This window comes from Nocardia sp. CS682 (genome assembly GCF_004634405.1).
Taxonomy (GTDB): Bacteria; Actinomycetota; Actinomycetes; order Mycobacteriales; family Mycobacteriaceae; genus Nocardia; species Nocardia ninae.
In genome coordinates this window covers 5,093,499-5,151,169 of record NZ_CP029710.1, presented here as the reverse complement: position 1 = coordinate 5,151,169, position 57,671 = coordinate 5,093,499, and the positions used below count along the sequence as shown (strand labels likewise).

Below are 57,671 nucleotides of genomic sequence, written 5' to 3'. Positions count from 1 at the left end.
CCAGGTCGGTGCGGTCCTGCGCGAGCACCGCATCGCACAACTCGGTCCACGCCGCGTCGATGAACGGCACCGGTTCGGCCGCCAGGTCCCGGTAGCGATAGCCGCCGTCGGGGTTCTCGGCGCGCCAGGCTTCGGCGAACGCCGTGCTCAGCTCCCGGCTGATCGAACGGGTGCGGGCGCTCGCATCCAGGTGCAGCAGATTGCTCATGGTCAGACCTCACTCTGTGGTTCATGTCGTCGATGCGGGCATCGACCTTTGCCGACGCCTCGAACTACTCGGCATCAAATGGACAACATGTCCACTTGATGCCGGAACCGACCATAGCCACAAGCGGACATGCTGTCCACTTATCTGAGAAATCCGGTACAGTCAGCGGCATGACCAGCCACAAGGATCTGCTCACCGGGCAAGCGGCACCTCGCGCCGCCGTCCCCGAGCGCGCGGACGCGGCACGCAACCGGGCCAAGGTGCTGGCCGCGGCCGCCGAGCTGTTCGCCACCCGCGACCCGCGCACCGTCACCATGGACGACATCGCCAAGGCGGCGGGCGTCGGCCGGGGCACCCTGTACCGCCGCTACCCGGACACGAGTTCGATCGCCGTCGCCCTGCTCGACGAACACGAGCGGGCACTGCAAGAGCAGTTGCTCGGCGGCCCGCCACCGCTCGGCCCCGGCGCGCCGCCCGCCGAACGACTGGCCGCCTTCTACGCCGCGATGGTCGAATTGCTGGACGCGCACGCGGATTTGGTGCTCGGAGCGGAAACCGGCGGCGTGCGGTTCGCGACGGGCGCTTACGGGTTCTGGTACGCCCATGTGCGAGCACTGTTGGTGGCAGGCAAGATTCGCGAACCCGACGCCCTCGTCGATCCACTCCTCGCACCCTTGGCGGCGGAGGTGTACCAGCAGCAACGCAGCCGAGGCCTGGCCTCCGCGCAAATCGCCGACGCACTGGGTCGACTCGCCCGCTCGGTGCTGGGCTGACAGCCGAAAGCCGACGGTGGTTGCCCACCAACGGCTTTCGATCCAGGGTCGGTCACGCGAGATCGCGGCTGCGCATCAGCCACAAGGTCCCCGCCACGAAGACCACGATGTAGCACCCGAGCACGACCAGCGCTTCGGTCCGCGACAAGATGTCGAGCACACCGGGCGTCCCGGCACCCACCGTCCGCATCGCGCCGGCCAGGGAACCGGCGGCGGTGCCGGGCAGGTGATCGGTGATCACCGCGATCGGCGCGAAGATGGCCGCGACACCGCGCAGCAGGTTCTCCACCACCAGCACCCAGACCAGTCCGAGCCCGACGGCCAGCGCGGGCCCGCGCGCGACCACACCGATCAGTGCGCCCGCCAACGTCCACATGCCCAGAATCGCGGTGCCCGTGAGAATTCCGAGCGCCGATTGGTTGAGCGACGGCAGCGCGAGCGACTGCGACTGGGTCGCGCCGATCAGCGCCGCCACCCCGATGTCCACCACGAACGCGGTGAGCACCAGCCCGACCACCACGAACACCAGGCTCACCACCACACCGCCGACCGCGCTGATCCGCGACGGCCCCTGGGTGAACACGGTTTTCCAAGTGCCCCAGCCGAATCCGCTGCCGGTGGTCAGCGCGCCGAGCACCAGCATCAGCGCACCGCCGAACATCGCCATGCCCTGGGTGAACACCGCGGGCACCGCGGCGGGCAGCATCTGTTGCAGCAGCGCCTCTTTCGGCAGGCCGTTCGACATGCGGGTCGACTCGCCCGAGGTGTAGGCGAGATAGTTGAACAGGTAGGAAAACGTCAGGTTCAGCAGTATCCAGGTGCCAAGAACGATCCAGAACGCGGGCCACTTCCGCAGCCGCAGCGCCTCGGCCCTGGTGCTCGCCAACAGGTCTTGCACAGTCATTTCGCCACTTCCAGCTGGGTCATCTCGAAAAACACTTCTTCCAGGGACTTTTCGTCGATCCGCAGTTCGAGCAGGTCCGCGCCGGCTTCGACGACCGCCCGCGCGACGGCGGGCGCGGTGCCCGTCCCCGCCTCGATCCGGATGCCGCTCGCGGTCAGCATCGCGGCGCGTTCACCGACCACCGCCCGCACCGCGGGGAACGCCACTTCCAGCGGGTCGGCCCGCAGCAGCAGCGAGGAGCCGCCGCGCAGTTCGGCCACGGTCGACTCGACGAGCAGCTTGCCCTGCGCGATCACGCCCACCCGGTCGCAGATCTCCTGCACCTCGCTGAGCATGTGACTCGACAGCAGCACCGTGTGCCCGTCGCCGGCGAGAGTGGTGATCAGCTCCCGCATTTCGGCCATGCCCTGCGGGTCCAGACCGTTCGTCGGCTCGTCCAGGATCAGCAGGTCGGGCATGCCGAGCAGCGCCGCACCGACCCCGAGCCGCTGCTTCATGCCGAGTGAGTAGGTCCGGAACTTGTCGTCGGCACGATCGGCGAGGCCGACCCGGACCAGCGCGTCCGTCACCGCCGGGTTGCCGATGCCCCGGTATTTCGCGAGTACCCGCAGGTTGTCCCGCCCGGATAGGTACGGGTAGAAGCCGGGCCCCTCGATGAGCACGCCGATCCGGCGGACCACCGCGGGGTCACCCGGCGCATGCCCGGCCACCGTCGCGGCACCCTCGCTCGGGCGGATCAGCCCGACCAGCATGCGCAGCGTGGTCGTCTTGCCCGCACCGTTCGGACCGAGGAACCCGTAGATCTCCCCGGCCGCGACGCTCATGCTCACGCCATCCACCGCGGTATGTGCGCCATAGCGTTTGGTCAACCCTCGGGTGACCACGATCGAATCTGTCATGCACCGAGAATCCGCCGCAGGCCGTCCCGCCACATCCGCCGCGCGGCGACGTTCGGTGTACGTAAAGCGCACTACGCTCCAGCGTTACCTGAGTAATACGTAGCGAGGCGGACGCCGAACCGCGGGTAAGCCGAATAGGCTGCTGTAAGTGAGGGCAGGGATGATGAATCGAAGCTCGCTTGGCTGGGATTGGGGCGTGGCACTGGTCGTGGCCGCGCTCCAAATCGTGGGCGGCACGTTCGCGAACATGAGAATGGGCGCGAACTCCCTCGACTTCGTCGGGTACCTGCTGCTACTCGCCGGTCCGGTCGCGCTGATCTGGCGGCGGGCCCGGCCGCTGCCGGTGCTGCTCGTCGCCTTCGGCGCCTGCCTGCTCTATTCGACGCTCGGCTACGGGTACGGGCCGATCTTCTTGTCGTTGATCATCGCCTTCCTGACGGCGGCAAGCACCGGATCACGGTGGTGGACTTACCCGCTCGTGCCGATCGGCTACGCCGTGCTGATCTGGCCATTGCCCGCACTGCTCGGGCGCGCAGCGAACCTCTGGCAGATCTTCGCGCTGATGGCCTGGCTCGTCGTGCTGCTGTGCGTCGTGGAGGGCATCCGGCAGCGCAAGACCGTGCTGGTCGCGCGCAGGCAGCGGGCCGAGGCCGCGCGCCGGGACGAGGAGGCGCAGCGGGAGCGGCGGGCCAGCGAGGAGCGCCTCGCCATCGCGCGCGAGCTGCACGACGTACTGGCGCACAGCCTCTCGCTGATCAACGTGCAGTCCTCGGTCGCGCTCGAGCTGTTCGACAAGAAGCCCGAGCAGGCCGCCTCCGCCCTGGACGCGATCAAGACGGCCAGCCGTGACGCGCTCACCGAGGTGCACACACTGCTGCACTCGATCCGCACCGGCGGCACGGTCGCGGACGAATCAGCCGACGCCGAGGACGAATTCGCCGAGGTCGAACGCGACGCACCGAGCCGACGCCGTCCGCGCGGCTGGGCCGGGCGCAATACTCCTGGGGCCGAGCGTGTTTCGGCGGCGGACGAGCAATCGGGCAGGGCCGGTGGCGAATCCGCCGAACCCGAGCCGCGCCCGGCGGCGCCACGCGCGCCCGCGCCGAGCATCGCCGAGCTGGACACCCTGCTGCAGCGCGCCCGCGCGGCCGGATTGACGGTGAGCACCAAGATAATCGGCGAACCACAGCAGCTGCCCAGCGTGATCGACGTGGCGGCCGCGCGCATCATCCAGGAGTCGCTGACCAACGTGGTGCGGCACGCGCCGGGTGCGCAAGCAACGGTGACGGTGCGCTACGCCGCGCAATCGGTCGACCTCACCGTCGACAACTCCCGCCCGACCGCCCCCGCGACGAGGTCGGGAACCAGCGGCGGCAACGGCATCATCGGCATGCGCGAGCGGACCCACGCCCTCGGCGGCGCGCTCACCGCCGGGCCACGCCCGAGCGGCGGATTCCGGGTCGCGGCGCGACTGCCGTTGCGGCCGATGGCGCCGAGCGCACACCGCCCCCTGCCCAGCCGCGCCGATAACGCAACGTCGCCCAGCCGCGCCGACGACGCGGCCCGGCCCGACAATGTGCGGCCGATCCGGCCGGACGACAAGGCGCAGCAGCACAGCGCACCCGGGCCTGCACTGTAGGAGACACAATGGCTATTCGGGTCCTGGTGGCCGATGATCAGGCGCTGGTGCGCGGCGGTTTCGTCGCGCTGCTGGCGGCGCAGGACGGCATCGAGGTGGTCGGCGAGGCGGACAACGGCGAACAGGCCGTGCGGATGACCCGCAGTCTCACCCCGGACGTGGTGCTGATGGACATCAGGATGCCCATCCTGGACGGCCTCGCCGCCACCAGGATGATCGCCGAGGACGCCAAGCTGGCCGAGGTGAAGGTGGTCGTGCTGACCACCTTCGAGCTCGATGAGTACGTCTTCGAGGCGATGCGTTCCGGCGCAACGGGTTTCCTGGTCAAGCACACCGAGCCGGCCGATCTGGTGCGCGCCGTGCGGGTGGTCGCGGCCGGTGACGCGCTGCTCTCCCCCGGTGTCACCCGTCGCCTGATCGCCGAATTCTCCGCCCACGCCAAAACCCCGCCACCGGCGACGCTTTCCGAGCTCACCGACCGCGAGCGCGAGGTGCTGGTCCTGGTCGCCGAGGGGCTCACCAACGCGGAGATCGGCGAGCGGCTCTTCATGAGCCCGGCCACCGCCCGCACGCACGTCAGCCGCATCCTGATGAAGCTCGGCGCCCGCGACCGCACCCAATTGGTCGTGCTGGCTTATGAATCCGGCGTGGTGCGGCCGGGGTGGCAGTGACAGGCCCTAGGCGCTACCGGGATTCGACTGTTCGCGCTCGGCGGCGGTGAATCCGCCGCGTGGCGCGCCGGGCGGTGCGGTCTGCAGCCGGGCCGAGCTGGCCGACGCGGCGCGGAAAACTCCCGAGACTCCCTGCGGTGCGGCGGCATAGGTGATCGAGTTGCCCGGATCGAAACCCATTCCGGTGCCGATCGCGACGGCGTCCATATTCGCGCCGAGGAACAGGAAATTCCAGTTGTAGACGTCCTGCTGCTGGGTGATCAGCGATTTCACCGCGGTATGGGTCCACTCCTTGCTCGAATTCTCGTGACCGTCGGTGAGCACCACGACGATCACCGTGCCCGGGCGTTCGTGTTCGGGCCGTTTCGCCAGTTCCGCGCCGACGTCGGTGACCAGTCTGCCGACCGCGTCGTACAGCGCGGTCATCCCGCGCGGCTGTAGGTCGAGCGGCGGTACCTGCGCGACCGGGCGGTTCGCGTAGACGCATTCGTACTCGGTGTCGAACTGCGCCAGCGTCACCTCGATCGTCTTGGGCAGCTTGCGCTGTTCCTCGATGAAGGCGCTGAAGCCGCCCTCGGTATCGGATTTGATGGACTGCATCGACCCCGAGCGGTCGAGTAGTACGGCGATCAGTGTCAGGTCTGGATTTGTCATGCGCACCCCCGGATCGGTTCCACGAACCCCCTCCAAAGTACGCCCGTATACGCACCGAGGCGTACGACGAGTGCCGACGCGCGCCCGATGTCCGGCGGCAGGTACCCGGCGCAGGCTTTTGCCATGAATATTTCGTCACTGCCCCAAGTCTCGAGCTGCCTTGCGGACCTTTACCGCGATTGGGACCCCTGGCCGTTGTTCTGGATTGTCCCGCTGCTGTTCTGGATCGTCGTCCTCACCGTGGCGCTGCTCGCTCGGCGCCTGTTCAGCGGGCTCGGCGGCGGGGTCGGCATGCTGCGCACCGCTTTCGCCCGCGGCGAGATCACCGAGGACGAGTACCGCAGCAGGCTTGCCGTAGTGCGTGAACCCGACCGGCCCGCCAAGAGCTGACCATGCCCGCAGACAGCGAAAAGGCCCGCCCCCCAGAGGGAGCGGGCCTTTCGCGTAGTGCTTTTACTCGCCCGCGGCTTCCGCGGTGCCTTCAGCGGCACCGGTCAGCACGACCTCGGGCTTGTCCTCGTCCTTGTCCGCCTTGGTCAGCTTCGTCTTGCCGACAAAGGTGAACTTGGCGTCCTCGCCGGAGCCTTCGCCGTCCCAGCCTTCGACGTCGACGTAGACGGTTTGGCCGGGGCCGATCTCGCCGAAGAGGATCTTCTCCGAGAGCTGGTCTTCGATCTCGCGTTGGATGGTCCGGCGCAGGGGCCGGGCACCGAGCACGGGGTCGAAGCCACGCTTGGCCAGCAAGGCTTTGCCTTGCTCGGACAGCTCCATCGACATGTCCTTGTTCTTCAACTGGACCCCGACCCGGCCGATCATCAAATCCACCATCTGCACGATCTGATCGGTGGTCAGCTGGTGGAAGACGATGACATCGTCGATCCGGTTGAGGAACTCGGGCCGGAAATGCTTCTTCAGCTCGTCGTTGACCTTGAGCTTCATCCGCTCGTAGTTCGAACCCTGGATGTTGGACTGGGTGAACCCGAGCCCGACCGCCTTGGAGATATCCGAGGTACCCAGGTTCGAGGTGAAGATCAGCACCGTGTTCTTGAAATCCACGGTCCGGCCCTGGCCGTCGGTGAGACGACCGTCCTCGAGGACCTGCAACAGGGTGTTGTAGATCTCCTGATGCGCCTTCTCGATCTCGTCGAAGAGCACCACCGAGAACGGCTTACGCCGCACCTTCTCGGTCAGCTGCCCGCCCTCCTCATACCCGACATAGCCGGGCGGAGCACCGAACAACCGCGACGCGGTGAACCGGTCATGGAACTCGCCCATGTCGATCTGGATCAGCGCGTCATCATCACCGAACAAGAAGTTCGCCAGCGACTTGGCCAGCTCGGTCTTACCCACACCCGAAGGCCCGGCGAAGATGAACGACCCCGACGGACGCTTGGGATCCTTCAACCCCGCACGCGTGCGGCGGATCGCCTTGGACACGGCCTTGACCGCGTCCTCCTGGCCGATGATCCGCTTGTGCAGCTCATCCTCCATCCGCAACAACCGGGTGGTCTCCTCCTCGGTCAGCTTGAACACCGGGATACCGGTCCAGTTGGCCAGCACCTCCGCGATCTGCTCATCATCGACCTCGGCCACCACGTCCAGATCACCGGAACGCCACTGCTTCTCCCGCTCGGCACGCTTGGCGACGAGCTGCTTTTCCTTGTCCCGCAACCGCGCGGCCTTCTCGAAGTCCTGCGCATCGATCGCGCTCTCCTTCTCCCGGCGCGCATCAGCGATCTTGTCATCGAACTCACGCAGATCCGGCGGAGCGGTCATCCGGCGGATCCGCATCCGCGCACCCGCCTCGTCGATCAAATCGATCGCCTTGTCCGGCAAGAACCGATCATTGATATACCGGTCAGCCAACGTCGCCGCCGCCACCAACGCGCCATCGGTGATCGAGACCCGATGATGAGCCTCGTAACGATCCCGCAGACCCTTCAAAATGTTGATGGTGTGCTCGACCGTCGGCTCACCGACCTGCACCGGCTGGAACCGGCGCTCCAACGCCGCGTCCTTCTCGATGTACTTACGGTACTCATCCAAAGTCGTCGCGCCGATGGTCTGCAACTCACCACGAGCCAGCTTCGGCTTCAAAATCGAGGCCGCGTCGATCGCACCCTCGGCGGCACCCGCACCCACCAGAGTGTGCAGCTCATCGATGAACAAAATGATGTCACCGCGAGTATTGATCTCCTTGAGGACCTTCTTCAGACGCTCCTCGAAATCACCACGGTAACGACTACCCGCGACCAGCGAACCCAGATCCAGGGTGTAGAGCTGCTTGTCCTTGAGCGTCTCGGGGACCTCACCATTGACAATCGCCTGCGCGAGGCCCTCGACCACGGCGGTCTTACCCACACCGGGCTCACCGATCAGCACCGGGTTGTTCTTGGTGCGCCGGCTCAGCACCTGCATCACCCGCTCGATCTCCTTCGAGCGCCCGATCACCGGATCCAGCTTGCCCTCCAGCGCGGCCTGGGTCAGATTCCGGCCGAACTGATCGAGCACCAGCGAGGTCGACGGAGTACCCGCCTCACCACGCGAACCCGACTCCACCGGCTCCTTGCCCTGATACCCCGACAACAACTGGATGACCTGCTGCCGCACCCGGTTCAAATCAGCACCCAGCTTGACCAGCACCTGCGCGGCCACACCCTCACCCTCACGGATGAGACCCAGCAGGATGTGCTCGGTACCGATGTAGTTATGGCCCAGCTGCAACGCCTCGCGCAGACTCAGCTCCAGCACCTTCTTGGCCCGCGGGGTGAACGGAATATGACCCGACGGAGCCTGCTGGCCCTGCCCGATGATCTCCTCCACCTGGCTACGCACGCCCTCCAACGAAATACCGAGCGACTCCAGCGACTTCGCCGCGACACCCTCACCCTCATGAATCAGCCCCAGCAGGATGTGCTCGGTACCGATGTAGTTGTGGTTGAGCATCCGGGCCTCTTCCTGGGCCAGGACAACGACACGCCTCGCGCGGTCGGTGAACCTCTCGAACATCGCTCCCTCACTCTCCTGCTCCGACATTCTGGCAACAGACGCCGCAGTGTGCTGTGTAACAACCGTGGGCGTCAGCCTGCCATGAAGCCCGGGGGTTGCGGCCCCCGCCTCCACTCTAGTTGGCGGGGGATACTGCCGCCGCCAGTCCACCCTATTGGCGACCAGCGTCAGCACGGTCATTCACTCATAACGTGAGCGTTGCACTATTCGTTTCCGAATCGGGTTTTGCCCTCAGCGAACAACATTGTCCGGATCGGGCGCTCGCCGGGGTGCTACCCGGTGAACGGCGGGATGAAACCGCACGGCACGTCCTGCGGATGGGCCGGGTCGAGGGCGTTGAGCACATACGCCGCGGCGCGTGGGCTGCCCGCGATGCCCGCGTGCTCGGAGAAGTCCTCGGCGCAGCCGTCCTGGACCACAATATTCGTCACGTTCGGCCCCGGCACCAGCCCCGACGTGTAGGGCACGACGAGTTCGTCCAGGCGGGTGGCGATATTGGTGTAGGTGACCGCCGGGTGGTAGACGCCGTCCGCGTTCAGTGCCCGCACGAAGTCCGAGCCGGCAAAGACCTGGCGACAGGCCTGGCACAGCGAGCCGACCAGCGCGTCGAAGGCCGGTCCGGCGCCGAGGCGCTGACTGAAGGCCGCGATCTCGGCGACGCCCGCGACGTTCGAGCCGAGCCACGGCGGTGCGATGGCGACCAGTTTGTCCACCTTCGCCGCGCCGCCGAGCCGTTTGACGAAGTAGTTGCCGATGAAATTGCCCTGTGAGTGACCGACGATGTCGACTTTCCGCGCGCCGGTCGCGGCGAGCACCCGGTCCACGAAGGCGGCGAACTGGGGAGCGCTCTGCTCCATTGGCAACATGCCGCCGATGGCCGAGATGGGCCAGGGCAGGTCGTAGGCGCCGTAGGTCATCGCGTACACGCAGTAGCCCTGATTGGCCAGCAGCGGCGCGTATACACCCCAATTCGTCTGCGCCCCACCGCCGGTACCGTGCGCGAGCACCACCGGGTTCGGATGCGCGGCGCTGGGTCGGCAGCTCCAGTCGTTGGCGCCGGGCAGCGAGCCGCCCGGCTGCGCCAGTTCGTTCGGGATTCCTGCGAAGAAGTTGTAGTCGACCGGATACCGCTCGGCCTGCGCGGGGCTCGCCGCGGTGATCCACAGCGCGGCCAGTACGAACAGGAGCAACGAAAAGCCTGGGATACGCCGCACGGGGCCTCCAAATCTGGAACGTGTTCCAGAAAGTTACCGTGCAGCGTGTCCCAGGCGGGGTCGAGTCGCGAAAATGGTTGTGGCGGTTGATATCCAGCGCTACCGATAGGTCGGGGCACCCGACTGGCCGGGAAACTGACCCGACTGGCCCGGGAAGTGACCCTGCGCCACCTGCTGACCGGACGCGGGCGCCGCCGCGGCGTTCGCCTTGCCCTGCTGCATACCGGACACGAAAAGCGCACCGCAGAGCACCAGGAAGGCCAGCGTGTGCAGCACCGCGCGGACGATGTTCCACCGGACCCAGGTGGCCTCGAAGTCGGCGCGGACCGCCGCCAGGTCGGCGATCTGAGACGGATCGCCTGCGGCCATCAGCCGGTCGTTCAACGGCACATTCAGACCGGAGGTGACCGCGAACGCAATGATGTTGATGGCCAAGCCGACCCCGATCCAGATCAACGTGGTGCGCTGATCCTTACCCAGGTGCAGCGCCGCGGCCAGGATGGAGAAGCCGACGGTGCCGAGGAACCCGATCATGAAGACCGGATTGATGATGACCACGTTGATCTTCTGCATCACCTCGATCATCGTGCGGTCGTCGGTCTGGTTCAGCGCAGGCATCACCGAGTTCGCGTAGCCGTAGAAAAGGCCCGCGATCAATCCGGTGGCCAGGATGGCCGCGACCAAGGTGATCAGGCGTGCGGCGGTCATAATTCCTCCTGAGGACAATCCCCGACCGGAGCCCTCATCGCTCCGGTTCGCTGGGTATCAGTCAAGCCGGTGTCGGCACGGCTCTCCATGGCCGAGACACTCGGCCGCCTAAGCGATCGTCTACCGGAACGTCACAGGTCCCGGTCGGAGATGAGTCCGCTTTGGATTGCCAGGAACGCCAGCCGGACCCGCTTCGCGTTTTGCGGCAGGTCCTCGACGCCGAACTTGGCGAACAGCGCGCGCAGGTGCGTCTTGATCGCGTCGACACTGAGGAAAAGTTCCTCGGCGATCTGCTGATTGGACGCGGGCGTCGCGAAGGCCGCGCCGTTCTTGTACGGACGGCACAGCGCGATCAGCACCGAACGCTGGGTTTCGGTGAGCTGACGGAAGTTGGGCGGCACCGTCCCGCTGGAGACGCGGGTGATGTCGTCGGCCACGCCGCCGAAATCGTGAAAGGACACCCGCGAGGTGCCGACCCGGATGACGTCGCCCGCCATCAGCCTGCGCCTGCCGACCAGACGGTCGCCGTTGACGAAAGTGCCGTTGCGCGAAAGCCCGTCGTCCACGATCGTCCACTGGGCACCGAGATATTCGATCGCCGCGTGCAGCCTGGACACCTCGGCGTCCCACGGCAGCGCGAGGTCGGCCTGCGGGGAGCGCCCGATCGTCACCCGCTCGCGCTCGGCGGAGAGCATGAGTTCCTGCTGGCGACCCGTGTCATCTTGGAATCGCAAAAATGATCCGACGAATCCAGTCACTGCGCTGATACCTCGCCTCTCCATACCGTCAGTGACCGTCGCACGTTTCCATGGTGCCGCGTCCCCGAACCACGAGCAAGATCGATCCGCGCGCCACTTCTCCCTGCGTGTCATCGCGCGGCGCGGTTATATCAGCAGCCTATGAGCCACCGGAGAAAGAGAAAACCGCCGCCCCGGCGTCGCACGATTCGCTGGGACGGCGGCTGAAAAATATGAAACTAACCCTTCGCGGCCTTGTTGTACGCATCGGTGATGTCGGCGGAGATACGCCCCCGCGCGGACACCTTGTGTCCATTCCGACGAGCCCACTCGCGAATTGCTGCACTTTGTTCCCGGTCGATCGAGACCCGACTCTTCGGGGCACCCGTCGCGGTCGCAGCGGCCTTGGTCCGGCGGCGGCCACTCACGCGACGCGCGCTCGAAACCCACTCCTCCAGCCCGTCACGCAGCTTCGCGGCATTCGCCGACGACAGGTCGATCTCGTACGAAACACCGTCGATCGCAAACTCGATGGTCTCGTCCGCGATGGACTCACCATCGACATCGTCGATCAGGCTAACGGTGACCTTCTTTGCCATGAGATGAACGTCCTCTCGAAATCGTGCGACCCGCATACTAGGCCGATTACCCGAGGCAAGAATACCTCGAATTCCAAATTTTCCAAGACGAGGCCGAGATTTTGCAATCAGCCGGTCAGCGAGTGACCGGCCGCACAATTGGGAACAGTATTGTTTCCCGGATTCCGAGACCCGTCAACGCCATCAACAGACGATCGATTCCCATACCCGTGCCGGTGGTCGGCGGCATGCCATGCTCCATCGCGGCAAGGAAGTCCTCGTCCAGCGCCATCGCTTCGTCGTCGCCTTGCGCGGCCAGTCGCGCCTGATCCACGAAGCGCTCGCGCTGGATCACCGGATCGACCAACTCCGAATAGCCAGTAGCCAACTCGAAGCCACGGACATAGAGGTCCCACTTCTCGGTGACCCCGGCCTTGGTGCGATGTTGCCTGGTGAGCGGTGAGGTCTCCACCGGGAAGTCACGCACGAAAGTCGGTGCGTACAGCTTGTCGCCGTACTGGTGTTCCCAGAGTTCCTCAACGAGTTTGCCGTGGCCGTAGCCCTTGTCCTCGGGAATTTCCAGACCGACCCGATCGGCGAGGGCACGCAATTCGGCTATCGACGTTTCCGGTGTCACGGACACGCCGAGGGCGTCGGAGAGCGACGGGTACATCTCGACGGTCGCCCACTCGCCACGCAGGTCGTATTCGGTGCCGTCGGCCAGCGTCACCACCTGGGTGCCGAACACCTCCTGGGCCACTTCCTGGACCAATTCCCGGGTCATCCGGGCCGAGTCGTCGTAGGTGCCGTACGCCTCATAGGTTTCCAGCATCGCGAACTCCGGAGAATGCGTGGAGTCCGAACCCTCGTTGCGGAAGTTCCGGTTGATCTCGAAGACCTGCTCCAGCCCGCCGACCACGCAGCGCTTCAGGAACAGCTCCGGCGCGATGCGCAGGTAGAGATCGATATCCAGGGCATTGGAATGGGTGACGAACGGCCGGGCCGCCGCGCCGCCGTGCAGCGTCTGCAGCATCGGCGTCTCCACCTCGAGGAAACCGCGGCGCTCGAGCGCATTGCGCATCGCGCGCACCACCGCGATCCGGGTGCGCGCCATTTCCCTGGCTTCCGGGCGCACGATCAGATCGACATAGCGCTGCCGGACCCGCGACTCCTCGTTCATCTCCTTGTGCGCCACCGGCAGCGGCCGCAGCGACTTGGCCGCCATGAACCAGGAATCGGCCATGACGCTCAATTCTCCGGTCCGCGACGAGATCACCTCGCCGTGCACGAAAACGAAGTCACCGAGGTCGACATCGGCCTTCCAGGCCGCGAGCGCCTCGGCGCCGACACCGTTCAAGCTGATCATCGCCTGCAGCTTGGTGCCGTCGCCCTCCTGCAGCGTGGCGAAACACAGCTTGCCGGTATTACGCATGAATATGACGCGACCAGCGACACCGGCCTGCAGCCCGGTCTGGGTGTCCGGAGCAAGATCCGGATATGCGGCGCGAATTTCGGCGAGGGTATGCGTGCGCGGCACGACCACGGGATACGCATCGCCGCCGTCCGCGAGCAGCCGCTCCCGCTTCTCCTTGCGAATCCGTATCTGTTCGGGTGCGTCGTCGGCGTCGGACGCCACGGCAGGCCGCGAATCCGATGCGGGATCGCTGGACGAGGGAGTGTTGGTGGTGCTCACATCCAACAACCCTAGCGTGCACCGGAAATCGTTTTGCGGCCCGCCCGGCCTAGCTCACGGAGTAACGAATCGGTCTCGGCACGAGACCGCTTTGCCCGCCGGATTTGCGCGCACCGTAATCACCAGGAATAGCGAGCATGCATCGATGGGCGCACGAAACCTACTGTGCGACCTGATGATTCGAGATGGAAGCGTTGCCGCCAATTACAGCGAGGCGAGCGCGTCCACCTCACGCGCGAAGTGCGGCGCCCGGATTCCGATGTGCAGTAGACCCGCCGCCTTCAATGCGTGATAGCCGCCAACCAGATCGGTCGCCCGGTGCAGCCCGAGTTGCTGCAGCGCGGCCGCGGCAAGGCTGGAGGTATAGCCCTCGGAGCAGGCGATGATCCATTCCACATCATGATCGGTGGCCAGCGCCAAACGAGCCGAACTGGTCGGATCGAGCCGCCATTCCAGCACATTCCGCTCGATCACCAGCGCACCCGGCAACGCGCCTTCACGCACCCGCTGGGCCTGCGGCCGGATGTCCACCAGAATCGCGCCCCTGGCGAGCGCCTTCGGCAATTCGAAGGCATAGATCCGGTTCAGCTGGGCGCGCGCGTTGTCGAGCATCTGGTCGATGGTCAAACGTTCGCTCATTACATATCACCTTCGGGCTGGTCGGTGAGAACGGTTCGGGTGCGCCGCAGGGTGCCGTGGCCGGTGACCTCGTAATAGGACATGGCGGTGAGCGGCGGAGAATAGGCGTGCACGCTGAGCGTGGGTTCGAGCAGTGCGGGATCCAATGGCGCATCGGTGGCGCTGTCGGCCACCGAATGCGCCGGGGCACGCATCACGTCGTGCACCCAGCCGATCGGGAACGACGCTTGATCGCCCGCGCCGAGTACCCGCCGGCGCAGTTCGGTTCCGTTCCAGCGGAATTCGGAAAGGGCGCCGCTGAGTACGGTCAGGGCGCCGAGCGAGCCCGCATGGTCGTGCAGTTCGGTCGATTTCCCCGGTGTCCAGCTGATCAGCCAGACATCCACTTCGTCGTCGGTGAGCAGGCGGGCCGCCCAGCGTTCATCGGAGGGCCAAATGCCATCGGTGGGGAGGAGGTGGTCGTAGCGTCCGGCCAGCACGTCCTCGGCGCCTTCATCGGTCAGCCGCAATAAATCGGCGGGACGCAGACGCGTCGGCAATGCGGAGGCCACGGCACGGTCCAGCGGCGGGCTGGCCGAAAAGGCATCCCGGGCCGAGGAAAGGGAGAGAACGGAAGAACGCATGAGCGAATCTCCAGGAGGTTGCGAACGGTCGAGGGCGATAGTCAGCCTCGATCGGTCGAGGCCAGGTCAGCCTCGACAACACTCCTGAGTGCGCACGCGGAAATACACAGCGGCGAGTGTAGCAGCATCCCGCGCGGTACCGGCAAGCACCGCGCGGTGCGACAAATCCGACACCGCGAGAATCAGACACCACCCTTGCGGCGCTGGTTTCGCTCGTATACGAGACGCAGGCCGGTGAGCGTGAGATAGGGGTCGTGATCGTCGATGGTCTCCGATTCCGGGACGATCAGCGCCGCGCTCGGGCCCGTTGCGACCACCGCGACGTCACTGCCGGCAAACGCCTCGAATTCGTCGCGAATCCGGTCGATCAGCCCGTCCACCATGCCGGCGAAACCGAACACCGCGCCGGACTGCATGGCCTCCATACTGTTCTTACCGAGCACCGAACGCGGCCTTGCCAGCTCGACGCGGCGCAGCGCACTGCGCTCCACCAGGGCTTCGGTCGATATCTCCACACCTGGGGCGATGATGCCGCCGAGGAACTCGCCTTTGGCCGAAACCAGGTCGACACAGATCGCGGTACCGAAATCGATAACGATCGCAGGCGAAGAATAGTGCTGATAGGCGGCGAGACAGTTCACGATCCGGTCCGCGCCCACCTCTTTCGGGTTGTCCACCAGCAGCGGAATACCCGTGCGCACGCCCGGCTCCACCAGTACGTGCGGCACATTGCCCCAATACTGGGTCAGCATCGTGCGCAGTTCCCGCAGCACCGGCGGCACCGTGGCCAGCGCGGAAACTCCGATCACCTCGTCGAGTTGCGCGCCGATCAGGCCACGCACCTGCATGGCGAATTCGTCGGCGGTCAGCAGCGGATTGGTGTGGATCCGCCAGTGCCGCACCAGTTTCGAATGCGCGCCGCTGCCCGAGAACAGGCCGAGCACAATACTGGTATTGCGGACGTCGATGGTCAGCAGCATGTCCGGCGCGGCCCGATCAGGCCAGCGACAGGGAGCGCGGCGAGGTCAGCCCGGAGCCTTCGGGAGCGTGCGCCGGATCGGAGCCGAGTTCGATCGGGCGATTGCGCTCGTCCACGAAAACGACCTTCGGGTCGTATTCGGCGATTTCCTGCTCGTTCAGCTGGCCGTAGGCGATCAGGATGACCAGATCACCGGGGTGGACCAAATGGGCGGCGGCGCCGTTGATGCCGATCACGCCGGATCCGCGTTCGCCTGCGATGACATAGGTCTCCAGGCGGGCGCCGTTGTCGATGTCGACGATGCAGACCTGCTCGCCTTCGAGCAGATCCGCGGCGTCGAGCAGATCCTGGTCCACCGTCACCGAGCCGACGTAGTGCAGGTCGGCGTGGGTCACCGTGGCACGGTGGATCTTCGACTTCATCATGGTGCGCAGCATTGCGTCGGCCTTTCGTTGGTGAGTCGCCTAGGCAGGCTGGGAGATCCGCTCGGCGGAGACGTTGGGGTGGCCGTCGATCGGCGCGCCGAGGGTGACGGCGACATTGTCGATCAGCCGGGTCGGGCCGACCCTGGCGGCGACGAGCAGCCGGGCATTTCCGGTCGCCGGGGCGGGTTCGAGTGTGGTGGAACGCAATTCGAGGTAGTCGACCTCGATGCCCGGCACCGCGTCGAGCACCTGGCTGGCCGCGGCGAGCACCGCGTCCGGACCGAGGCCGCCCGCATGCCTGCCCGCGGCCAGCGCCGCCGACAGGCCGAGCGCCGATTCACGCTGTGCCGCATCGAGAAACCGGTTGCGCGAGGACATGGCCAGGCCGTCGTGCTCGCGCACGGTGGCCACCGCCTTGATCTTCACGTCGAAGTTCAGGTCACGGACCATCTGCCGGATCAGCGTGAGCTGCTGGTAATCCTTCTCGCCGAAGTACACCTCGGTCGGCCGCGCGATCTGCAGCAGCTTCGCGACCACGGTCAGCATGCCCGCGAAATGCGTCGGCCTGCTGGCGCCTTCGAGCTCGGCGCCGATCGGGCCCGGCTGCACGGTGGTGCGCGGGCCGTCCGGATACATCTCGGCCACGCTCGGCGCGAACACCAGCCCGACCCCCTCCGCGCGCAGCAACTCGACGTCGGCGTCGAGGGTGCGCGGGTATTTGTCGAGGTCCTCGTTCGCGCCGAACTGCAAGGGATTCACGAAGATCGAGACGATGACGACCTGATTGTTCTTCTTGGCCAGCCGCACGATCTCCAGATGGCCCTCGTGCAGCGCACCCATCGTCGGCACCAGCGCGACGGTGCGGCCGACGCTGCGCAGTGCGGTGGACACCTGGGTGAGCACGGCGGGATCGTGGTGCACGGTCAACTCGCCGGGCTTATAAGCGCCGCGCAATTTCGGGTCGAACATCAGCGCCCTTTCAACAGTTCGATGACGGCGGGATTGGTGCCCGCCCGTTCGGCGGTCCGCAGCGACAGCGCGCGATAGCCCTCGGCCAGGCGCGGGTCGACGGATTCCAGTGCGGTCAGATGGGCGGCGACGGCGTCCGCGTCGCCGCGGGCCACCGGGCCGGTGAGCGCGGACTGCCCGCGCCGCAGCGCGTTGTCCAGCGCGGCCGAGGCGAGCGGCGCGAGCAGTCGCTCGGCCAGCCCGTTCGGCTGATCGTCGACGAGCTGCTGCCCGAGCAGTCCGGGCCCGTCCAGCGCGACCCGCAGTGCGGCAACGGCATCCACGATCAGCGTGACCAGGTGATTGCTGCCGTGCGCGAGCGCGGCGTGATAGAGCGCGCGGTTGTGCTCCTGCACCCGCACCGGCTCGCCGCCCATCTCGATCACCAGCGCCTGCGCGATGGCATAGCCGATCTCGTCGGCCGCGGTGATGCCGAAGCAGGCGTTGCTCAAGCGGGTGATGTCTTCGTCGTGACCGGTGAAGGTCATCGCCGGATGAATGGCCAACGGCATGGCACCGATGTCGGCCAGCGGGGCGAGCACGCCGACGCCGTTGGCGCCGGAGGTGTGCGCGACGATCGTGCCGGGCCGGACCACCTTCGCGCCGGCCAGGCCGCGGGCCAGACCGGCCAGCTCGGTGTCGGGCACGGCGAGCACCAGCAGCTCGCTGCGCGCGGCCACGTCCTCGACCGGCAGGATCTCCGAGTCGGGCAGGCGGTTCTGCGCGCGCCGCACCGAGGCATCGGAGATCGCGGCGACACCGAACACCACGTGTCCGGCGCGCTCGAGTGCCGCACCGAGGGCGGAGCCGACGCGTCCCGCCGAGACGATGCCCACCGTCAGGCGGGCGGGCGCGGGGTCGCCGTTCGCCACCGATTGCGGGTCGCTCGACACGGGAAAGCCCGAAGGCGCGTCGTCAGGATTCACGCTTCTCGAGGTCAACAGTGTCCTCTCGATTTCGTTCCAGTCCCGCCTTGCGGGTACCGGACGTACGTCATCGAGAATATCGGCCCGATGTTTGCCAGTGCCACGGCCCTGGGCAGTGATTTACAAGACACCCATCAGCGCCGGTCGCGGCTCTGCTCCTCGGATTGCAGGTTCGCCATGATCTCGGCCACCGACAACCTGCGCTCGGGCATGTCGGAGTTCGCCTCGGTCTCGGCGCGCCGCCGCCTGCGCGAGCTGGCGGTGCCGACGGTCGGGCCCTCGGTCGTCGGCCAAGCCGAGGGCCGGGTCGTCTGATAGGACGGGGCGGGCCTGGGGGCGGGCTTCGGCGCGGGAGTCGGCTGGATGACCGGGCCCTCGGTGAAGGCGTCCGACCATCCGGACTGCTCCGCCTCATCGGTGCGCTTTTCGGGGCCGGGCGCGTCGGTGTCCGCGACTTCGGCGACGTCGGCATCGTTCGCCGTCGCGTCTTCGATGGAGACCGCGGAGGTCTCGGCGGTGACCGGATCGTCGAAGGGGCTGGCGAACTGCGGCGGCTCCGGATGATCGGGGACGAAGACCGGGGTGACACTGCTGCGCGGTTGCTGGTTCGCCGGCCCGGACCAGGGTCCGGCATTCGCGGAGCTATTGTTCGCCGGGTCGCCGACCGTGCTGGTCAGCTCCTGAATCCGGGTCGCGTCGGCCCGCAATGCGGGGCGATCCATCGGCAGATCGCCGTCGAACAGCCGCTGCAGACTCGTCCGGAGCACGGTGAGTTCGGCGCGCAGCGCGGCCAGCTCGGTGGCGTCGGCGCCGACTTCCTCGCGCACCCTGGCCTCGATACCGAGCTCGAATTCGCGTCTGGCGGTGACCTCACGCTCGAGCTGCAACTCGTAAACCGTTTGAAGATCGCGAACCTTAGCCTTGTCGATCGTCGCTTCCTTGCGATATCTCGTCGCAGCTAATGCGCCGATGACCGCCGCCCACAGGGCCGCGACAAGACCGATCCGGACGAACTGCAAGCTGTTGCTGAAGACCAGGAAAACGCTGGCAACCAGACCGAGCACAATCAATACGCCGATGAACAATTTTCCCGCGTCGTCCCGCCGTCGACGGGAAGTGCTGGTACGGGAGGGTGAAACCATGCAAGCCAGGGTAGCTTGATCGACTCGTCGCGCCCACAACTCGGTGCGGCAATTCCGAACCAATAATTTGCTAAGTGGTTGCCGGATCATCGGTTGGGTCGTCGGGAGCCCGGCAGCAATACTCGAGCCACAGGGCCGCAGCAACCAAAGCGACCCCCGCCAGCATCCCGACGATCGCGCCGGGGCTGTCCGCCGCGGCCGCACCCGAGGTGCCCCGCTGCGGGTACACCCAGCAGAGGAATCCGAGCCACACCCCAGCGGCGATCGAACCGACTTGCAGCGACGCCTTGGCCAGCGCGACCGCCCGCGCCGCAGTGATCGGATGCAGCTGATGCCTGCCGTTGCCGAGCTGGTTGTCGTTCACCCTGGCCCGGATCACGAACGCCAGCACCGCCTCGATGGCCGCGACCGGATACAGCGACGCGCCCGCGAAGGTCGAGATCGGCGGAAAACTGTCGTAAGCCATCCGCGTCGCGACCCACGCGACCAGAGCGGCGATGATCACGTTCGCCGCCAAGTCCAGAATCCGGGTGGGTTTCAACTGCACGAGGCCGATCCTCCGGCGCCGGGCAATAGGGAAAGCTCGGTGCGCCGCACGCCGGTGCGCTCGGCGACCGGCAGCTCATCGAGCAGGTCCGTGACCGCCTGAGCGCTGCCGTCGACCTCGAGCACCGCGTCCGGCGCCACATCCAGCCACGGGACCAAGACGAACGCGCGACGATGCGCCTGCGGATGGGGCAACGTCAGCTCCGGGTCGGTGCTGCGGACCACGACGAACTCGCCGTCCACCCGCTCCGCGCACCAGATCACGTCGACGTCGAGTGTCCGTGCGCCCCAGCGCACTTCGCGGACCCGATCGGCGGCCTGCTCGAGCCGCTGGCCGCGGCGCAGCCACTCGGTGCAGTCGAGCTCCGGATCATCCACCACGACAATGGCATTGAGGTAGTCGTCCTGTTCGACGCCGCCCCACGGCGGGGTCGAGTACACCGGCGACACCGCGACCACCCGCTCGCCGAAACCCTCGACCACACTGCGCAGATGGGCGAGCCGGTCCCCCATGTTGGAACCGATGGAGAGGACGGCGCGAGTCACGACTGCGCCTCGCTGACGCTCGGCTCCGCCGTGCCTCGAGGCACTGTGCCCATGGTTCGCTGGCTCACGACTGCGCCTCGCCCATAATTCGCCCGTTCACGCGATCTCCCCACGATGCCGCGAGGCGACCACGCGCACGTCGGCGAAGGTGTGTGGGATCGGGGCGGACGGCTTGTGCACGACCACCTCGACCGAGCTGATGCGCGGGTCGGTCATCACGTCGTCGGCGATCTCGGAGACCACGGTCTCGATGAGATTGCGCGGCGGGCCCTCGATGATCCGCACGGCGTTCCCGGCGAGCAGGCCGTAATCCACGGTGGCGACCAGGTCGTCGGAGGCGGCGGCGACCGAAAAGTCCACCCAGACGGTCAGATCGACGATGAACTCCTGGCCGTCGCGGCGTTCGTGGTCGAACACGCCGTGGTGGCCGAACGCCCGCAGGCCGCGTAACTCGATGCGGTCGGCGCCGCGCCGGATCTCCTGCGCCGCATCGGGCGCGACGTCGGCGGGAGTCGGATTCATCGGTGTGCTCCTTGCGAGCTGTGGTGGGTGGTGGCGGTGCGGGCGGCGGCCTGCCAGGCGTCGGTGACGGCGATGGCATCCAGCGAGGCGCGCACATCGTGTACGCGCACACCCCAGGCACCGTGCAAGGCGGCCAGCGCCGAGACGGTCGCGGTGGCGGTCTCCCGGCCGTCGGGCGGGCGCGGGCCTGCATCGTCGGCGAGCAGCGCGCCGAGGAAACGTTTACGGGAGGCGCCGATGAGGATCGGCAGGCCGTTGCCGACCAGCTCGGGCAGCGCGCCGAGCAACGCCCAGTTGTGCTCGGCGTTCTTGGCGAAGCCGAGCCCGGGGTCCAGAATCAGCCGCGCCGGGTCGACGCCCGCGGCGACGGCCAGGTCCACCTGGGCGGTCAGTTCGGCGAGGACCTCGGCGACCACGTCGTCGTAGTGGTCGGCCGGGCCGGTGTGGCGGTAGTCCGCGCCCGCGCGCCAGTGCATCAGGATCCACGGGACCCCGGCGGCGGCAACGACTTTCACCATGTCGGGATCGGCGCGGCCGCCGGAGACGTCGTTCACCACGGAGACGCCCGCCGCGAGTGCGGCCTCGGCGACGGTGGCCCGCATGGTGTCGACGCTGGTCGGCACGCCCGCCGCGACCAAGCCGCGGATCACCGGGACGACCCTGGCCGCCTCGGTGTCGGAGTCGATCCGCACCGCGCCCGGCCTGGTCGATTCGCCGCCGACGTCGATGATGTCGGCGCCGGTGGCATACAACTCGATGCCGTGCGCGACGGCGACCTCGGGATCGAGGTAGCGACCGCCGTCGGAGAACGAATCACTGGTGACGTTGACGACGCCCATCACCACACAGGAGCGACCGCCGCGCGCGAAGCTGCTCCCACCTGCGGTCATCGGATCCTCGTTCACTTCCGCAGAATGAGATCGAGGGCCTCGGAGCGCGAGGACGGGCTGGACTGGAGCAGACCGCGCACGGCCGAGGTGGTGGTGCTCGCGCCCGGCTTGCGGATGCCGCGCATCGCCATGCACAGGTGCTCGGCCTCGATCACCACGATGGCGCCGCGCGGGTCCAGCTTGCGCATCACCGCGTCGGCGACCTGGCTGGTCAGTCGTTCCTGCACCTGGGGGCGCTTGGCGTACAGGTCGACCAGGCGGGCCAGTTTGGACAGCCCCGTGACCCGGCCGTGCTTGCCGGGAATGTAGCCGACGTGCGCGACCCCGTGGAACGACACCAGGTGATGTTCACAGGTGGAGTACATGGGGATGTCGCGGACCAGCACCAGTTCCTGGTGGCCCTCGTCGAACGTGGTGTTCAGCACCGCGTCCGGTTCGACGTAGAGCCCGGCGAACATTTCGCGGTAGGCGCGGGCGACGCGCGCGGGGGTGTCGATCAAACCGGGGCGGTCGGGATTCTCACCGACAGCGAGAAGCAATTCCCGGATCGCGGCTTCGGCTCTGTCCTGGTCGAACGGTCGCCCGGTTTCCAGAGCGATGAGCTCCGGCCTGGTCACGCCGTTGCCGGAACCGTCTTCGTCAACACCGTCCGGATCGGCGAGCACGTGGCCGCCGAGGTGATTGTTGGCCGACAATCGAGGACACCTCCAAAATCTCGGGTCCCGGCAATTACTCGGCACCCCGATGGTCGAGCCTAATCGTCACTGCGCACGGCGCGAGCAATAGGCCCGGAGGCGGCGACCCGCGCGACCGCTGAGGTCACGCGAGCGCCGCCCTACTTCAGTGCCGGCCGTTGTTGGGTCCATCCCATTCGTTCTTGTCACCCTCGCCGTTCGGGTTCGGGTGCCCCGGCTCTTCGTAACCGGGGTGCTCGCCGTAGTTGCCACGGTCGTATCCGCCGTCCGGAGTGCCACCTTGCGGACCCCAGGCCGGCTGGTAACCCTGGCGCTGCTGCGGCTCGGTCCAGCCGGTGGGCTGGCCGGGCTGCTGCTCGTCCCGCGGCGGCCAGCCGGGGGCCGACCAACCGGCGGGAGCGCCGTAGTCCGGGCGCGAGCCGTGCGTGCCGCCGCGCTGCGGGTAGCCGCCCTGCGCGGGGTCGTGCGGCGTCGGGTAGCCGGTCGCGGGCGGCGCCGGGTAGCCGTACTGCGGCTGCGGGTGATAGCCGCTGTCTCCCGGATAACCGTTGGCGGGCTGGTTCTCCCTGGCCGCGCCCGCGGGCAGCGGTGCGGGGATCTGCTCCGGCGGCGGCCACGGCTCGCCACGCTCCAGCGCCAGCTCGCCCGGCGTCTTCACTGGCGGCTTGGTCGACGGAACGCGGTCACCGAAGTCGTTGAACGCGGTGATCCTCGGCCGCTTCTGCACCGAGGCCAGCAGACCTTCGAGCTCCTTGCGGTGCAACGTCTCCCGCTCGAGCAGCGCCGTCGCCAGCACGTCGAGCACGTCGCGGTACTCGTTGAGGATGGCCCACGCCTCGGTGTGCGCGGCCTCGATGAGGTTGCGCACCTCCTCGTCGATGGCACCGGCGACCTCGTGCGAGTAGTCCGAAGCCTGGCCCATCGAGCGGCCGAGGAACGGATCGCCGGCTTCTTGGCCGTAGCGCACCGCGCCGAGGCGCGAGCTCATGCCGTACTCGGTCACCATCGCGCGAGCGATCTTGGTGGCCTGGTCGATATCGGAGGACGCGCCGGTGGTCGGCTCGTGGAACACCAGCTCCTCGGCCGCGCGGCCGCCCATCGCCATCACCAGGCGGGCGATCATCTCCGAGCGGGTCATCAGACCCTTGTCGTCCTCGGGCACCGTCATGGCGTGGCCGCCGGTGCGGCCGCGGGCCAGGATGGTCACCTTGTAGATCGGCTCGATATCCGGCATCGCCCAGGCGGCCAGGGTGTGGCCGCCCTCATGGTAAGCGGTGATCTTCTTCTCGTGCTCGCTGATGATGCGGCTCTTGCGGCGCGGTCCACCGACCACCCGGTCCACCGACTCCTCGAGCGCGTCGCCGGTGATGACGGCGCCGTTCTCCCGGGCGGTGAGCAGGGCGGCCTCGTTGATCACGTTGGCCAGGTCGGCGCCGGACATGCCGACGGTGCGCTTGGCCAGACCGTCGAGGTCGGCCTCGGGCGAGATCGGCTTGCCCTGCGAGTGCACCCGCAGGATGGCGCGGCGACCGGCCAGGTCGGGGTTGCCGACCGGGATCTGCCGGTCGAAGCGGCCGGGGCGCAGCAGCGCGGGGTCCAGGATGTCGGGGCGGTTGGTGGCCGCGATCAGGATGACGCCGGTGCGGTCACCGAAGCCGTCCATCTCGACGAGCAGCTGGTTCAGCGTCTGTTCACGCTCGTCGTGGCCACCGCCGAGGCCTGCGCCGCGCTGGCGGCCGACCGCGTCGATCTCGTCAACGAAGATGATGCACGGGCTGTTCTGTTTGGCCTGTTCGAACAGGTCACGCACGCGCGACGCGCCGACGCCGACGAACATCTCGACGAAGTCCGAGCCGGAGATGGTGAAGAACGGCACGCCCGCCTCGCCTGCCACGGCGCGCGCGAGCAGCGTCTTACCGGTGCCGGGCGGGCCGTACAGCAGCACGCCCTTCGGGATCTTGGCGCCGAGAGCCTGGTAGCGGACCGGGTTCTGCAGGAAGTCCTTGATCTCGTAGAGCTCTTCGACGGCCTCGTCGGCGCCGGCCACATCGGCGAAGGTGGTCTTGGGCATGTCCTTGGACAGCTGCTTGGCCTTGGACTTGCCGAAGCCCATCATGCCGCCGCGACCACCGCCCTGCATGCGGGCCATGACGAAGACGAACAAGCCGAGCAGGATGATCATCGGCAACACGAACAGCAGGATCTGGGTGAGCCAGCTCTCCTGCTTGACCACGGTGTTGTACTTGGCGCCGGAGTTCTTCACGGCGTCGAAGACCTGCCCGGCGCTCGCGCTGCCGCCGGGGTATTTGGCGATGATCTTCTTCTGGCCACTGGTCGCGTCGTTGCCGTTCTTCAGCTCGATGCGCAGTTGCTGTTCACGATCATCGATCTGAACGTTCTCGACGTTGCTCTTGTCGTTCAGCTGGCTCAATGCGACAGACGTGTCGACGCTCTTCCAGCCGCGCGTGTCATCTCCGAAATAGCTGAACGCATAGATCACGAGCAAGATGCCCGAGACTATGGCCAGGGTGCGAAACACAGTCTTGCGGTTCATAGAGCGTCGGCCGGTCCGGCCAGTCCTTTCCGGTGTCTCCGGTTCGTGCTAGCAATGCATCGGGCGCGTCCGGCTCCGGGAGGGTTCGGATGCGGACATGCCACGTTACCGCGTACGGTCTAGTCGATACATCGCGCAGTTCGGCTGCTGGTGCAGTTAAAGAGGTAAACGGTGGAGGGACCTCGGTGGTTCCCGAAGACCCCGGTCCGGGTTACTCCAACTGGTCACAATCATGGCATGTTCGGCCTATCGTGAGCGACGACACAACACCGCAGGGCGAGTAACAGGCACGAAGGCGGTCGCTAACCTAACCACCGGAGTGCCCCGCGAGCACTGTGAATCCGAAAGCGCGGGGCGAGCAACGGGCCCGGAGGAGGCAGCGAAGCGTCACCCCGCACAGCACGGCGAGGACCCGCGAACGCAACCCCGCGGTGTGCCCGACGAGCTGGAGGAGGCAGCAAGCGTAACCACGGAAGGCGCCGTGAATACCGCAAATCCAACAGAGCGCAGGGGGTATGGACATAGTTGAGCTACGGACACCCACAGCGATAGTGCGTCACGGGCGCGGGCGATTGATCGTCCTGCGGCCTGGCTCCGATGGCGAGCGGGTGCTCGACGTACCGATCACCGACCTGTTGAAGGTCCGGTTGAATCGACGCGCCGACGACGCCGTTGTCATCGAGATCTACCTGCGATACCCCACACCCGTGCTGACCGGCGTGCCCGCCGACCGCACCCCACTGCCCGTGCTGATCGCCGAGCACGACGTACCCGCGGCGACCGAGATCGTGGACCGGATCAACGGCCAGATCCTGGCGACCCAGCGCATCGACGTAGCCGCCCCCGACTTGAATCCGCCCGCCCCCACCTGGGGCAAGTCCGGCCCGACCCGGGCCGACGTGGACCGGGCCGTGCGCAGAATGGCCCCGCACCGCGAGGCGAAACCCGCCATCGCCGCGCTGCACCGCTACGTCACGCCCGACGAGTACGTGCTGGAGACCGCGATCGCGACCGCACGTCCGCCTGCGGGCACCGGACCCGGCCTGCTCGCCGCGACGACCGGGCGGCTGCTGTTCATCTCCATCGGCACCGGGGAGCGCTACGCGCACGAGTTACCCATTCCCGCCGTGCTGTGGGCCCGCAATACCGACGGCACTCCCCCGATGGCGGGCGAGATCGGTGCGGCGCGCAGTGAGACGGGGATGGATGTGCACGACGGCAACATCACCCTGCATTTCACCGGTACCGATCGAGCCGACACCGAACGCGTCACCCTCGCGGTGAACTTCGCCGTCCGGCGCGACTCCGCCGACGGTGGCGCGGGTCCCGCCGATCCCGGTGTGGCCCAGCTGTACTCGGAGTGGGAACTGCTCGTCGAGCGGCACTCGCTCGGCATGGTCGACGACGCGCAGTTCCAACGCTACGGCCGCGGCATTCTCCGTTCGCTGCCCGACGGGCTCTGACGCCTCAGGGTTGCACCACCGGCGGCACGGTCAGACTGATCCGCCGCCACGGGCTGGTCGGACGGATCCACAGCCGCAGCAGCTCCATTCGGCGGTCGACCCCGCCGTTTTTCAGTTCGGCGAGGTCTTCGCACGCCTGCCAGTAGGTCCAGCCGGTCAGGTAGGCGTCGCCGAACTGGCGCCAGTTGCGGTACTTGGCCTGCGCGATGGGCAGCGCGCGGGCCAGGTAGTCCCAGGCCAGATCGGCGTCGAGGTAGCCGGCGGTGAAAGCCATCCTGGCGACCGCGACGACTCGGGCCAGGTCCCACGCGTGGATGTCGCTGGGCAACGGGCGGGCGAGGTGATCGGTGAAGCCGATCTTGATGGCCTGGGACCAGATGTCGTAGTCGCGGACCAGCGCCTCCGGATTGTCCATGCCGCGGAACGAGCCGACCTGGCGCAGGAACGCCCGGTGCCGATCGGCGCGCTCGCCGAACCGGTCCCGCTCGCTGGCGTTGATCGAGGCCATCACCAGCGGGTGGACCAGCGCGTACAGCGGCGCGTGCATGCCGTCCAGCAACTGCTCCATGGAGGCCTGGGCCTCGGTGGCGTCGGTGATGCCCCAGGCGCCGGTGAGCGTGTCGATGGCGAGCTCGCGGCGGTCGCCGAGCGGATGCTCGCGCTCGGGGCCGAGCAGCAGCGCGTCGTGGAACGCGTCCCAGCGCGCGGAGTAGAACGCGCCGAGCGCCAGCGCGCGCAATTCGTCGTCGGCTACGGCGGCGCCGGACCAGTGGTCCTCTTCGCGCTGATCCAGCTCCTCGTACGGGAAGGTCGTCAACGTGGGTACACCGCGGGCAGGCATGATCCCGATTGTTCCCCATAGATCTTGGAAGAGCCTGTGTAATGGGACGAATTCTGCGTGTCTGTGCTGGCGCGCCGGAGTTTGCCCGTCCCTGCCCGAGCACCGGAGGCGGTGCCGCGCACCTGGGCGGGCCGCGCGAATTTCGGTCCGGGTGTTTTCTTGCTCTGCCGCACAGCGTGTGCGAGAGCTACTGTGCTCGCATGAGTAGTAACATCACCCTCCTTCGCGGCCTGGAACCTGCCCCGACCGAGCAGGAAATCTATGCTGCCGCACTGCAGTACGTGCGCACGGTCGGTGGTGTGTCCGGCCTGAGCTCGACCACCAAGGCGGCCGTCGACAAGGCCGTCACGGCCATCGCCGCGGCCACCACCCAACTGCTTGCCGACCTACCCGATCGCCCGGCCGTAGCGCCGGCCGATCCGCCGCTGCGCCGGGTGGCCGCGGGCGAAGCGACGGCCGACTGATCGCTGATTCAGGGCAGCGCGGCCACCCCGTACGCGGCGACGCAGGCGAGGGCGAGCTCCAACGGCAGGCTGCGCTGCTCGATCGGATAGCCCAGCAGTTCCTCGATGCGCTGGATCCGGTAGCGAACCGTGTTCTTGTGCACTCCGAGCAGTTTCGCCGTGGCCTCCGGGCTGCGATGGCTTTTCAGGTAAGCGTGCAGCGTCTCGCGTAGCCGCGCCGCGTTCGGGTCGGTACCGGACAGCGTGCGCAATTCCCGCCCGATCAGACCGCGCATCGCCGCGTCGTCGGCGCCGGCCAGATAGGCCACCTCCACCTCGCGATAGCCGATCACCCGTGGCGTGCCCGCCGGACCACGCTCGGCCACCTGCCTGGCGGCCACCGCCTCGCGATGGCTCTGCCGGAATCCGGCGACCTGCCCGGCGGGCACGCCGAAGGCGACCCGGACCGGGGCTTCGACCAGCCCGGCGGCGATGCGCTCCAGCGCGCCGGGTTCACCGGGTCCCTGTTCGTTGCGGCTCGAATCCGCGCCGGGCAGGTCGTCCAGCCCGGCCCACGCCCACATCCCGCTGGCCCCGGAGGCCACGGTGAGCACCCGGCCGTTGCCGATCCCGGCGGCCACCCTGGCCGCGACCCGTTCCAGCACACCGATGACCTCGCCGTCCCCGCTGCCGGATTCGCTCTCGTCGGTCCACAGCACGAAGGCGACATGCCGCTGGGTGAGCCGATAACCGAGCCGGACCGAGGCCTGGTCCACGTCCAGCTCGTCACCGGCCAGCAGCGCGCGGATGGTCTCGGTGCGCCGGTTGAGCGCGGCCCGCAGGACGCGCTCGCGCTCCTCCATGTAGGTGTCGGTGAGCAACTCGACCGACAGGCTGACCCACTTGGTCGCGCGCTCGAACATCCGCAGCATCACCGCGCGCTCGATCTCCGGCGGCGCCTGCCGCTGATCGACGGCCTCGCTCATGTAGTCGAGCACCGCCTCCATCCCGACGTGATAGGTGCGCAGCAGCATGCGCAGCTCGAAACCGCGCCGGGCGATCGTGCGCGCGAAGGCGTGCGCCTCCTCGGGCAGCGCGTATTCGAAAGTGTCACTGGTGATTCCGCTCAGCACGGCCCTGGCGTGTGCGCGGGTGCTCGCGGCGAGGTCGCGGCGCACATCGCGGTCGGCGAGTTCCGGGACGCGCGCGATGATGGCGCTGTCGAGGCGGGCCACGATCTGCTCGAGGGTCTCGGTGCGCATCGTCTCGAAGACGTACTCCGCCAGCCAGTCGCGGACCACTGCACTGTTCGGTCCGATGCGATCGGGTGATGCGGCCGTCACGACGCCTCCATTTGTTCGCAGAGCACAAATCCACTCGACTCTGTTGACAAACTGAGCCAAGAATCTCCCCTCGAATTGTGCCACTCTCATAGTTCAGTGGCCTGACTCACATAAGTCAGCCCACGCGGTTCACAGCACAACGTCAGTGGGAGAACAGCGTGACCAACACCGAACCAGCGCCCGGCGCGGCCAAAAAGGCACCGGCGCTTAAGACAACTGCGCAGAAGGCGGCGGACCAGGCAGCCGCCGTCATCGAGGTGCGCAATCCCGGCACCGGCGCGGTGGTCGGGACGGTGCCCGCGATGAGCGCCGACGAAGTGGCGGCCAAGGTCCGCGAGCTGCGGCTGTTCCAGCCGGAATGGGAAGCCATCGGCCCGAACGGCCGCAAGGAATGGCTGCTCAAATTGCAGGACTGGCTGATCGACAACACCGACACGATCGCCGATGTGGTGCAGTCCGAGACGGGCAAGCCGCGCGTCGACTCACTGATCGATCCCGCGTTCGCCACCGATCTGCTCGGTTACTACGCGCGTCGCGCCGCCAAGTTCCTCGCCGACGATCATCCGTCCCCGCACAGCCCGCTGGCGCGGGTGAAGAAGCTGACGACCGCGTACAAGCCGTATCCGGTCGTCGGCGTCATTACACCGTGGAACTTCCCGCTCGCCATGCCCGCGCTCGACGTGTTCCCCGCGCTGGCCGCGGGCGCCGCCGTGATCCTGAAGCCGTCGGAGGTGACACCGCTTTCCGCGCTCGAAATGGCAAGGGGCTGGGCCGAAATCGGCGCTCCGCCGGTGTTCGCCGTGGTCACCGGCGCGGCCGCGACCGGCGCCGCCGTCATCGAGAACGCGGACTATATCCAGTTCACCGGCTCGACCGCGACGGGTCGCAAGATCGCCGTGGCCTGCGCCGAGCGGATGGTCCCGTACAGCCTGGAACTCGGCGGCAAGGACCCGGCCATCGTGCTGTCCGACGCGGATGTGGACCGGGCCGCGCACGGCATCGCGTTCGGCGGCATGTTCAACTCCGGCCAGGTGTGTATCTCGGTGGAGCGGGTGTACGTCGAGGCGCCGGTCTACGACGAGTTCGTGGCCAAGCTGACCGCGAACGTCAAGGCGCTGCGCCAGGGCATCGACGGCCGCGAGTCCAAGCACGACGTCGGCGCGCTGGCCAACGAGAACCAGACCTCCATCGTGCAGCGCCATGTCGACGAGGCCGTCGCGGCCGGGGCCAAGGTGCTCACCGGCGGCAAGCGAGCCGGGTTCGGCACCGCGTTCGAGCCGACAGTGCTCGTCGATGTCGACCACACCATGTCCTGCGTCACCGAGGAGACCTTCGGCCCGACCCTGCCGGTGATGAAGGTGGCCGACGAGGCGGAAGCCGTTCGGCTGGCCAATGATTCGATCTACGGGCTGTCCGCGTCGGTGTGGACCGGCGACAAGGAGCGCGGCGAGCGGATCGCCCGACAGCTCAACGCGGGCGCGGTGAACATCAACGACGTGTTCGTGAACCTGTTCAGCTTCGCTCTGCCGATGGGCGGCTGGGGCCAGTCCGGCGTCGGCGCGCGCTGGGGCGGCGCCAACGGCGTCCGCAAGTACTGCCGTCAGCAGGCGATCACCACCCCGCTGCTGCCGACCCAGGAAAAGGAACTGTTCTGGTTCCCCTATCAGATGCCCAAACTGCTGTTCGCCGTCGCCGCGATGCGGGCCGCCGGGGCGCGCGGGCTGCGCCGGATCGACATTCCTGCTGTGCTGAAACTCAAGGGAGACAACAAGTGACCGACACTTCGAAGATTCGCGGCAAGGTCGTCGTCATCACCGGCGGCGCCCGCGGCATCGGGCTGGCCACCGCGACCGCGCTGCAGGCGCTCGGCGCCAAGGTCGCGATCGGCGATATCGACGAAGCCACCGTCAAGGAGTCCGGCACCGCCCGCGGCTTCGAGCTGTACGGCAAGCTCGATGTCACCGACGCCACCTCGTTCGAGAGCTTCCTGGACGAGGTCGAGCGCACCGTCGGCCCGATCGACGTGCTGGTCAACAACGCGGGCATCATGCCGACCGGCAAGCTGGTGGACGAGCCGGATCAGATCACCCGGCGGATCCTGGACATCAATGTCTACGGCGTAATCCTGGGCTCCAAGCTGGGTCTGGCCCGGATGCTGCCGCGCGGCAGCGGCCACGTCATCAATATCGCCTCGCTCGCCGGCGAGACGCACATCCCCGGCCTGGCCACCTACAACGCGAGCAAGCACGCGGTGCTCGGCTTCACCGACACGCTGCGCGAGGAGTACCGGGAATCCGGTGTGCGCTTCTCCTCGGTGCTGCCGACGCTGACCAACACCGAGCTGGGTGCGGGCGTCACCGCGCCGAAGTTGCTGCGCCCGGCCGAGCCGGAGGAGATCGCCGACGCCATCGTCGGGCTGATCGTCGCGCCGAAGTCGAAGGTCAGGGTGACCGCGGTGGCGGGCTTCATCTCGCAGGTGGTCGGCCTGCTGCCGGACGCGGTCGGCGACGGCATCGCCAGGGCGCTCGGCGCTGGTCACGCCTTCCTCGACGACGTCGACGCGGAGAAGCGCAAGGCTTACGAGGATCGCGCCCGCAGCGTCTGATCCCGGTACGGCAGCGGCGCCGCGGTCCCGGATTCGGCCGGGCCGCGGCGCTTTTGCGTGCGTAGCGAAGGTCCGAATTGCGAGACTTGCAGCAATACAAACCAAATTGTGATGAAAGTCACTATAGAGGGGGCAAATCACCGCTGGTCGGCCAGATGGGGGTGTCCAGCGGACGAACGGCAACCATACAGACCGCCAGTTCGGGCTTGCTCGACACACTCCGAGCGAACATCATTGCTGGTCAAGCGCCCAGATGCGGTTCACCGCCTAGGCGAGCGGCTGCATGCCCAACATTCGCGGAGTCGATGGTGCGTCACACCATCACAAGCAATATGCTGTCCCTAACAAACCTGTCGAATGTTTTGGTACCCGTATCCGAACTTTCTGGCCTGATAAGGCTGGAAATTCAGGACTGATTCTGATAGCAAGGGGCTATGGACCCGCATTTGCGCGACCTGCGGTATTTCGTCGCCGTCGCTGAGGAACTGCACTTCACCAACGCCGCTCAGCGGCTGCACATCGCTCAACCCACCCTGTCGCGTCAGATCCGGCAGCTGGAACGCCAGCTCGACGTGGTCCTGTTCGACCGCAACCAGCGCAGCGTCGCCCTGACCGTGGCGGGCAAGGAACTGCTCGAGGGCGCGCGCAAGATCCTGGAGCTCTGGGAGGTCACCAACGTCTCGCTGCAGGAGGCGGGCGAGGTGCTGCGCGTCGGCATCCAATCCGCGCTCGGGCGTGGACTGTTGAACGACCTGGAGAGCGCCAGCGGCCACCGGCTCGCACTGCACGCGGCCTCGTGGACCGACCCGTCCAGCGGCCTGGCCGGCCGGCAAGCCGACCTGTCGCTGGTGTGGCTGCCGCTGCCCGACCCGAACCGTTACCGCTGGCAGGTGCTGCGCACCGAGCCGCGCTGGGTGCTACTCCCGGAGAACCACCCGCTGGCCGATCGGGAAACCATCGAGTTCACCGACCTGCTCGACGAGCCGTTCATCGCGCTGCCCACCGAAGCCGGTGCGGTGCGCGACTTCTGGCTCGGCAACGACGCGCGCAACGGACGCCAGCCCAAGATCGGCGCCGAGGCGGCGACCCCCGAGGACAAGCTGGAGGCCGTGAGCCTCGGCCTCGGCGTCTGCCTGCTCGCCGAGAACAACGTGCCGATGTACCGCTGGCCCGGCCTCACCGCGCGACCGGTGGCCGGCCTCGCGCCGTGCGAGCTTGCCGTGGCGTGGCGCGCCGACGACCAGCGCCCGACCATTCTGGAGTTCGCCGGACGCGCCGTCGACGGCGGGTTCTCGGTGCAGCAGCCGCAACCCGCCGTCAGCGCTTGATCAGTTGATGGTGCGCCGCCAGGGGTGCAGCGATTCCAGTTGCGCGGACAACCGCAGCAGGGTGGATTCGCTCCCCGGCGGACCGGCCAGCTGAGCGGCCACCGGCGTGCCGACGTCGGCGTGCATGCCCATCGGGATGGACGCGGCGGGCCAGCCGACCAGGTTCCAGAGCGGGGTGAAGGGGGAAAACCGCGAGCTGGCAAGCACATTGGCCAGCCAACCGCGGTGGTGCCAGGCCCGCGCCTTGGGCGGCGGACCGGCGAGCGTGGGTGTGATCACCACGTCGTAGCGTTCGAAGTATTCGAGTAGCCGGGCCTCGACCCGGTCGACCTGCGCCGGGCGCACCAGGCGTAGTCGCTGGACCAGGCGGCCGAGCGCCAGGTGCCTGCGCGTACGGGGTTGCAGCCGTTCGGGATTCGGTAGCACGGCGGCGTCGCGGGAACCGAAGGCCAACCAGCGCAAGAAGATCGAGATCAGCGCGTCGCCGTAGGGCAGCGTGGTCGGCTCGACGAGATGGCCTGCCGCCGCGGCCACCGAGGCGGCGGTGCGGGCGGCATTGGTCCACTGCCGGTCGACGCGGAAGAAGCGGTACGGCGGAGCCACGGCTAGGCCGATGCGTAGTCGGCCCGGTGGATCCACCTCGGCTAGGTCCGGACGGGCGGCCAGCACCGATAGCGCGAGCGCCGCGTCGCCGACTGTCGTTGCGAGCACACCGTTTTCGATCATGCCGGACCAGGAGTCCACGCCGATCTCCGCGGGCACCGTGTAGCGCCCCGGCTTGATGCCGAACACGCCGCAGCACGCCGCGGGGATGCGTAGCGAGCCGAGCCCGTCGTTGCCGTGCGCGATCGGCACCAGCCCGGCGGCGACCGCGGCGGCCGCACCGCCGGACGAGCCGCCCGCGCTGCGCGCGACATTCCATGGATTGCCGGTGATCCGGTCCGGGGTATCGGTGGTGCCCCACAGCCCGAGCTCCGGCACGGTGGTGAGCCCGACGATCACCGCGCCCGCGGCGCGCAGCCTGCGCACCACCGCATGATCATCGGCGACCGGGCGGGCATCGGTGGCCGCCGAACCCGAACGCATCGTCTCGCCCGCCACCGCGATGTTGTGCTTGATCGCGATCGGCACACCGGCCAGCGGCAGCACGTCCAGATCCGCGCGCTGCTCCAGCGCCGCCGCCTCGGAGCGGGCCTTCTCGGTCCGAATGACGCTGAACGCATTGGTGTTCCGGTGTTCGGCGACGATCCGGGCAACGGTGGCCTCGACCACCTCCGTCGCGGTCAGCGAGCCGTCGCGGACACCGGCCGCGATGGCCGTCGCCGGGCCGCGGGTGAGGTCCTGGCCGACCGCGATTTGGTCGCAGGCACCCAGCGGACTATCTTGAGCGGGCGCGCTCGCCTCGACGTCGGATCGGGGAGCCGGTGACTGTGCGACGGCCACCTGGGTGAGCGTCGATTGTTTCGGATTGATCTGCGCGACCGCCGGGTGATCGGCGGCTGTTTCCGTGCCGGAAGTTTCGGTGTCCGCCGAACCATCCGCCACCGCTGTGGCCTTGATCTGCATGTGCTGGTCGTCCCCCGTCGCATCGTTGTCGAATTCGGGTGATCGCTCTCAAGCCGCAAGTTATCATTCCGAATACTGCTCGGGGGATGATGGCGGCGGGTGTGGCGGAATTTCTCCGCGATATCTAACCGACCGACCAGTGCGGATTCTCCGGTATCCGCCGAGCCACTAGGTCCGAGAATGAGTGCCAACGCCGATAGAAGTTCCGATTCCACCGCGGGTTTCGCGGCGAGCGCTGGTTTCGGTAACCACCCACTGCGCACCGAATTCAACGCCGTCGCCGCCTTCGCCGCGGCCTGGGAAGATTCCGCCGCTGCCCACCCGCCCGACATCGCCGAGTACCTGCCGGACGCGCGGACGCTGCGCACCGAGGCGCTGCTCGAGCTGATCCGCGTCGACCTGCGGCACCGCTGGCTGCGCAAGTCCGGGCAAGACTCCGCCCTGCCGGAACAGCCACGTCCGCAGACCCGCAAACGTCTCGCCGAATACTGCGCCGAATTTCCCGAACTCGTACCGGGCAGTATCCCGGCCGGGCTGGTGTACGAGGAGTTCGTCATCCGCCGCCACAGCGGCGAACGAGTGGATCCGCGCGAATGTCTGCGCGAATATCCGCACCAGGCTAGCGAACTGCGCGCCATGTTGAACGCCGATGACGACGATCAGAGCACCCGGCGGGCGGCGGTCGAGGATTCCACCCGGACCGCGCTCGCCCGGACCAGAGCCGCCTTTCTCGACAGCGAATTGAACCGAACCACCGAGTCCGTCCGTAGTTCAGAAGTGACCCGAGCAACCACCGGCCTGACCGGAACGGCGACAGCCGTGCCGACCACGGTCGGCGCCGGGGCCGGCCACCTCGACGCGCTCGACCGGATCGAAATCGGCCAGCGGATCGATGATTTCGACCTGCTGACCGGGCTGGGCAGCGGCGCGTTCGCCCGCGTCTTCCTGGCCAGGCAGCGGTCCCTGCAGCGGCTGGTCGCGGTCAAGATCTCCGCCGACCACGGCACCGAGCCGCAGACGCTGGCCCAGCTCGACCACGACTACATCGTGCGCGTGTTCGACCAGCGGCTGCTCGACGACGCCGAGGCCGGTGCCGCGCGCAGGCTGCGGCTGCTCTACATGCAGTTCCTGCCGGGCGGCACGCTGCTCGGCGTGCTGCGCTGGGTGCGCGCCACCCCGCCCGCCGAGCGCAGCGGTCAGCTGCTGCTCGACGCCGTGGACGCGGCCATGGAGGAGAAGGGCGAGATCCGGCCGACCGACTCCAGCGTGCGCGCCGAGATCGCCTCGCTCAGTTGGCCGGAGACGGTGGCGTGGCTGGGGCGCAGGCTGGCCGAGGCGCTCGACTACGCCTCGGCGCACGGCGTGCTGCACCGTGACGTGAAGCCGGCCAATGTGCTGCTGACCGCCGAGGCGGTGCCGAAGCTGGCCGACTTCAACATCAGCTTCAGCCGCAATGTCGAGGGCACCAGTCCGGTGGCCTATTTCGGCGGTTCGCTGGCGTACATGTCGCCCGAGCAGCTGGAGGCCTGCCATCCCGGGTTCGGCCGCAGCGCGGCGGATCTGGATACCCGGGCCGACATCTACTCCCTCGGTGTGGTGCTGTGGGAATTGCTCACCGGGGCAAAGCCGTTCGACGACAGCACCGCGGGCGCCGACGGCTACGGCGACGACACGACGCTGGAGGCCATGCTCGAGCGGCGCACCGCGGGCGTGGACGCGGCCGCGCTGCAACGGGTACCGGCCGACTGCCCGGCGGCGCTGCGCCGGGTGCTGCTGAGCTGTCTTTCGCCCGATCGGTCCATGCGCTGGGCCAACGGATGCGTCCTGGCCAGGCAGCTGGAACTCTGTCTCGACGCGCGCGCCCGTGAGCTCGTCGACCCGGCGCCCAACAGCTGGCGGCTGCGGTTGCGGCCGTGGATGGTGCTGGTCACGCTGCTGTCGGTCGGGCTGCCGAATGTGCTTGCCTCGCTGTACAACATCCAGCACAACCAGCATCTGATCATCAGCAGGCTGACCGAGGAGGCGCAGCACAGCTTCGTGATCATCACCGGTGTGGTGAACGCGGTGTTCTTTCCGGTGGGCATCGCGATCGTGGTGTACATGTCCAGGTCGCTGCTGACGGTGCCGCGCGGGCTACGCAAAGGCAGGCGCTACGACCCGGACACCCTCTGTCATGCCAGACGCGACGCACTACTGCTCGGCGATCGCGCGGTGGCCGTGGCGTTTTCGCTGTGGGTGCTGTCCGGCTTCACCTTTCCGCTCACGCTGCAACTGGTGACCGGCGACCTGCCCGCGCGGGCGATCGTGCACTTCCTCGCCTCGCTGGTGGTGTGCGGCGCCATCGCGGTGGCCTATCCGTTCTTCCTGCTGACCTTCTACATGGTGCGCTGCATCTATCCCCTGTTCCTCCGGCACGGTGACATCAGTCCGGCGGACGCGGTGTGGCTGCGCGGGCTGGACCGGCGATGCAACGGATACCTGGCGGTGGCGGCGTCGGTGCCGTTGCTCGCGGTGGCCGGGGTGACGTTCCTGCCGCCGTCCGACATTCCGATGGTGATCTTCGCGGTGCGCGTGCTGTGCGCGGGCGGCATCATCGCCTTCGTGGTGTCCTACCTGCTGTTCCGTGCGTTGGAAGCCGACCTGCGCGCGCTGGAGCGGGTGGTTTCGCCTGCGTCGGCCGGCGGGCAGGCCGGTACGGCCGAGCGCGCGGCGGATGCGGCTGCCGTGGAGACTCGCACGTGACGTCGTCGCGCGCCGACGCCGTCGCGCGGTTCGCCGCCGATTGGCAGCGCTGCCTGCGGGCTGAGCGCGTCACGCCGCCGCTGATCGCGGATTACGTGCCCGACGGCACCCAGGTGCGGCTCGCGGTGCTGACCGATCTGCTGCGCATCGATCTGCGCGAGCGCTGGGGCCGCGACGCCGACCTCGGCAAGCGGATCGCGGAGTACCGCAAGGAGTTTCCGGAGGTCGAGCACAGCCCCGAGCTGGCCGACCTGGTCTGCGAGGAGTTCCTGGCCCGACGCCGCCACGCACCGCTGGCGGTCGAGGAATTCCTCACCGAGTATCCGGAGCTCGCCGACGCGGTCCTCGAACGGCTGGCCGACTTCGATATCGACGACTTCGGCACCGCGGAAACCACCGAAGCCGTTGCCGCGCTGGCCGAGCTGAACCCCGGTCGGCGCATCGACGACTTCGACCTGATCACCGACCTCGGCAGCGGCCTGCTCGGACGCGTCTTCCTGGCCAGGCAGCGATCCATGCAACGCCTTGTCGCGGTGCGTCTTTCGGCGGGTCGCGCCGCCGCACCGCACACGATGGCGCAGCTCGACCACGCGCACGTCGTCCGAGTCTTCGATCAGCGAGTGCTGAGCACCGACAGCACCCGGCTCGGCGCCGACGCACCCCGGCTCGTCTATATGCAGTACCTGCCCGGCGGCACTGCGGTCGGCGTGCTCGATCAGCGGCGCACCGGCCCCGAGTCCGATGGTGGCGCGTTGTTGCTGCGCGCCATCGACACGGCGATGGCGGCGAAAGGTGAGATCCGGCCGTCGGATTCGAGTGTGCGGGCCGAGATCACGGCGTTGAGCTGGCCGGAGACGGTGGCCTGGGTGGGCAGGCGGCTGGCCGACGCGCTGGATTACGCGGAGCACCACGGCGTGCAGCATCACGACATCAAACCGGCGAACGTCCTGTTCACCGCCGAGGGTATTCCGAAGTTGGCCGATTTCGCGTTGCGCGAGTCGGGTCCACGGCCGATGACGAATCCTGCTGCGCAAGTCGATGATTCGCTGCCATACCAGTCGCCGGAGCAGCTGGCCCGGCTGCTCGACCCGGCCGCACCCGCACCGGGCACCCGCAGCGATCTCTACGCGTTGGGTGTGTTGCTGTGGGAAATGCTCTCGGGCGCTAGCCCATTCGATGACGCCCCACGGGCAGGCGAATCAGCCGCCGAGACCTACGCGCGCATGCTCGCCGTACGCCGCGCCGGTGTCACCGAGGCGGCGCTGTCCCGGCTGCCCGCGGACACCCCGGCGGCGCTGCGCCGCGTGCTGCTGGACTGCCTGCACGCCGACCCGGAACAGCGCTGGCGCAACGGCTTCGAGCTGGCCGGTCAGCTCGACCTGTGCCTCGACGCCCGCGCGCGCAACCTGACCGATCCGCCGCCGGCCAGCCTGGCCTACCGGGGCCGCGGCTGGCTGATCCCGTTCGCGGCCGTCTGCATCGGCGTGCCGAACGCGCTCGCCAGCTGGTACAACATCCAGCTGAACCAGTCGCTGATCGTCGACCGGATGTCGGCGGCCGACCAGGACCGGTTCGCCACGGTCGGCTTGCTCAACAATCTGATCGCCTTCCCGGTCGCGGCACTGCTGTTGATCTTCCTGACCCGCAGGCCGCTGACCATCGGCTTCCGGTTGGCGCGCGGCCGTGCGTATTCCGCGCAGACGCTGGCCAAGGCCCGCCGCGACACCTTGCTGATGGCCGACTGGGCGGTGCTGGTGCCGTTCGGCTTCTGGCTCGTCGCCGGCGTGATCTGGCCGCTCGGCCTGGCCCTGTCCGGTGTCGAGCTACCACCGAAGACGTTCCTGCATTTCTTTGCCGCACAGGTGGTTTGCGCCGCCATCGCGCTGGCGTATCCGTTCTTCCCGATCGCGGTCTACGCGGTCCGCTCGGTGTATCCACAGTTGCTGGTGCGCGGCGGGATCGGGCCCGGCGACGAGCGCCAGCTGCGAAAGCTGGCCCGGCGCGGCAACTTCTACCTCGGCGTCGCCGCGTCGGTGCCGCTGCTCGGGGTGGCGGGTGCGACCTTCGTCGACGCCGAAGATCTGGAGTTGGTGATCGTTCCGGTCCGCATGCTCAGCGTGGGTGGCATCCTGGCTTTCGTGGTTACCTACCGGTTGTTCCGCTGGCTAGAGGCCGATCTGCTCGCGCTGGCGCGGGCCATCCCGCAGCGGAAGCGATGACCTCGCCGCGGCCGCTCGGGCGGCTGGTCAGCCTGTCGCATGTGCACGATCCGGCCACCACCCCGCTGTATCCGGACGATCCGGAGTTCCGCACCGACATCGTGGCGACGGTCGCCAACGACGGCTACTACCTGCGCTACATCCAGCAGGGCGAGCACACCGGAACCCATTGGGGCGCACCGATTCACTTCCACTCCGACGGTCTCGGCGCCGACGAACTGGACCTGGACGATCTGCTGCTGCCCGCGGTGAAGGTCGACGTCCGGGAGCGGTGCGCCCGCGACCGGGATTACGCGATCACCGTCGCGGATCTGAAGCAGTGGGAGGGGCGGCACGGGCGCATTCCGAACGGCGCGGCGGTGATCGCCTGGACGGGCTGGGATGCCAAGTGGGGCACTGCGGAATTCCTCGGCACGGCCGAATCCGCGCACCATCAACCGGGTTTCGCGGTGGAGGCCATCGAATGGCTGCTGCGCACCGGCCGGCTCGGCCATCGCGGCGCGCTCGGCATCGACACCTTCGGTCCCGACCTGGGCACCGACGACACCTACACCGTCTCCAAGCTGCTCTACGGCGACCACCGCATCAGCCTGGAATGCCTGGCCAACCTGGCGGCCATCCCGGCGACGGGGGCCTGGATCCTGGTCGGCGGGCCGCTCTATCGTCGCGGCTCCGGCTCGCCCGCAACGATTTTCGGAATACTCCCCGACCGCTGACGGGGCTAGGAGTAGACCTTCGGGTCGAGGGTGCCGATGTAGGGCAGGTCGCGGTAGCGCTCCGCGTAGTCGAGGCCGTAGCCGACGACGAATTCATTCGGGATGTCGAAGCCGACGTGGGCGACGTCGACGTGGGTGCGTAACGCGTCCGGCTTGCGTAACAGCGTGACCACCTCGAGCGAGGCCGGATTGCGGGTGGATAGGTTGCGCTTGAGCCAGGACAGCGTCAGGCCCGAGTCGATGATGTCCTCGACGATCAGCACATTGCGGCCCGCGATGTCCTTGTCCAGATCCTTCATGATGCGGACCACGCCGGAGGAGGAGGTGGACGACCCGTACGACGAGACGGCCATGAACTCCATCTGGGTCGGGATCGGCAACGCCTTGGCGAGGTCGGTCATGAAGAAGATCGCGCCCTTGAGCACGCCCACCAGCAGCAGGTCACCCTCGGGGGCGTCCGCGGGATAGCGCTTGGCGATCAGCTCGGCCAGCTCTTTCGTCTTGCCTGCGATCTCTTCCTGGGTGATCAGAACAGACGCGATGTCGTCCCCGTACACGTCAGCTGTTCCCTTCTGGTTTTCGCTCCCGGACGGCCGACCCATTATGTGTCATCAGCCGCTGCGCAGACGCAGTAAACATTGGCGGCGTTCCCTGGCCCTGCGTGGTCACGCTTCGCTACCGCCTCCGGGCCTGACGCTCACGCCGCAGTGTCAGCCTGCCATGTTCGCGCGCCGCGACCAACCTGCTACCTGCCGAGCCGCCGCCGACGGCGACGCCGCCCTGCCCGCGCCAATCGGTGATCAGCTCCTCCACCGCGCGTAAATGCTTGCCGGTCAGCGCTTTCGCCCCGCCCGCGAGCAGCCAGGCCCGGATCGCCCGGCGGCGCAGGGCCGCGGGGGCAGTGGCGAGCGTCTCGATCGACAGCGTCGCGCCATCACCGGCGGTGTGCAGCAGCTCACCGGCAAGCGCGTCGAGCACGGCGCCGTCGGCGCGCAACTGTTCGGCGGTGCGCGCGAGCGCGGCGGCGACGCCACCGCCGAGCACGTCCTCCAGTAAAGGCAGCACCTCGGTGCGCAGGCGCACCCTGGTGAACTCGGACGACGTGTTGTGCGGATCCTCGTGCGGGGTGAGCGCCGCGTCGACGCACAGCTGCCGGGTCATCGCGCGCCGCACCCCGAGTAGCGGCCTGCCCCACGGCTCGGCCCAGGCGGCCATGCCTTGGATCGAGCGACCGCCGGACCCGCGTGCCAATCCGAGCAGCACGGTTTCCGCCTGATCGTCCAGAGTGTGTCCGAGCAGCACGGGCAGCCCGTGCCGGGCTTCGTCCAGCGCCGCGTACCGCGCTCGCCGCGCCGCGGCTTCCATGCCGCCGGCACCGACGACGTCGACCGCGAGCACCCGCGCTGATCGGCAGCCGAGCGCGAGCGCCGTCGCCGCGGCATCGGCCGCGACCACGTCGGAGCCCGGCTGCAATTGATGGTCGACCACGAGGGCATCGACTGCGTCCGCCTCGACAACCGCAGCCGCAGTGAGCGCTAACGAGTCCGCCCCACCGGACAGCGCAACGGCGACACCGCCCGACGCGTACTCCCCCAGCCAACCTCGAACAGCCCGCCGAACCTCCAGCACCGCCGCCGTCTCGGGCAGTCGTGCCCGTGAACCAGGCACCGGACGCTCAACCCCTGCGGGTTGCCCGGGCACACGACTCATATCCGGAGCGTACCGACCCGCCGCACGTCCAGCGGGGGCCCACCGTCCGCCTCCGCACGGCCTCGGTGCTGGACGGCACGCCTCTGTTCATAGGCCGCGCACCACGTGCACCGCTACCGGACCGGCCGGTCGTCAGCCGAGGACGCGGCTGACCCAGCGTTCCGGGTGCTCGATTTCGTCTGTGCGCGGCAGGGTTTCGCCGTCGGTCCAGATGGTGTTGAAGCGTTCCATGCCGACCCGGCCGACCACGTCGTCCACGAACGCCTTGCCGCGCACGTACTGCGCGACCTTGGCGTCCACCCCGAGCAGCGCGCGCATGATGCGCTGCAGCGGGTTGGTCGGGCGCTTGCGGCGCTGGTCGAAGGCGGAACGGATCTGTTCGACCGAGGGCACGACGGCGGGGCCGACGGCGTCCATCACGTGATCGGCGTGGCCTTCCAGCAGGGTGCCGAGCATGAGCAGGCGGTCGAGGGCCTCGCGTTGCGGCGGCGCCTGGGTGGCGCGCAGCAGGCCGACGATGCCGCGGGCGGCGGGATCGTCGGGGGTGCCGCCGCGGCGGCGGTCGCGCACCTCCTCGACCAGTCGCGACAGCATCTGGTTGAGCGGCTCGTCGCCGACCTCGCCGAGCACCTCGACATTGGCGCGCATGTAGTCGGCCAGCCAGGGCGCGGAGGAGAACTGCACCCGGTGAGTCACCTCGTGCAGGCAGACCCAGAGCCGGAAGTCGCTGGGCGAGACGCCGAGTGCGCGCTCGACCGCCATGATGTTCGGCGCGACCAGCAGCAGCGTGCCGTCCGGCCCGGTGAACGGGTCGTACTGGCCGAGGATCGCGGTGGACAGGAAGGCAAGCATCGCGCCTGCCTGCACGCCCGCCGGTTTGCCTTGCAGCAGTCCGCGCTCGCCGGTGTCGGCACCGGCGCCGGTGAGCTGGGACATCGAGTCGGCGGCCGCGCTGATCCAGCCCGGCCGGTCGACGATCCGGGCGGCGGGCACCGGCTGGTCGTCGAGCAACCCGCTCACTTCCCGGACCGGTCCCTCGGCGCGCACCGAGGCGGTGGCCAGTTCGGCGACGACCTGCTCGGCCGAGTAGCGCGAGGTGCGCGGGCCGGACGGCACCAGCGCGGCGCCGGTCTTCGCGGCCAGCTTCCAGTCGACGGCACCGGAGAACCCCGACCGGCCCGTGGACCGGTCGACCGCGCCCTCGGCGGCAGGCAGCACGGAACTGCCCGTGCCTGCGTCAGCTGGGTCGGTATTTTCTCCGTGCATTGTCAACCACCCGTCACGAACATCCACAGTTGCGTAGCGTGCCTGCGATCGCGTCCAAGGCGGGCCTGCTCACCTCCGGCGGTCGATCGTTCGACATCAACGCGAAGGTCAGCACCCGCCCGTCGGCGTCCAGCACATACCCGACCAACGCGCTGGACACCGACAGAGTTCCGGTCTTGGCTCGCACCCAGCCCGCGGCGTTGCGGTCGCGCACGACGTAGCGGCTGGTCAGCGAGCCGGTCGCGCCGGCGATCGGCAGTGCGTCCAGCAGCGGTGCCAAAGTCGTGGCGAGCTGGTCGTTTTCGGGCCTGGCCATGGTGTTCGACGGTTGGATCGCGGTGGCCGCGGTCGGCTTGGCCGCGGTGGCCACGATCCGGTCGAGCAGTCGCGCCGGAATCCGGTCGTCGACCGACAAGCCGCTGTTGTCGTGCATGACCACGCCGGACACGTCGAATCCCGCCTTGCTCAGCGCGGCGTTCACCGCGTTGACCGCGCCGGTGAACGACGCCTCGCCGCCGGTGGCGACCGAGATCTCCCGCCCGACCGTCTCGGCGAGCACGTTGTCGGAGTAGACCATCAGGTCGCGCAGCCGGTCGCGCAGCGGCGCCGAGCGCACGCTCGCCACCTCGGCCGCACCCGGCGCCGCGGTGCCGAGCCGCACCTTGGCCGGGTCGAGGCCCAGGTCGGTGGCCAGTCGGCGCCCGGCATCCAAGCCCGGTGTCGGGGTGCGCGGCGAGTATTCGACCAGCGGGCGGAGCCTGCCGCCGTCGATCATTACCGGATCGATCGGCGCGATCGAGCCGTCGCCGATATCGATCGGATCCCAGCCCTGGGCCATGGACGGCCCGGTGTAGGCGGAGGTGTCCACCAGGATCGTGTCGACGGCCCGGCCGGAGCTCTTGATCTGGCTCACCAGGTCGGACAGGCGCGGCCCGTTCGGGTAGTAGCCCTTGCCCTCCGGCTCCGCGGTCAGCGTCGGATCACCGCCGCCCACGAGCACCAGCTCGTTGGGCGCGGTCCCGGCCACCACCTTGGTGGTCACCCGGTGGTCCGCGGGCAGGGTGAGCAGCGCGGCGGCGGTGAGCAGGATCTTCGCCGTGGACGATGGGATCATCGCCCGGTTCGGGTCGCCGCTCCACAGCACCGTCGCGCTGTCGGCGTCGGTGACCTGCCCGGCGAAGGCGCCAAGGTCGGGATTGCCGATGACCGGCGCGAGCGCGGCGGCCACCCCGGCCGGGCTCGGCGCGGGCGCGTTCGACGGCGCGGGGGCGACCTGTGGAAAGGGGCGGACCGGCGCGGGCGGGGCGGCCGTGGTCAGCCCGCCGTGCCGGAATTCGTCGGTCCACGGCTTGACCGTGAGCAGCACCCCGCCGCCCGCCGCGAGCACCACGGCCAGCGTGAGACCGAACCCGATCCAGAGATTGCGGCGCCGCCGGGCAGCCAAGCCACCGATGTTCTTACCAACCACAGCCCGCAGCTCTCCTCGACTGATTTCCGCAGCAGCCGCCTGCCGCACCCATGTCCCCGCCGACCACACTATCCTCGTTGCGCAACCGTTCCCCCGAACAACCTGGCGAGTCGGCAGTCGTTACTGCTCATGCTCATAGATGCACCGAAGGAGATGGCGTGGAGTTCGACGTCACCATCGAGATCCCCAAGGGCTCTCGGAACAAGTACGAGGTCGATCACGAGACCGGACGGGTCCGGCTCGACCGGCACCTCTACACCTCCATGGTCTACCCCGCCGACTACGGCTACATCGAGAACACCCTGGGCGAGGACGGTGACCCGCTGGACGCGCTGGTCCTGCTGCCCGAGTCGGTGTTCCCCGGCTGCCTCATCGAGGTGCGCCCGGTGGCGATGTACAAGATGGTCGACGAGGCAGGCGGCGACGACAAGGTGCTGTGCGTACCGGCCGGCGATCCGCGCTGGGACCACATCCAGGACCTGAAGGATGTGCCGGAGTTCGAGCTGGCCGCGATCAAGCACTTTTTCGAGCGCTACAAGGATCTCGAGCCGGGCAAGTACGTGAAGGGCTCGGAGTGGGTCGGCCGCGCCGAGGCCGAGACCGAGGTTGCCGCCTCGATCCAGCGGCTGAAGGACAACGGCGGGCACTGACGCCGGCACGACAAAGCGGGAAGTCCGTTCGGGCTTCCCGCTTTTTCTGTCCAGGCCCTACCCGGCGGCGCGATTGCGCCGCTGCTTGCGTTCGGCGATCACCTCGTCCAGGTGTTCGCGGAGCAATTGCAGGATCGGCGCCTCCACCTCGCTGTCGAGCCGCTCGTGGGTGAAGTGCGCGTCCTCCATCGGCGCGAAAGCCTCTGCCGCCGAACGGTATGCGCAGTACGCCTGATGGGTCCGGCCGAGGGATTGCAGGATGAGCCCGTGCATCACCAGCACCCTGGCCCTGGTCAGTGGCCCGATCGCGCGGTTGAGCATCCGGATCGCCGCGTCCGCGATCGGCTCGGCCTGGGCCGGCTGACCGGCCATCATGTGTACATGCGCCAGCCGCGCCAGCGCCCAGCCTTCGCGCAGTTCCACCCCGCTGAGCCGGGCCAGCTGGACCGCCTCGCGGCACAGCTCGATCGCGTGGGCGTGGTCGCCCTGGAAGGCCCGACTGACGCCGAGTTCGTGCGTCGCCATCGCCTCCAGCGCGGCATTGCCGATCTTGGCGGCGAGCGTCTTCGCCTCCGTCGCCCTGGCCTCGGCGGCGACGAATTGCCCACCGTCGGAGAGGGTTTTGGCGATGTGTACCAGGCTGGCGCACTCGACCGCCGGATCCTCGACCCGGCGAGCCAGCCGGATCGCGCGCTCGGCGTGCGCGAGCGAGGCCGCCGTCTCGGTGCCCATCCTGGTCGACGAGGCGAGCAGCTGCCCGGCGAACGCGATCAGCCGCACGTCGCTGGCCGAGGCCGGGTTCAGCGAGAGCGCGATGCGCTGGTGGTCGCGGCCCCGGCGCAGCGTGCCGAGCGAGTAGCTGTAGTTCGCACCGAGGGTCACCCTGATCCGGCATTCGACGCGGCGGTCACCCGCCCGCAACGCCGCGGCGAGCAATTTGTCGAGCGCACGGGACAGCTCCTGGCAGTGCGGGCCGCCGTCGATCAATTCCGCGGTGGCCCAGGCGATGTCGGCCGCGAGCACGAGCGCGGGACCACCCACCCGCGCGGTCTGCTCGTACAGCGAGATCAGATTCGGTCGCTCGACATCGAGCCAGTATTGCGCGGCGATGCTGTCGGTGAACGTCAGTCCGCCGGCCACGGTGTCGCCCAAGTGTTCCGGCAAGCGCGATCCCGGATTGCACACCACCATCAGGTTTTTCATGGTGGCCAGGTAGAAGTCCAGTAGCCGGGCCAGCGCACCGGAGGTGGGGTCGTCGGCCTCGGGAACGAGGTGGAGTTCGCGCGCGAACAAGCGCGGCAGATCGTGATAGGTGTAGCGCCCGGACGAACTGGTCTCCATCAGGTTCAGGTCGACGAGCGATTCACATAGCTCCTCGACCAGCATCCGGTCCGCGCCGAGGATGGCGGCCGCGCCGTCGAGCGAGATCTCCGCGACCTCCGGCGCAGCCAGCATCCGAAAGGCCCTGGCCTGCGCGCGATCGAGCTGGTCGTAGCTGAGCCGGAACGCCGCCTCGACCGCGAGATCGCCGCTGCGCAGCGTGCCGAGCCGCTGCTGCTCGTCGGCCAGCCGCTCGGCCAGGCTGCCGATGGTCCAGCTCGGCCTGGCCGCCAGCCGCGCGCCGACGATCCGGACGGCCAGCGGTAATCCGCCGCAGGCCTCGAGCACGCTGTGCACCGCGGCGGGCTCGGCGGCGACCCGCCGCAGGCCGGCGATCCCGGCGAGCAGGGTGTGCGCCTCGACCGGGGCGAGCACATCGAGCCGCACGCTGAGAACGCCCACTACACAAGGCAATTCGGGCATCGAGGAACGACTCGTGATCAACACTGCGGAGCCGGGCGTGCCCGGAATCAGCGGGGCCACCTGGTCCACGTCGCGCGCGTTGTCCAGCACGACGAGCACCCGTTTGCCGTCGAGGATGCTGCGGAACTGCGCCGAGCGCTCGGCGAGCGTCGGCGCGATCTCACCCTCCGCGACGCCGAGGGCACGCAGGAAATCGCCGAGGGTGTCCGCCGCCGGGGTACCTGCTCGGTCGCGACCGCGGGCCTGCGCGAAACCGTGCAGATCGACGTGCAGCTGCCCGTCCGGGAATCGGTCCCGGACGCGATGGCCGACATGCACCGCCAGCGCGCTCTTGCCGATACCGCCCATACCGTTGATCACACACACCGGCACCGCGAAACCGTCTGCGCGGGTGAGCCATTCGCTGATCCGCCGGACCGTCTCGGTGCGACCGGTGAAGTCGACGACGTCGGCGGGCAGCTGCGCGACCCGCGCCACCGTGCGGCGCGGCGGCCGCACGATCATCGCCGCACTGCCGGTATCGCGTTGTGGCGCACGCAGATCCCCGCGCAGGATGCGCTGGTGCAGCTCGGCGAGCGGCTGGCCGGGTTCGATGCCGAGCCGCTCGATGAGCACCTTGCGGGTGTCGGCGTACACCGCGAGCGCCTCGGCCTGCCTTCCCGCGTGATACAGCGCGGTCATCAGCAGGCCGCGCAGTTGCTCGCGCATCGGGTGCTCGGCCGACAGCGGCGTGAGCTCCGCGATCACCTCCGGATAGCGACCCAGGCGCAGGTCCAGCTCGATGCGCTGCTCCAGCAGCGCGACCCGGCGTTCGATCAGCTGGGTGCGCTGCCGATCGGCGTAGGGGCCGGGCAACCCGGCCAGCGGGGTACCCGACCAGAGCCGCAGCGCGGTGTCGAGCCGATCGCGCACCAGCTCGACCGTGTGCTGCGGATCGGTGCCGATCCGCTCCGGTTGCACCTCGACCAGCAGGTCGTCGACCAGCTCCACATCCACCGCGCCGGGGGCCAGCCGCAGCGCGTAGCCGCCGCCGAACCCGACGAGCACCGTGGCAGGCGCGCCGGACGGGCGCTCCGGCTCCAAGGCTCGGCGCAGATGCAGGATGTGATTGCGGAGCGCACCGATCGCGCTCGGCGTCGGATGCTCGCCCCAGACGCCGTCGATGAGTTCCGGCACCGTTGCCGAACGTCCGCTGCGCAGCAACAGGGCTGCCAGCAAGGCTCGGCGCTGTTTGGAGCCGAGATCGAGCTCCAGCTCGTCGCGCCACGCACGAACCTCGCCGAGCACAGCGAACTTCAGCATTCGGTCCCCTCTCTCACCATCGGACCTCCAGCTATGAACGTAGACAATCGTCCGACGTCTTCGTCGGCCAAGCTCGGCGACGTCACCGATGAGCCACTGTTGATCTGACGTCATCGTTACAGACATCCAACCAATGAATCGCTGAGATTTCCGTGACGACCAACTGACGTGGTGGTGCTAGCACCACCACGGCACGCCAGCAGACAGTACCCAGCATTCGGGTGCGCGCGGCATGGGCGCGAGGGCTCCCGGTTCCTAGGCTCGAAATCGTCGGGGACGCACCCATGCCTTCCGGCTCGAACAGGAGGAAGACACTGCTCATGAACCCATTTCGGCGCAACTCCGGTAAAGCGGCCCTCTCGGTCGTAGTGGCGGGCGCGGTGCTCGCCGCGGCCGCGTGCGGTGGTGAGACGTCGGTGGGCGCACCGGACGAGGCGGCGAAGACGACGCCGCCCACCGTGGCCGCCGCGATGGACAAGGTGGTGCGCCAGGGATTTCCCGGCGTGCAGGTGGTGATCGACGGGCCGGCCGGACATCGGACGTTCACCGCGGGGGTCGGCGACCTGAACACCCGCGCACCGTTCCCGGACGACGCGCGCGTCCGGATCGGCAGCAACACCAAGACCTACGTGGCGACGGTGATCATGCAGCTGGTGGCCGAGGGCAAGGTCGACCTGGACGCGTCGATCGAGCGCTACCTGCCCGGCATGGTGCAGGGCAACGGCAACGACGGTAACCGGATCTCGGTGCGCCAGGTGTTGCAGCACACCAGCGGCGTGCCGGACTACCTCGGTCGTGGTGCGGGCGACGGCATCACGACGCAGAATTCCGAACAGATCGACCCGGACGAGGAAACGCTGCGGTGGCAGCACTTCGAGATGACCGAGCTGGTCCGCCGGGCGATGACGGCCCCGCCCCAATTCGAGCCGGGCGCGAAGTCCGTCTACACCAACACCAACTACCTGCTGGCCGGCCTGCTGATCGAGCGGGTGACCGGCAATCCGGCCGCCGACGAGATCGGGCGCCGGATCCTCGAGCCGCTCGGCCTGCGCGACACCTATGTGCCTGCCGCCCGCGAGACCGGTATCCGCGGCCCGCACGCCCGCGGCTACCACCGGATCGACGGTAAGCCAGTCGATTTCACCGACTTCGACCCGTCCTGGGGTGCCACCGCGGGCGACATGATCGCTACTGCCACCGACATGAACCGGTTCTTCACCGCGCTGCTGGCCGGAAAGATCTTGCCGCCTGCGCAATTGGCCGAGATGAAGCGCACCGTCCCGTTCGACCGCATGCCGGGCGCGGACTACGGCCTCGCCCTGATCCACCGGACCGCGCCGTGCGGCAAAGAGGTCTGGGGCCACGGCGGCAGCATTCCCGGCTTCGAGACGCGCAACGGCGTGACGGCCGACGGCACCGCGGTGACCGTCACGGTCAACCAGCTGCCGGCCACCGAGGAGGAGGCCGACGCGGTCAACGGCGTGCTGGACGCCGCCCTGTGCGCCTCGTGATCACCTCATCCACCAGTAACCACGGCCCCCATATCGGGTGCGGCCGAACAACTTCCGAGGAGCAACAGTGAAACGCGCGAAAGGGCTGACGGTCGCCTTGGCCGGCCTGGCGGCCTGTACCGGACTGATCGGCTGTGCCGGTCCGAAGGCCGAGGCGAAGCCGCAAACCCCGGTGCCGGAACGGTTCACCAGTCAGCAGTTGGAGTGGAAATCCTGCGGGGTTCCGAAACTGGACGAGGCCGGGGCGCAGTGCGCCGATGTCACCGTGCCGGTGAATTACGCTGATCCACAAGGGCCCACGCTCACCGTTGCGATCTCCCGGATCGCGGGCACCGACCCCGCACCGCAACGCGGCGTCATGCTGTCCAACTCCGGCGGACCCGGCGGCGAGGGTCTGGACTTCATGGTCGATGTCGGCAAGGCGATGACGCCCGAGGTGCGCGCCCGCTACGACCTGATCGGCATGGACCCGCGTGGCGTCGGACGCTCGTCCGCCGTCCACTGCGGGTGGCCGATCGGCTTCGGGTTGCACTCGGCGGGCCTCGACGCGGCGGGTTTCGCGGAATCCGTTGCGATACATGGCGATCTGGCCGCCCGCTGCGCCGCCGCCGAAGGAGCTCGCCTGCCGTACATCACCACGCGCAACACCGCGCGGGACATGGACGTCATCCGCGGCATTCTCGGCGCGGAGAAAATCAGCTACTACGGCACCTCGTACGGCACCTACCTCGGCGCGGTGTACATGCAGATGTTCCCCGAACGCAGCGACCGGATGGTGCTGGACAGCGCGGCCGACCCGGACGCCTACGGGACGGTCGGCATGATGCAGGCCATGGGTCCGGCCAACGAGGCCGCGCTCGACCTGTGGGCGGATTGGGTCGCGGCCCGCGACGGTGAGTACCACTTCGGCACCAGCCGGGCCCAAGTCCGCGGCGCTGTCCAGGATCTGATCGAACAGGCCGCGGAAAAGCCGATCCGGTTGGGCGAGTACGAGATCGACGAACATTGGCTGCCGGTGGTGCTGTTCGTCGGATTGGACAGCCCGGACCAGTACGGGATGCTCGCAGGCCAAATCCGTACCATCGCCGACGCCGCCGCGGGCAAGCCCGCCCAGCCCGACGAAACATTGAACGCCACACTGGGATTCGCGTTGAAGGCCCGTCCGAACGACAATTCGTCGCAGATGGCCATCATGTGCGGTGACGTCGCCGCGCCCAGGGATCCGGGATTCTACTGGCGCAACATCGAGGCCGCCCGCGCCGCCCAACCGGTGTTCGCCGGGTTCACCAACAACATCACCCCGTGCGCATTCTGGGCCCCGCCCGCCGAACCGGCCACGGTGGTGCGCAATGCGGTGCCCGCCATGATCGTGCAGTCCACCGGTGACACCAGGACCGCGTACGACGGAGCGCTCGCCATGCACAACGACCTGAGCGCGTCCCGCATGGTCACCCTGCAGGATGTGCCGATCCACTGGATCTTCGGGCGCTACCAGAACTCCTGCGTGTACTCGGCGGTGAACACCTACTTCCACGACGGCACCCTGCCGGCCGACGACATGACCTGTCGGGTCGACTGACGGGAGCCGTGCAGCCCTGAACCCCAACGGGTTCAGGGCTTCACGCGTTCAAGTAGGCCAGTACGGCGAGTACGCGCCGGTGGCCGACATCCTCGGTGGAGAGGCCGAGCTTCGCGAAAATGCTCCGAATGTGTTTGTGCACAGCGCCTTCGCTGACCACCAGCCGCTCGGCGATGGTCGCGTTGTTGTGCCCCTCGGCCATCAGTGCCAGCACCTCACGCTCACGGACGGTCAGCGCGGCCATCGGGTCATCGGCCTTGCGCCGCACCAGCAGTTGCGAGATCACCTCGGGGTCCATCGCGGTGCCGCCCGCGGCGACCCGGCGCAGCGAATCAAGGAAGCGGTCCACCTTGCCGACCCGCTCCTTGAGCAGATAGCCGACACCACCCATGCCGTCGCCGAGCAATTCCGCGGCGTAGCTGTCCTCGACCCAGGACGACAGCACCAGCACCGGCAGGCCGGGGTGCAGCTTGCGCGCGCTGACGGCCGCGCGTAAACCGTCGTCGGTGAACGTCGGCGGCAGGCGCACATCGACGACGACCGCGTCCGGCCGATCCGCGGCCACCGCCGCGAGGAAGTCGTCCGCGTTGTCCACGGCGGCCACCACCTCGATGCCCGCCGTACTCAGCAACAGCACCAGACCCTCCCGCAGCAGGGCATTGTCCTCGGCGATCATGACCCGCACGGCAACTCCACCCGCAATACAGTAGGGCCACCGGGTGGACTGGTCAGCGTCATCCGGCCGTCGAGCGCCTCGGCCCTGCGCCGGATACCGGCCAGCCCGCCGCCGTAGGTCTCCACGGCACCGCCCACCCCGTCGTCGCGGACCTCGATCGTCAACAGCTCCGGCGCACCGCCGAGCACCAGGGAGATGCCCGCGGCGCCGGAGTGCTTGGTGGCGTTGGTGAGTGCCTCGGTGATCACGAAGTACGCCGCCGCCTCCACCGCGGCGGGACGCCTGCCCACCTCGCGCAGATCCAGCACACAGGGAATCGGATTGCGGGCGGCCACCGCCGAAATGGCACTCGCCAGGCCACGATCGGTGAGCACCGGCGGATACACGTTGCGCACCACGTCACGCAGTTCGGCCAGCGCGGCCGTCGCGGTGTCCTGCGCTTTGCGCACGAGACCCTGCGCCGTCTCCGGATCCTGTTCGCGCAGTTGGTCGGCCAGCCCGAGCTGCATGATCACCGCCGCGAGCCGGGCCTGCGCGCCGTCGTGCAGGTCACGCTCGATCCGGCGCAGCTCGGCACCGTGCGCGTCCAGCGCGGCCGCCCTGGTCGCGGTGAGTGCCGCGACGCGGTCGGCCAGCATGGTGCCCTCGGTCGGTTTCAGCAGGGCGTGGGTGGCCATCGCCTGCCAGCGCGCGGCCACCGGAAGTTGCAAGGTCACCAGGGCGACCGGGAACGCAAGGAAGAAGCTGAGAATCGCCTTGGGCCACGAGTCGACCACGAAACCGAAACTGGCGAACTCCTGCCCCGGCGGCAACAGCTGCCAGAATTCCGGGACCGCCAGCTGAGCGAGGGTGCTCAGCGGCAGCGCGATGGCGAAGACCGCGAGATAGATGCCGGTCAGCGCGTGCGCCACCAGCCAACCGAAGTCCCGGCGGTTCGCCGGATCGGTGAACACCGTCGCGACCCGCTGCCGTAGCCCACCGGTGAACGGCTGATAGGCATCCGCCGCCGCTGCACCGAGATACCGTGCCGCCCTGCGCCGATCGAACGACACCAACGGCCGGACCAACCGGATCGCCTCGGGCAGCGCCGGTATCCCTACGCCGATCAGGCAGAACGCGCCGACGATCAGCAAGCCGACCACCGCGAACAGTGCGAGCATCGAGGTGACACCGCCGACCGCCAGGTACCAGACCGCACCCGGCAGCCGCCGTGCTTTGTCCAGCGCGGACCGCAGTGCGTTGATCACGCTCGTCATGCTGTCAGAACAGGACGCGACCGCGCCCGGCCGGTGCCCGCCGTGCCCGAGGCGCGCATCGCCCCGGGCACGGCTTCGCTCACGCCGATCCGGACCCGCCCTCGGGTCTGCCCGCGCCACGATCGCCCGGGTCGCTGCCGTCGCGCGGGTGCACCGCGCCGCCACCGCCGAGCACCAGCCCCGCCTGATCGACCACGCGCGACTCGGTCGCGAGTACCGAATCCTCGGCCTCCTCGGCCTCGGCACGCGCCGCCTGCAACCCGCCGACCATCCGCAGCGGCACCTCCCGCCAGAACAGCACGAGGATCAGCGCGAGCAACGCGACGCCGGTCGCCGACAGGAACACCATCGACATGGAGTCCGCGAAGCCGACCTTGAACGGCCGGGCCAGCTCCGGGCTCAGCTGCTGAATGATCGAGCTGTCCTTCAACACCTCGCCCGCGGCCGAAGTATCTTGCGCCAGCAAGCCTTTCGCCAATGCGGCGTCGACGGGGTTGCTGCTGCGCGCACCCTCCACCACCGCCTGCTGGAACTGCGGATCCGCAGCGGCACTGCGCATCTCGTCGGAGATGTTCGGCGTCAGCTGCGCGAACAGGATGGACAGGAACACTGCGACACCGAGCGTGCCACCGATCTGCCGGAAGAAGGTCGCGGCCGCGGTGGACACGCCCATGTCCTTGGGCGGCAACGCGTTCTGCAGCGCCAGGGTGAGCGGCTGCATCAGGTTGCCGAGGCCGAATCCGGTGCACGCCATGAAGATCATCGCCAGCCACAGCGGGCTGTCGGCGGTCAGGAAGTGCAGCAGGAACAGGCCGAGCGTCAGCATGGTCGCGCCGATGATGGTGAAGGTGCGGTAGCGGCCGGTCCGCGAGATCAGTTGACCCGACACCACCGAACCGGTCATCAAGCCGAGCACCATCGGCAGCATCTGCAGGCCCGCCAGCGTCGGGCTCGCACCGCGTACCACCTGCAGGTACTGCGGCAGCAGCGAGATACCGCCGAACATGCCCGCGCCGACCACGAACGAGATCACTACGCCCAGTGCGAAAGTCCGGTTCTTGAAGATGCGCAGCGGGATCAGCGCGGCGTCGCGCAGCGCCTTCTCCACGAAGACGAACCCGATGATGCCGGCCACCCCGATCACGTAGCAGGCGATGGCACGCCCACTGCCCCAACCCCATTCGCGGCCCTGCTCGGCGACGATGAGCAGCGGGACGAGACCGATCGCCAGCGCGAGCACGCCCCACCAGTCCACCCGATCGGTGGAGTGCGGCCGCTTCGGCAGCTTCAGCACCCGGTACACCACGGCGAGCGCGATCAAGCCGATCGGCACGTTCACCAGGAACACCCAGCGCCAGCCGCTGACCCCGAGGATCGTGTCCTGTCCGGCGAGCACGCCGCCGAGCACCGGGCCGATCACGCTGGAGGTACCGAATACGGCCAGGAAGTACCCCTGGTATTTGGCGCGTTCGCGCGGTCCGACGATATCGCCCAGAATCGTCAACGCCAGCGACATCAGCCCGCCGGCGCCGACGCCCTGCACGGCGCGGAAGGCCGCCAGCTGGTACATCGACTGCGACATCGTGCACAGCAGCGAGCCGACGATGAAGATCGCGATCGCGAGCATGAAGAACTGCTTGCGGCCGAACATGTCGGACAACTTGCCGTACAGCGGCGTCGCCAGCGTCGCGGTGATCAGATAGGCGGTGGTCGCCCACGCCTGCATCGAGTAGCCGTTGAGGTCGTCGGCGATGGTGCGGATCGCGGTGGACACGATCGTCTGGTCCAGTGCGGCCAGCAGCATCCCGAGCATCAAGCCGCTCAGGATCACCAGGATCTGGCGATGGGTGAACTCGGGCGGCGATTCCACCTTCTCAGCTGTTGTCACGTGTGTCGTTCTCCGTCCCGGTAAAGGTCTCGTCCCAGTTGCGGCGCATCGCGGCGATCATGTCGGGCCTGGTGCGCTCGAAGTCGTCCACGAACTGTTCGAGCAGTCCGGCGAAGTCGGCCCTGGCCTGTGGCGTCCATTCGGCCATCACCCTGGTCAGGTTCTCGTTGCGACGCCTGCGGATCTCTTCGGCGACGGCCCGGCCGCGCTCGGTGACGACGAGCACCGTGGCTCTGCCGTCCGCCGGGTCGGCCTGCCGCTCGACCAATTTCTTGCCGACGAGCTGGGCGACCTGACGGCTGACCGTCGAGGCGTCCGAGTGCAGCGCGCCGGCGAGCGCGCCCGATCGCATCGGTCCGTCACAGCACAACCGGATCAGCGCGCCGAAGGCGGCCGGGTCCAGTCCATCCTTGGTCCACGTGCTCAGCTGGGCCGCGGTGCGGTCGCGAATTCGCTGCAATCGGGTGAGTTGCATCGCGATCGTGTCGATCGTCCGGTCGTCCACACCTCATCCTTGCTTGCATCAATCAATTAGTTGCGCAATGCAAGTATGCGGACGACCCTCCTACTGGGGCAAGCGATATACGGCGCTTTACTCGCCCTTGAACTCCGGTGCCCGCTTCTCGAACACCGCCTTGATCGCCTCGGTGAGGTCCTGCGACGGCAGGAACGCGGAGTTCCACGCGGACACATAGCGCAGCCCGGCGGCCACCTCGTCCTTGCGCCGCTGATCCAGCACGTCCTTCACACCCTGCACCACCAGTGGCGGGTTCACCGCGATCTCGCGTGCCGTGGCGTGTGCGGCGTCCAGTGCCGCGTCCTGATCCGCGAATACCTCGTTGACCAGGCCGATCTTCTCCGCCCGCGCCGCGTCGATGTCCTTGCCGGTGTAGGCGAGCTCGCGCAGCTGGCCCTCGCCGATGATGCCCGGCAGCCGTTGCAGCGAACCGATGTCGGCGACGATGGCGACCTTCGCCTCGCGCAGACTGAACTTCGCGTCCGCGCTCGCGTAGCGGATGTCCACCGCGGCGATCAGGTCCAGTCCGCCGCCGATGCACCAGCCGGAGATGGCCGCGATCACCGGCTTGCGGCAGTCCGCCACCGCGGTCACCGCACCCTGCATCTTGCGCAGCTCCACCAGGAACTCGGTGCGCGGGGCGGCCAGCGCCCGATCGGCCATCAGCGGGCCGAACATGCCGCTCATCGCGGGCAGGTCGAGGCCGTAGGAGAAGTGCTTGCCCGAACCGGTGAGCACGATCGCGCGCACCTCCGGGTCGGCGTCGAGCGCCTGGAAGATCTCCGGCAGCTCCCGCCAGAAATCCGGGCCCATCGCATTGCCCTTGCCGGGACCCGTCAACGTCACCTGCGCGACGTGGTCCTTCGTTTCAACGGTGAAAGCCTGCCAGTCAGTCATTTGTACAGCGTATCGAGGAGAGTGCGACCGAGTACTTCGCATCCCGGAAATGGCGTGGACCAGTGCCTTGCCTGTCCGCACGCCGCGCTGTCCACAGCGCGCGTTCGGCAAGCGCCGTTTCGCGGCCCGCGCAGCCGGCGGTTGTGTAAAACCTGCGCAAAATTGGTGCGGCGCACTGATTCCCCGTTCGCCGTCGGGCGGATCATGAATCGTGTCAGCAAACCTCATTACTGGATTCGGAGGCCATCATGCTGATGCATCAGGGAATCGGCCTCGAGCGGTTCAACCAAATCTCGCGTGCCCGTGCGATACACGCGCTGTTCGACTGCTGCTGCAACGTCACCTGGGCCGCCACCCTCGCCGATGCGCGGCCCTATCCGAACAGGGACGCGCTGCTGGCCATGGCCGATGTGGAGTTACTCGCGCTGTCCCAGGACGATCTGGATCGGGCACTCGAAGCAGTTGTGCACGAACAGGTCTCGGGCGGCAGTATGGCCGAGCTCGCGCAGATCACCCAGGCGCGCATCACCCGGATGCTCGGGCCGAGCGAGGGCTATCCGGAATACTGACGCATTCGCCGAGTAGCCCGGCGCACCACCCGCAATCGCTCTACTCTGGTGGCATGCGCAGGTCGACATTGCCACCGATCGCCTGCCGAGTCGCGGACACCCTCATCGCCCGAGGCCATCACGGTGTCATC

At 68.2% G+C, this 57,671-nt stretch carries 53 protein-coding genes (2 of these 53 cut by a window edge); 17 read left to right on the top strand and 36 right to left on the bottom strand.

All coding sequences use genetic code 11. The annotated features are described in order from the left end of the window. A protein-coding gene (locus DMB37_RS23225; protein ID WP_135234501.1) for an FMN-dependent NADH-azoreductase crosses the window boundary here: on the bottom strand, positions 1-208 show its beginning. The gene continues 440 nt to the left of window position 1, outside the view; only the first 208 of its 648 coding nucleotides appear in the window; it begins with the start codon at positions 206-208; the stop codon falls past the left edge of the window. Positions 209-378: 170 nt separating this feature from the next. Here DMB37_RS23225 and DMB37_RS23220 point away from each other — a divergent pair, with 170 nt between their 5' ends. Beyond that, entirely contained in the window at positions 379-981 is a 603-nt protein-coding gene (locus tag DMB37_RS23220) for a TetR/AcrR family transcriptional regulator (protein ID WP_135234500.1), read from the top strand. Between the two features lie 52 nt (positions 982-1,033). On the opposite strand, the gene DMB37_RS23215 is transcribed toward DMB37_RS23220, so the two are convergent. Continuing rightward, positions 1,034-1,885 carry an ABC transporter permease gene (locus DMB37_RS23215; protein WP_135234499.1) on the bottom strand — a complete coding sequence of 284 codons (852 nt, stop codon included), beginning with the start codon at positions 1,883-1,885 and terminating at the stop codon, positions 1,034-1,036. Further along, complete coding sequence (locus DMB37_RS23210) at positions 1,882-2,784, bottom strand: ABC transporter ATP-binding protein (protein ID WP_135234498.1); 903 nt, start codon at positions 2,782-2,784, stop codon at positions 1,882-1,884. Before DMB37_RS23210 ends, DMB37_RS23215 begins: the two co-directional genes overlap by 4 nt. 160 nt (positions 2,785-2,944) lie before the next feature. Between DMB37_RS23210 and DMB37_RS23205 the strand changes: the two genes are divergently transcribed. After that, positions 2,945-4,423 (top strand): sensor histidine kinase, encoded by a 1,479-nt coding sequence (locus DMB37_RS23205; RefSeq protein WP_240771630.1) that lies wholly within the window; start codon positions 2,945-2,947, stop codon positions 4,421-4,423. An 8-nt stretch (positions 4,424-4,431) separates the two neighbouring features. After that, positions 4,432-5,094 carry a response regulator transcription factor gene (locus tag DMB37_RS23200; RefSeq protein ID WP_135234497.1) on the top strand — a complete coding sequence of 221 codons (663 nt, stop codon included), beginning with the start codon at positions 4,432-4,434 and terminating at the stop codon, positions 5,092-5,094. Positions 5,095-5,100: 6 nt separating this feature from the next. On the opposite strand, the gene DMB37_RS23195 is transcribed toward DMB37_RS23200, so the two are convergent. Beyond that, positions 5,101-5,748: a vWA domain-containing protein gene (locus tag DMB37_RS23195; RefSeq protein WP_206055005.1), complete on the bottom strand. Its 648-nt coding sequence runs from the start codon at positions 5,746-5,748 to the stop codon at positions 5,101-5,103. A 123-nt stretch (positions 5,749-5,871) separates the two neighbouring features. Here DMB37_RS23195 and DMB37_RS23190 point away from each other — a divergent pair, with 123 nt between their 5' ends. Then, the gene (locus DMB37_RS23190; protein WP_135234496.1) at positions 5,872-6,138 is read left to right on the top strand and encodes a hypothetical protein; all 267 of its coding nucleotides are present in this window, start codon (positions 5,872-5,874) and stop codon (positions 6,136-6,138) included. Between the two features lie 63 nt (positions 6,139-6,201). Here DMB37_RS23190 and DMB37_RS23185 read toward each other — a convergent pair whose 3' ends face one another. The 19 genes from DMB37_RS23185 to ftsH form a co-directional block, all read right to left on the bottom strand. Then, positions 6,202-8,757, bottom strand: coding sequence for an ATP-dependent Clp protease ATP-binding subunit (locus DMB37_RS23185; protein ID WP_135234495.1), 2,556 nt, complete (start codon positions 8,755-8,757; stop codon positions 6,202-6,204). Positions 8,758-9,029: 272 nt separating this feature from the next. Next, on the bottom strand, positions 9,030-9,971 hold the full coding sequence (locus DMB37_RS23180) for a triacylglycerol lipase (protein WP_135234494.1): 942 nt from the start codon (positions 9,969-9,971) through the stop codon (positions 9,030-9,032). 99 nt (positions 9,972-10,070) lie between these two features. Then, positions 10,071-10,679, bottom strand: a complete 609-nt coding sequence (locus tag DMB37_RS23175; protein WP_135234493.1) for a DUF1772 domain-containing protein — start codon at positions 10,677-10,679, stop codon at positions 10,071-10,073. Between the two features lie 131 nt (positions 10,680-10,810). Continuing rightward, positions 10,811-11,374: an FHA domain-containing protein gene (locus DMB37_RS23170; RefSeq protein ID WP_228542497.1), complete on the bottom strand. Its 564-nt coding sequence runs from the start codon at positions 11,372-11,374 to the stop codon at positions 10,811-10,813. Positions 11,375-11,655: 281 nt separating this feature from the next. Continuing rightward, positions 11,656-12,015, bottom strand: coding sequence for an Lsr2 family protein (locus tag DMB37_RS23165; protein ID WP_107653839.1), 360 nt, complete (start codon positions 12,013-12,015; stop codon positions 11,656-11,658). Positions 12,016-12,130: 115 nt separating this feature from the next. Beyond that, positions 12,131-13,630, bottom strand: coding sequence for a lysine--tRNA ligase (lysS, locus tag DMB37_RS23160; protein WP_135237777.1), 1,500 nt, complete (start codon positions 13,628-13,630; stop codon positions 12,131-12,133). A 261-nt stretch (positions 13,631-13,891) separates the two neighbouring features. After that, on the bottom strand, positions 13,892-14,314 hold the full coding sequence (locus DMB37_RS23155; protein ID WP_107659964.1) for a rhodanese-like domain-containing protein: 423 nt from the start codon (positions 14,312-14,314) through the stop codon (positions 13,892-13,894). An 11-nt stretch (positions 14,315-14,325) separates the two neighbouring features. Continuing rightward, entirely contained in the window at positions 14,326-14,949 is a 624-nt protein-coding gene (locus tag DMB37_RS23150) for a cysteine dioxygenase family protein (RefSeq protein ID WP_135234491.1), read from the bottom strand. Positions 14,950-15,131: 182 nt separating this feature from the next. After that, complete coding sequence (locus DMB37_RS23145) at positions 15,132-15,929, bottom strand: type III pantothenate kinase (protein WP_107653836.1); 798 nt, start codon at positions 15,927-15,929, stop codon at positions 15,132-15,134. Between the two features lie 16 nt (positions 15,930-15,945). Continuing rightward, complete coding sequence (gene panD / locus DMB37_RS23140; protein WP_135234490.1) at positions 15,946-16,365, bottom strand: aspartate 1-decarboxylase; 420 nt, start codon at positions 16,363-16,365, stop codon at positions 15,946-15,948. Between the two features lie 27 nt (positions 16,366-16,392). Beyond that, on the bottom strand, positions 16,393-17,322 hold the full coding sequence (gene panC, locus DMB37_RS23135; RefSeq protein ID WP_135234489.1) for a pantoate--beta-alanine ligase: 930 nt from the start codon (positions 17,320-17,322) through the stop codon (positions 16,393-16,395). Further along, positions 17,322-18,233, bottom strand: coding sequence for a Rossmann-like and DUF2520 domain-containing protein (locus tag DMB37_RS23130; protein WP_135237776.1), 912 nt, complete (start codon positions 18,231-18,233; stop codon positions 17,322-17,324). Before DMB37_RS23130 ends, panC begins: the two co-directional genes overlap by 1 nt. Positions 18,234-18,421: 188 nt before the next feature. Further along, positions 18,422-19,429: a DUF6779 domain-containing protein gene (locus DMB37_RS23125; protein ID WP_135234488.1), complete on the bottom strand. Its 1,008-nt coding sequence runs from the start codon at positions 19,427-19,429 to the stop codon at positions 18,422-18,424. A gap of 70 nt (positions 19,430-19,499) precedes the next feature. Then, positions 19,500-19,970: a DUF3180 domain-containing protein gene (locus DMB37_RS23120; RefSeq protein ID WP_135237775.1), complete on the bottom strand. Its 471-nt coding sequence runs from the start codon at positions 19,968-19,970 to the stop codon at positions 19,500-19,502. Next, on the bottom strand, positions 19,967-20,521 hold the full coding sequence (gene folK, locus DMB37_RS23115) for a 2-amino-4-hydroxy-6-hydroxymethyldihydropteridine diphosphokinase (protein ID WP_135234487.1): 555 nt from the start codon (positions 20,519-20,521) through the stop codon (positions 19,967-19,969). Before folK ends, DMB37_RS23120 begins: the two co-directional genes overlap by 4 nt. Positions 20,522-20,617: 96 nt before the next feature. Then, entirely contained in the window at positions 20,618-21,043 is a 426-nt protein-coding gene (gene folB, locus DMB37_RS23110) for a dihydroneopterin aldolase (protein WP_135234486.1), read from the bottom strand. Beyond that, complete coding sequence (gene folP / locus DMB37_RS23105) at positions 21,040-21,933, bottom strand: dihydropteroate synthase (RefSeq protein WP_186818343.1); 894 nt, start codon at positions 21,931-21,933, stop codon at positions 21,040-21,042. The genes folB and folP overlap by 4 nt, the downstream gene beginning before the upstream one ends. 11 nt (positions 21,934-21,944) lie before the next feature. Then, on the bottom strand, positions 21,945-22,598 hold the full coding sequence (gene folE / locus DMB37_RS23100) for a GTP cyclohydrolase I FolE (protein ID WP_370465419.1): 654 nt from the start codon (positions 22,596-22,598) through the stop codon (positions 21,945-21,947). Positions 22,599-22,773: 175 nt separating this feature from the next. Further along, entirely contained in the window at positions 22,774-25,182 is a 2,409-nt protein-coding gene (gene ftsH / locus DMB37_RS23095) for an ATP-dependent zinc metalloprotease FtsH (RefSeq protein WP_135234484.1), read from the bottom strand. Positions 25,183-25,790: 608 nt separating this feature from the next. Between ftsH and DMB37_RS23090 the strand changes: the two genes are divergently transcribed. Continuing rightward, positions 25,791-26,645, top strand: coding sequence for a hypothetical protein (locus tag DMB37_RS23090; protein ID WP_240771629.1), 855 nt, complete (start codon positions 25,791-25,793; stop codon positions 26,643-26,645). Between the two features lie 4 nt (positions 26,646-26,649). Here DMB37_RS23090 and DMB37_RS23085 read toward each other — a convergent pair whose 3' ends face one another. Beyond that, positions 26,650-27,486: a DUF1266 domain-containing protein gene (locus tag DMB37_RS23085; protein WP_107653827.1), complete on the bottom strand. Its 837-nt coding sequence runs from the start codon at positions 27,484-27,486 to the stop codon at positions 26,650-26,652. A gap of 200 nt (positions 27,487-27,686) precedes the next feature. On the opposite strand from DMB37_RS23085, the gene DMB37_RS23080 reads away from it, so the two are divergent. Next, positions 27,687-27,950 (top strand): DUF2277 domain-containing protein, encoded by a 264-nt coding sequence (locus DMB37_RS23080; protein ID WP_135234482.1) that lies wholly within the window; start codon positions 27,687-27,689, stop codon positions 27,948-27,950. An 8-nt stretch (positions 27,951-27,958) separates the two neighbouring features. Here DMB37_RS23080 and DMB37_RS23075 read toward each other — a convergent pair whose 3' ends face one another. Further along, positions 27,959-29,272 carry a CdaR family transcriptional regulator gene (locus tag DMB37_RS23075; protein ID WP_240771628.1) on the bottom strand — a complete coding sequence of 438 codons (1,314 nt, stop codon included), beginning with the start codon at positions 29,270-29,272 and terminating at the stop codon, positions 27,959-27,961. A gap of 158 nt (positions 29,273-29,430) precedes the next feature. On the opposite strand from DMB37_RS23075, the gene DMB37_RS23070 reads away from it, so the two are divergent. The 3 genes from DMB37_RS23070 (at position 29,431) to DMB37_RS23060 (ending at position 33,205) form a co-directional block, all read left to right on the top strand. After that, positions 29,431-31,047: an aldehyde dehydrogenase family protein gene (locus DMB37_RS23070; RefSeq protein WP_135234480.1), complete on the top strand. Its 1,617-nt coding sequence runs from the start codon at positions 29,431-29,433 to the stop codon at positions 31,045-31,047. Then, complete coding sequence (locus DMB37_RS23065; RefSeq protein ID WP_135234479.1) at positions 31,044-31,877, top strand: SDR family oxidoreductase; 834 nt, start codon at positions 31,044-31,046, stop codon at positions 31,875-31,877. The genes DMB37_RS23070 and DMB37_RS23065 overlap by 4 nt, the downstream gene beginning before the upstream one ends. Before the next feature lie 434 nt (positions 31,878-32,311). Further along, entirely contained in the window at positions 32,312-33,205 is an 894-nt protein-coding gene (locus tag DMB37_RS23060; RefSeq protein ID WP_107653822.1) for a LysR substrate-binding domain-containing protein, read from the top strand. Here the strand turns inward: DMB37_RS23060 and DMB37_RS23055 are convergent, their stop codons facing one another. Next, positions 33,206-34,771 carry an amidase gene (locus DMB37_RS23055; protein ID WP_135234478.1) on the bottom strand — a complete coding sequence of 522 codons (1,566 nt, stop codon included), beginning with the start codon at positions 34,769-34,771 and terminating at the stop codon, positions 33,206-33,208. Positions 34,772-34,951: 180 nt separating this feature from the next. Here DMB37_RS23055 and DMB37_RS23050 point away from each other — a divergent pair, with 180 nt between their 5' ends. From DMB37_RS23050 to DMB37_RS23040, 3 genes are read left to right on the top strand one after another with little or no spacing between them, the layout of a single operon-like run. Continuing rightward, entirely contained in the window at positions 34,952-37,513 is a 2,562-nt protein-coding gene (locus DMB37_RS23050; RefSeq protein WP_135234477.1) for a serine/threonine-protein kinase, read from the top strand. Further along, positions 37,510-39,732 (top strand): serine/threonine-protein kinase, encoded by a 2,223-nt coding sequence (locus DMB37_RS23045; RefSeq protein ID WP_135234476.1) that lies wholly within the window; start codon positions 37,510-37,512, stop codon positions 39,730-39,732. The genes DMB37_RS23050 and DMB37_RS23045 overlap by 4 nt, the downstream gene beginning before the upstream one ends. Beyond that, positions 39,729-40,448 carry a cyclase family protein gene (locus DMB37_RS23040; RefSeq protein WP_135234475.1) on the top strand — a complete coding sequence of 240 codons (720 nt, stop codon included), beginning with the start codon at positions 39,729-39,731 and terminating at the stop codon, positions 40,446-40,448. The genes DMB37_RS23045 and DMB37_RS23040 overlap by 4 nt, the downstream gene beginning before the upstream one ends. Positions 40,449-40,453: 5 nt before the next feature. On the opposite strand, the gene hpt is transcribed toward DMB37_RS23040, so the two are convergent. The 4 genes from hpt to dacB all read right to left on the bottom strand — a co-directional run bounded on the left by hpt (position 40,454) and on the right by dacB (position 44,892). After that, a complete protein-coding gene (hpt, locus tag DMB37_RS23035; RefSeq protein ID WP_107653817.1) occupies positions 40,454-41,005 on the bottom strand; it encodes a hypoxanthine phosphoribosyltransferase in 552 nt (183 codons plus the stop codon). Positions 41,006-41,123: 118 nt separating this feature from the next. Continuing rightward, positions 41,124-42,158, bottom strand: a complete 1,035-nt coding sequence (gene tilS / locus DMB37_RS23030) for a tRNA lysidine(34) synthetase TilS (RefSeq protein WP_135234474.1) — start codon at positions 42,156-42,158, stop codon at positions 41,124-41,126. A 132-nt stretch (positions 42,159-42,290) separates the two neighbouring features. Next, positions 42,291-43,424, bottom strand: a complete 1,134-nt coding sequence (locus DMB37_RS23025; RefSeq protein WP_135234473.1) for a zinc-dependent metalloprotease — start codon at positions 43,422-43,424, stop codon at positions 42,291-42,293. A gap of 13 nt (positions 43,425-43,437) precedes the next feature. After that, entirely contained in the window at positions 43,438-44,892 is a 1,455-nt protein-coding gene (gene dacB / locus DMB37_RS23020) for a D-alanyl-D-alanine carboxypeptidase/D-alanyl-D-alanine-endopeptidase (RefSeq protein WP_370465183.1), read from the bottom strand. Between the two features lie 158 nt (positions 44,893-45,050). Between dacB and DMB37_RS23015 the strand changes: the two genes are divergently transcribed. Further along, complete coding sequence (locus DMB37_RS23015) at positions 45,051-45,542, top strand: inorganic diphosphatase (protein WP_107653814.1); 492 nt, start codon at positions 45,051-45,053, stop codon at positions 45,540-45,542. 57 nt (positions 45,543-45,599) lie between these two features. Here the strand turns inward: DMB37_RS23015 and DMB37_RS23010 are convergent, their stop codons facing one another. Further along, the gene (locus DMB37_RS23010) at positions 45,600-48,647 is read right to left on the bottom strand and encodes a BTAD domain-containing putative transcriptional regulator (RefSeq protein ID WP_135234472.1); all 3,048 of its coding nucleotides are present in this window, start codon (positions 48,645-48,647) and stop codon (positions 45,600-45,602) included. 320 nt (positions 48,648-48,967) lie between these two features. Between DMB37_RS23010 and DMB37_RS23005 the strand changes: the two genes are divergently transcribed. Together DMB37_RS23005 and DMB37_RS23000 are read left to right on the top strand one after the other, a co-directional pair. After that, entirely contained in the window at positions 48,968-50,158 is a 1,191-nt protein-coding gene (locus DMB37_RS23005; RefSeq protein WP_240771627.1) for a beta-lactamase family protein, read from the top strand. A 67-nt stretch (positions 50,159-50,225) separates the two neighbouring features. Then, positions 50,226-51,737 carry an alpha/beta fold hydrolase gene (locus DMB37_RS23000; protein WP_240771626.1) on the top strand — a complete coding sequence of 504 codons (1,512 nt, stop codon included), beginning with the start codon at positions 50,226-50,228 and terminating at the stop codon, positions 51,735-51,737. A gap of 40 nt (positions 51,738-51,777) precedes the next feature. Here DMB37_RS23000 and DMB37_RS22995 read toward each other — a convergent pair whose 3' ends face one another. From DMB37_RS22995 to DMB37_RS22975, 5 genes are all read right to left on the bottom strand, one after another. Beyond that, positions 51,778-52,422 (bottom strand): response regulator transcription factor, encoded by a 645-nt coding sequence (locus tag DMB37_RS22995; RefSeq protein ID WP_135234470.1) that lies wholly within the window; start codon positions 52,420-52,422, stop codon positions 51,778-51,780. Further along, entirely contained in the window at positions 52,410-53,669 is a 1,260-nt protein-coding gene (locus tag DMB37_RS22990) for a sensor histidine kinase (RefSeq protein ID WP_135234469.1), read from the bottom strand. The genes DMB37_RS22995 and DMB37_RS22990 overlap by 13 nt, the downstream gene beginning before the upstream one ends. Before the next feature lie 79 nt (positions 53,670-53,748). Continuing rightward, the gene (locus DMB37_RS22985) at positions 53,749-55,557 is read right to left on the bottom strand and encodes an MDR family MFS transporter (RefSeq protein WP_240771625.1); all 1,809 of its coding nucleotides are present in this window, start codon (positions 55,555-55,557) and stop codon (positions 53,749-53,751) included. Further along, positions 55,544-56,062, bottom strand: coding sequence for a MarR family winged helix-turn-helix transcriptional regulator (locus DMB37_RS22980; RefSeq protein WP_240771624.1), 519 nt, complete (start codon positions 56,060-56,062; stop codon positions 55,544-55,546). Before DMB37_RS22980 ends, DMB37_RS22985 begins: the two co-directional genes overlap by 14 nt. Positions 56,063-56,149: 87 nt before the next feature. After that, a complete protein-coding gene (locus DMB37_RS22975; protein ID WP_135234468.1) occupies positions 56,150-56,971 on the bottom strand; it encodes a crotonase/enoyl-CoA hydratase family protein in 822 nt (273 codons plus the stop codon). A gap of 248 nt (positions 56,972-57,219) precedes the next feature. On the opposite strand from DMB37_RS22975, the gene DMB37_RS22970 reads away from it, so the two are divergent. Continuing rightward, positions 57,220-57,540, top strand: a complete 321-nt coding sequence (locus DMB37_RS22970; protein ID WP_135234467.1) for a 2-oxo-4-hydroxy-4-carboxy-5-ureidoimidazoline decarboxylase — start codon at positions 57,220-57,222, stop codon at positions 57,538-57,540. Positions 57,541-57,593: 53 nt separating this feature from the next. Beyond that, positions 57,594-57,671 carry the start of a YbaK/EbsC family protein gene (locus DMB37_RS22965; RefSeq protein ID WP_107653807.1) on the top strand. It continues 399 nt past the right edge of the window, so 78 of the gene's 477 nt are visible here — the first part of the coding sequence; its start codon is at positions 57,594-57,596; the stop codon falls past the right edge of the window.

Coding starts and splice junctions, on each gene's coding strand:
- DMB37_RS23220 (WP_135234500.1), top strand. CDS start 379: ATGACCAGCCACAAGGATCTGCTCACCGGGCAAGCGGCACCTCGCGCC.
- DMB37_RS23215 (WP_135234499.1), bottom strand. CDS start 1,885: ATGACTGTGCAAGACCTGTTGGCGAGCACCAGGGCCGAGGCGCTGCGG.
- DMB37_RS23210 (WP_135234498.1), bottom strand. CDS start 2,784: ATGACAGATTCGATCGTGGTCACCCGAGGGTTGACCAAACGCTATGGC.
- DMB37_RS23205 (WP_240771630.1), top strand. CDS start 2,945: ATGATGAATCGAAGCTCGCTTGGCTGGGATTGGGGCGTGGCACTGGTC.
- DMB37_RS23200 (WP_135234497.1), top strand. CDS start 4,432: ATGGCTATTCGGGTCCTGGTGGCCGATGATCAGGCGCTGGTGCGCGGC.
- DMB37_RS23195 (WP_206055005.1), bottom strand. CDS start 5,748: ATGACAAATCCAGACCTGACACTGATCGCCGTACTACTCGACCGCTCG.
- DMB37_RS23190 (WP_135234496.1), top strand. CDS start 5,872: ATGAATATTTCGTCACTGCCCCAAGTCTCGAGCTGCCTTGCGGACCTT.
- DMB37_RS23185 (WP_135234495.1), bottom strand. CDS start 8,757: ATGTTCGAGAGGTTCACCGACCGCGCGAGGCGTGTCGTTGTCCTGGCC.
- DMB37_RS23175 (WP_135234493.1), bottom strand. CDS start 10,679: ATGACCGCCGCACGCCTGATCACCTTGGTCGCGGCCATCCTGGCCACC.
- DMB37_RS23170 (WP_228542497.1), bottom strand. CDS start 11,374: ATGCTCTCCGCCGAGCGCGAGCGGGTGACGATCGGGCGCTCCCCGCAG.
- DMB37_RS23165 (WP_107653839.1), bottom strand. CDS start 12,015: ATGGCAAAGAAGGTCACCGTTAGCCTGATCGACGATGTCGATGGTGAG.
- DMB37_RS23150 (WP_135234491.1), bottom strand. CDS start 14,949: ATGCGTTCTTCCGTTCTCTCCCTTTCCTCGGCCCGGGATGCCTTTTCG.
- DMB37_RS23145 (WP_107653836.1), bottom strand. CDS start 15,929: ATGCTGCTGACCATCGACGTCCGCAATACCAGTATTGTGCTCGGCCTG.
- panD (WP_135234490.1), bottom strand. CDS start 16,365: ATGCTGCGCACCATGATGAAGTCGAAGATCCACCGTGCCACGGTGACC.
- panC (WP_135234489.1), bottom strand. CDS start 17,322: ATGTTCGACCCGAAATTGCGCGGCGCTTATAAGCCCGGCGAGTTGACC.
- DMB37_RS23125 (WP_135234488.1), bottom strand. CDS start 19,429: ATGGTTTCACCCTCCCGTACCAGCACTTCCCGTCGACGGCGGGACGAC.
- folB (WP_135234486.1), bottom strand. CDS start 21,043: ATGAATCCGACTCCCGCCGACGTCGCGCCCGATGCGGCGCAGGAGATC.
- folP (WP_186818343.1), bottom strand. CDS start 21,933: ATGACCGCAGGTGGGAGCAGCTTCGCGCGCGGCGGTCGCTCCTGTGTG.
- ftsH (WP_135234484.1), bottom strand. CDS start 25,182: ATGAACCGCAAGACTGTGTTTCGCACCCTGGCCATAGTCTCGGGCATC.
- DMB37_RS23085 (WP_107653827.1), bottom strand. CDS start 27,486: ATGCCTGCCCGCGGTGTACCCACGTTGACGACCTTCCCGTACGAGGAG.
- DMB37_RS23080 (WP_135234482.1), top strand. CDS start 27,687: ATGAGTAGTAACATCACCCTCCTTCGCGGCCTGGAACCTGCCCCGACC.
- DMB37_RS23060 (WP_107653822.1), top strand. CDS start 32,312: ATGGACCCGCATTTGCGCGACCTGCGGTATTTCGTCGCCGTCGCTGAG.
- DMB37_RS23055 (WP_135234478.1), bottom strand. CDS start 34,771: ATGCAGATCAAGGCCACAGCGGTGGCGGATGGTTCGGCGGACACCGAA.
- DMB37_RS23050 (WP_135234477.1), top strand. CDS start 34,952: ATGAGTGCCAACGCCGATAGAAGTTCCGATTCCACCGCGGGTTTCGCG.
- DMB37_RS23040 (WP_135234475.1), top strand. CDS start 39,729: ATGACCTCGCCGCGGCCGCTCGGGCGGCTGGTCAGCCTGTCGCATGTG.
- tilS (WP_135234474.1), bottom strand. CDS start 42,158: ATGAGTCGTGTGCCCGGGCAACCCGCAGGGGTTGAGCGTCCGGTGCCT.
- DMB37_RS23025 (WP_135234473.1), bottom strand. CDS start 43,424: ATGCACGGAGAAAATACCGACCCAGCTGACGCAGGCACGGGCAGTTCC.
- DMB37_RS23010 (WP_135234472.1), bottom strand. CDS start 48,647: ATGCTGAAGTTCGCTGTGCTCGGCGAGGTTCGTGCGTGGCGCGACGAG.
- DMB37_RS23005 (WP_240771627.1), top strand. CDS start 48,968: ATGAACCCATTTCGGCGCAACTCCGGTAAAGCGGCCCTCTCGGTCGTA.
- DMB37_RS22990 (WP_135234469.1), bottom strand. CDS start 53,669: ATGACGAGCGTGATCAACGCACTGCGGTCCGCGCTGGACAAAGCACGG.
- DMB37_RS22975 (WP_135234468.1), bottom strand. CDS start 56,971: ATGACTGACTGGCAGGCTTTCACCGTTGAAACGAAGGACCACGTCGCG.
- DMB37_RS22970 (WP_135234467.1), top strand. CDS start 57,220: ATGCTGATGCATCAGGGAATCGGCCTCGAGCGGTTCAACCAAATCTCG.